The organism is Paenibacillus plantiphilus, assembly GCF_927798095.1.
Taxonomy (GTDB): Bacteria; Bacillota; Bacilli; order Paenibacillales; family Paenibacillaceae; genus Paenibacillus_Z; species Paenibacillus_Z plantiphilus.
On sequence record NZ_CAKMMF010000002.1, the window covers coordinates 1 to 57671 of the forward strand.

The 57671-nt window shown below is 49.7% G+C and carries 43 protein-coding genes and 1 rRNA gene (1 of these 44 running past the window's edge); 7 read left to right on the forward strand and 37 right to left on the reverse strand.

All coding sequences use genetic code 11. From position 1 onward, the window contains the following. From L6H65_RS01490 to L6H65_RS01525, 8 genes are all read right to left on the reverse strand, one after another. Positions 1-77 (reverse strand): 16S ribosomal RNA (locus L6H65_RS01490); the annotation flags it as partial. A 352-nt stretch (positions 78-429) separates the two neighbouring features. Continuing rightward, the gene (ligA, locus tag L6H65_RS01495; protein ID WP_236338542.1) at positions 430-2481 is read right to left on the reverse strand and encodes an NAD-dependent DNA ligase LigA; all 2052 of its coding nucleotides are present in this window, start codon (positions 2479-2481) and stop codon (positions 430-432) included. 90 nt (positions 2482-2571) lie between these two features. Beyond that, positions 2572-4926, reverse strand: coding sequence for a DNA helicase PcrA (gene pcrA / locus L6H65_RS01500; protein ID WP_236338543.1), 2355 nt, complete (start codon positions 4924-4926; stop codon positions 2572-2574). 195 nt (positions 4927-5121) lie between these two features. Continuing rightward, positions 5122-5832: a heptaprenylglyceryl phosphate synthase gene (gene pcrB / locus L6H65_RS01505; protein ID WP_371877622.1), complete on the reverse strand. Its 711-nt coding sequence runs from the start codon at positions 5830-5832 to the stop codon at positions 5122-5124. Between the two features lie 29 nt (positions 5833-5861). Next, positions 5862-6230, reverse strand: coding sequence for an STAS domain-containing protein (locus tag L6H65_RS01510; protein ID WP_236338545.1), 369 nt, complete (start codon positions 6228-6230; stop codon positions 5862-5864). Between the two features lie 42 nt (positions 6231-6272). Next, complete coding sequence (locus L6H65_RS01515) at positions 6273-8393, reverse strand: ATP-binding SpoIIE family protein phosphatase (RefSeq protein WP_236338546.1); 2121 nt, start codon at positions 8391-8393, stop codon at positions 6273-6275. Further along, positions 8384-10144 (reverse strand): AfsR/SARP family transcriptional regulator, encoded by a 1761-nt coding sequence (locus L6H65_RS01520; RefSeq protein ID WP_236338547.1) that lies wholly within the window; start codon positions 10142-10144, stop codon positions 8384-8386. Before L6H65_RS01520 ends, L6H65_RS01515 begins: the two co-directional genes overlap by 10 nt. Before the next feature lie 255 nt (positions 10145-10399). Further along, entirely contained in the window at positions 10400-12985 is a 2586-nt protein-coding gene (locus L6H65_RS01525; protein ID WP_236338548.1) for a U32 family peptidase, read from the reverse strand. Between the two features lie 425 nt (positions 12986-13410). Between L6H65_RS01525 and L6H65_RS01530 the strand changes: the two genes are divergently transcribed. Continuing rightward, positions 13411-14379 carry a sugar phosphate isomerase/epimerase family protein gene (locus tag L6H65_RS01530; protein ID WP_236338549.1) on the forward strand — a complete coding sequence of 323 codons (969 nt, stop codon included), beginning with the start codon at positions 13411-13413 and terminating at the stop codon, positions 14377-14379. Between the two features lie 85 nt (positions 14380-14464). Here L6H65_RS01530 and L6H65_RS01535 read toward each other — a convergent pair whose 3' ends face one another. Beyond that, the gene (locus L6H65_RS01535) at positions 14465-14683 is read right to left on the reverse strand and encodes a hypothetical protein (protein WP_236338550.1); all 219 of its coding nucleotides are present in this window, start codon (positions 14681-14683) and stop codon (positions 14465-14467) included. Positions 14684-14972: 289 nt separating this feature from the next. Between L6H65_RS01535 and L6H65_RS01540 the strand changes: the two genes are divergently transcribed. Then, a complete protein-coding gene (locus L6H65_RS01540) occupies positions 14973-16583 on the forward strand; it encodes a nitrite/sulfite reductase (RefSeq protein ID WP_236338551.1) in 1611 nt (536 codons plus the stop codon). A gap of 317 nt (positions 16584-16900) precedes the next feature. Here L6H65_RS01540 and uvrA read toward each other — a convergent pair whose 3' ends face one another. Then, positions 16901-19786 (reverse strand): excinuclease ABC subunit UvrA, encoded by a 2886-nt coding sequence (gene uvrA, locus L6H65_RS01545; RefSeq protein ID WP_236338552.1) that lies wholly within the window; start codon positions 19784-19786, stop codon positions 16901-16903. A 186-nt stretch (positions 19787-19972) separates the two neighbouring features. Beyond that, positions 19973-21973, reverse strand: coding sequence for an excinuclease ABC subunit UvrB (gene uvrB / locus L6H65_RS01550; protein WP_236338553.1), 2001 nt, complete (start codon positions 21971-21973; stop codon positions 19973-19975). A gap of 294 nt (positions 21974-22267) precedes the next feature. Between uvrB and L6H65_RS01555 the strand changes: the two genes are divergently transcribed. The 3 genes from L6H65_RS01555 to L6H65_RS01565 all read left to right on the forward strand — a co-directional run bounded on the left by L6H65_RS01555 (position 22268) and on the right by L6H65_RS01565 (position 24739). Then, entirely contained in the window at positions 22268-23062 is a 795-nt protein-coding gene (locus tag L6H65_RS01555; protein ID WP_236338554.1) for a flagellar motor protein, read from the forward strand. Next, positions 23046-23819 (forward strand): OmpA/MotB family protein, encoded by a 774-nt coding sequence (locus L6H65_RS01560; protein WP_236338555.1) that lies wholly within the window; start codon positions 23046-23048, stop codon positions 23817-23819. Before L6H65_RS01555 ends, L6H65_RS01560 begins: the two co-directional genes overlap by 17 nt. Before the next feature lie 464 nt (positions 23820-24283). Further along, on the forward strand, positions 24284-24739 hold the full coding sequence (locus L6H65_RS01565) for a hypothetical protein (RefSeq protein ID WP_236338556.1): 456 nt from the start codon (positions 24284-24286) through the stop codon (positions 24737-24739). A gap of 141 nt (positions 24740-24880) precedes the next feature. On the opposite strand, the gene L6H65_RS01570 is transcribed toward L6H65_RS01565, so the two are convergent. The 5 genes from L6H65_RS01570 to ftsE form a co-directional block, all read right to left on the reverse strand. Then, entirely contained in the window at positions 24881-26170 is a 1290-nt protein-coding gene (locus L6H65_RS01570) for a PDZ domain-containing protein (protein ID WP_236338557.1), read from the reverse strand. Positions 26171-26273: 103 nt separating this feature from the next. Beyond that, on the reverse strand, positions 26274-27746 hold the full coding sequence (locus L6H65_RS01575) for a S41 family peptidase (protein ID WP_236338558.1): 1473 nt from the start codon (positions 27744-27746) through the stop codon (positions 26274-26276). Between the two features lie 153 nt (positions 27747-27899). Next, positions 27900-29081: a murein hydrolase activator EnvC family protein gene (locus tag L6H65_RS01580; protein ID WP_236338559.1), complete on the reverse strand. Its 1182-nt coding sequence runs from the start codon at positions 29079-29081 to the stop codon at positions 27900-27902. Positions 29082-29084: 3 nt separating this feature from the next. Further along, complete coding sequence (ftsX, locus tag L6H65_RS01585; protein WP_236338560.1) at positions 29085-30002, reverse strand: permease-like cell division protein FtsX; 918 nt, start codon at positions 30000-30002, stop codon at positions 29085-29087. After that, positions 29992-30678, reverse strand: a complete 687-nt coding sequence (ftsE, locus tag L6H65_RS01590) for a cell division ATP-binding protein FtsE (RefSeq protein WP_236338561.1) — start codon at positions 30676-30678, stop codon at positions 29992-29994. The genes ftsX and ftsE overlap by 11 nt, the downstream gene beginning before the upstream one ends. A gap of 279 nt (positions 30679-30957) precedes the next feature. On the opposite strand from ftsE, the gene L6H65_RS01595 reads away from it, so the two are divergent. Then, positions 30958-32457, forward strand: a complete 1500-nt coding sequence (locus L6H65_RS01595; protein WP_236338562.1) for a VanW family protein — start codon at positions 30958-30960, stop codon at positions 32455-32457. A 522-nt stretch (positions 32458-32979) separates the two neighbouring features. Here the strand turns inward: L6H65_RS01595 and L6H65_RS01600 are convergent. From L6H65_RS01600 to L6H65_RS01670, 15 genes are all read right to left on the reverse strand, one after another. Next, positions 32980-34161 carry an IS256 family transposase gene (locus L6H65_RS01600; RefSeq protein WP_236338563.1) on the reverse strand — a complete coding sequence of 394 codons (1182 nt, stop codon included), beginning with the start codon at positions 34159-34161 and terminating at the stop codon, positions 32980-32982. A gap of 759 nt (positions 34162-34920) precedes the next feature. Then, entirely contained in the window at positions 34921-36336 is a 1416-nt protein-coding gene (gene argH / locus L6H65_RS01605; protein WP_236338564.1) for an argininosuccinate lyase, read from the reverse strand. 379 nt (positions 36337-36715) lie between these two features. Further along, entirely contained in the window at positions 36716-37951 is a 1236-nt protein-coding gene (locus L6H65_RS01610; protein ID WP_236338566.1) for an argininosuccinate synthase, read from the reverse strand. A 32-nt stretch (positions 37952-37983) separates the two neighbouring features. After that, positions 37984-38940 (reverse strand): ornithine carbamoyltransferase, encoded by a 957-nt coding sequence (argF, locus tag L6H65_RS01615; RefSeq protein WP_236338568.1) that lies wholly within the window; start codon positions 38938-38940, stop codon positions 37984-37986. 23 nt (positions 38941-38963) lie between these two features. Then, positions 38964-40184: an acetylornithine transaminase gene (gene argD, locus L6H65_RS01620; protein WP_236338831.1), complete on the reverse strand. Its 1221-nt coding sequence runs from the start codon at positions 40182-40184 to the stop codon at positions 38964-38966. 18 nt (positions 40185-40202) lie between these two features. Continuing rightward, a complete protein-coding gene (gene argB, locus L6H65_RS01625; protein WP_236338569.1) occupies positions 40203-40991 on the reverse strand; it encodes an acetylglutamate kinase in 789 nt (262 codons plus the stop codon). Between the two features lie 33 nt (positions 40992-41024). Further along, the gene (gene argJ / locus L6H65_RS01630; protein WP_290370282.1) at positions 41025-42266 is read right to left on the reverse strand and encodes a bifunctional ornithine acetyltransferase/N-acetylglutamate synthase; all 1242 of its coding nucleotides are present in this window, start codon (positions 42264-42266) and stop codon (positions 41025-41027) included. An 80-nt stretch (positions 42267-42346) separates the two neighbouring features. Beyond that, positions 42347-43396: an N-acetyl-gamma-glutamyl-phosphate reductase gene (gene argC, locus L6H65_RS01635; RefSeq protein ID WP_236338570.1), complete on the reverse strand. Its 1050-nt coding sequence runs from the start codon at positions 43394-43396 to the stop codon at positions 42347-42349. 198 nt (positions 43397-43594) lie between these two features. Continuing rightward, the gene (locus L6H65_RS01640; protein WP_236338571.1) at positions 43595-44527 is read right to left on the reverse strand and encodes a YitT family protein; all 933 of its coding nucleotides are present in this window, start codon (positions 44525-44527) and stop codon (positions 43595-43597) included. A 92-nt stretch (positions 44528-44619) separates the two neighbouring features. Then, a protein-coding gene (gene prfB / locus L6H65_RS01645) for a peptide chain release factor 2 (protein ID WP_236338572.1) occupies positions 44620-45733 on the reverse strand; the annotation gives its coding sequence in 2 pieces (ribosomal slippage) (positions 44620-45660 and positions 45662-45733; 1113 coding nt in all). A gap of 55 nt (positions 45734-45788) precedes the next feature. Beyond that, on the reverse strand, positions 45789-48302 hold the full coding sequence (gene secA / locus L6H65_RS01650) for a preprotein translocase subunit SecA (RefSeq protein WP_236338573.1): 2514 nt from the start codon (positions 48300-48302) through the stop codon (positions 45789-45791). Positions 48303-48462: 160 nt separating this feature from the next. Beyond that, complete coding sequence (gene hpf / locus L6H65_RS01655) at positions 48463-49008, reverse strand: ribosome hibernation-promoting factor, HPF/YfiA family (protein ID WP_236338574.1); 546 nt, start codon at positions 49006-49008, stop codon at positions 48463-48465. A 372-nt stretch (positions 49009-49380) separates the two neighbouring features. Next, entirely contained in the window at positions 49381-49578 is a 198-nt protein-coding gene (locus L6H65_RS01660; RefSeq protein ID WP_042170033.1) for a cold-shock protein, read from the reverse strand. A gap of 134 nt (positions 49579-49712) precedes the next feature. Further along, positions 49713-50678: a Gfo/Idh/MocA family protein gene (locus tag L6H65_RS01665; RefSeq protein WP_236338575.1), complete on the reverse strand. Its 966-nt coding sequence runs from the start codon at positions 50676-50678 to the stop codon at positions 49713-49715. 16 nt (positions 50679-50694) lie between these two features. Then, positions 50695-51723 carry a Gfo/Idh/MocA family protein gene (locus tag L6H65_RS01670; RefSeq protein ID WP_236338576.1) on the reverse strand — a complete coding sequence of 343 codons (1029 nt, stop codon included), beginning with the start codon at positions 51721-51723 and terminating at the stop codon, positions 50695-50697. Between the two features lie 88 nt (positions 51724-51811). On the opposite strand from L6H65_RS01670, the gene L6H65_RS01675 reads away from it, so the two are divergent. Next, a complete protein-coding gene (locus L6H65_RS01675; protein ID WP_236338577.1) occupies positions 51812-52699 on the forward strand; it encodes an SGNH/GDSL hydrolase family protein in 888 nt (295 codons plus the stop codon). Here the strand turns inward: L6H65_RS01675 and L6H65_RS01680 are convergent. The 6 genes in view from L6H65_RS01680 to neuB are tightly spaced (at most 28 nt apart) and all read right to left on the reverse strand, a layout consistent with a single transcriptional unit that may run on beyond the window. Beyond that, positions 52668-53489 (reverse strand): SDR family oxidoreductase, encoded by an 822-nt coding sequence (locus tag L6H65_RS01680; RefSeq protein WP_236338578.1) that lies wholly within the window; start codon positions 53487-53489, stop codon positions 52668-52670. The genes L6H65_RS01675 and L6H65_RS01680 overlap by 32 nt on opposite strands. Continuing rightward, a complete protein-coding gene (locus L6H65_RS01685) occupies positions 53482-54192 on the reverse strand; it encodes an acylneuraminate cytidylyltransferase family protein (protein ID WP_236338579.1) in 711 nt (236 codons plus the stop codon). The genes L6H65_RS01680 and L6H65_RS01685 overlap by 8 nt, the downstream gene beginning before the upstream one ends. Further along, positions 54185-55099: a Gfo/Idh/MocA family protein gene (locus L6H65_RS01690; protein ID WP_236338580.1), complete on the reverse strand. Its 915-nt coding sequence runs from the start codon at positions 55097-55099 to the stop codon at positions 54185-54187. Before L6H65_RS01690 ends, L6H65_RS01685 begins: the two co-directional genes overlap by 8 nt. Further along, positions 55096-56148, reverse strand: coding sequence for a nucleotidyltransferase family protein (locus L6H65_RS01695; protein ID WP_236338581.1), 1053 nt, complete (start codon positions 56146-56148; stop codon positions 55096-55098). The genes L6H65_RS01690 and L6H65_RS01695 overlap by 4 nt, the downstream gene beginning before the upstream one ends. Next, the gene (locus L6H65_RS01700; RefSeq protein WP_236338582.1) at positions 56145-56771 is read right to left on the reverse strand and encodes an acetyltransferase; all 627 of its coding nucleotides are present in this window, start codon (positions 56769-56771) and stop codon (positions 56145-56147) included. Before L6H65_RS01700 ends, L6H65_RS01695 begins: the two co-directional genes overlap by 4 nt. Positions 56772-56799: 28 nt before the next feature. Further along, positions 56800-57671, reverse strand: the 3' portion of a protein-coding gene (gene neuB / locus L6H65_RS01705; RefSeq protein ID WP_236338583.1) for an N-acetylneuraminate synthase. It continues 205 nt past the right edge of the window; 872 of the gene's 1077 nt are visible here — the last part of the coding sequence; the start codon falls outside the window, past its right edge; the stop codon is at positions 56800-56802.

Consider the following 57671-nt stretch of genomic DNA (forward strand, 5'->3'; position numbering starts at 1 on the left):
CTTCAAGTCCGCTCGACTTGCATGTATTAGGCACGCCGCCAGCGTTCGTCCTGAGCCAGGATCAAACTCTCCATAAAAGAAGTTTTCGCTTTCGACGCTAGTCGAGAGAGAAAAGCTTCAAGATAAGTCTGTAGCTCATTACATATCTGTAAAACGTTGTCGAATTTAAAACTCGATCCATATGTTCAGTTTTCAAAGAACTTGCTGTCACCTTTTGTCGTGACAAGATTATATGTTATCAGCTTCAGCCTATAATGTCAACACTTTTGTTTTACCTTTTTGCAAAGTAATTCGTTTGTGCTATCACTACCCGTCAAAAGCGACAAGAAATAATTTACCACATAGATCGACAAAATACAACTAGAAATAAATGACAGAGAGCAGCGCGCTTAATTCTCCCATGCGCACTGCTCTTCATCGTCACTTTCTCTATCCCTCTCCAAGCAGCCGCTTGAGTTCATTCTCATCCTCAATTACTGTAACGCCAAGATCGCGCGCTTTCGCAAGCTTGCTGCCAGCGCTCTCTCCTGCGATGACAAAATCGGTTTTCTTGGAGACACTTCCACTAATCTTGGCTCCGCAAGCCTCAAGCTTCCTGGCCGCTTCGTCTCTGGTCATTGTAGGGAGCGTTCCGGTGAGCACAACAGTCTTGCCGCTGAATACCGTGTCCATTCGGGCGACCGGCGCTTGTTCGGCCTCTGCCTTTACTCCTAAACCCAACATTCGATCAATCGCTTGACTGGCTAGCGGATCACGGAAATAGGAGTAGATGCTCTCTGCGACTATTCCGCCCACATCAGGCAGGACGACGAGATCTTCGACCTCAGCTGTGCGGATTGCAGCAAGACTGCCATAATGATCTGCCAGCATCTTCGTCGTTGCTTTGCCCGTATTAGGAATGCCTAATGCGAACAGGAATGCGGCCAGATCGCGCTCCTTCGATTTCTCCAGCGCATCAAGGAGCTTGCGGGCTTTGCGATCTCCGAACCGTTCGAGCCCAATTAAGTCATCATACTGAAGCTCATAGAGGTCTGCCGGATCGCGCACGCCGCATTCATCATACAGCTGTTCTGCTGTCATAATGCTGAACGATTCAATATCCATTGCGTCGCGGGAAGAGAAATGTGTAATACGGCCGATTGTCTGCGGTCTGCAGCCAAGCTTGTTGTAGCAGAACAAATGCGCGCCTTTCAGCTCCAAAGCCGTTCCGCATGATGGACAAGCAGAGGGAAATTCGATTTCGATTCCCTCCTCATCATCTGCTTTGCCGAGAATTTCCGGTATAACATCGTTGGACCGCCTTATAAACACTCGCGTACCCAGCGCATGCTTGAGGTTCTTCCGTTCAATATCGCCGATATTGTTAAGCGTGCAATTCTGCACAGTTACTCCCGCGAGATCAACTGCTTCCACACGCGCGACTGGTGTTATTTTGCCTGTGCGGCCTACTTCCCAAGATACAGACTCCAGCACGGTTGTCGTTTCTTCAGACTCAAACTTGAAGGCCACTGCCCAGCGGGGAAATTTATCTGTATAGCCCAGCGTCTCGCGCGTCCGCATATCTGTAAGCTTGACGACTGCCCCGTCTATCAAATAATCAAGACTTCCACGGATTGTCGCGAGCCGCTCCAGCTCCTCCAGTACCTCTTCAATGGTGCTCCAGTAAGTCGCATAATCATTCACCTTAAACCGATTGTCCCGAAGAAACTGCTGCATCTCCATATGGCTGTCAAAGGATATACCGTCCGCAAACCCGACATTATAGAAAAATGCGCTTAGCTTGCGCTCCGCTGTAATTCGCGGATTCTGATTGCGCAGAGCTCCTGCTGCGGCATTGCGCGCATTTTTGAGCGGCTCCACAGCCATCGTATTGTAAGCTTCCAGCACGGACAGGTTCATAATCCCTTCGCCTTGAACTTCTATCGTTCCCTCGGTGAAAGGAATAGTGAGCGGAATGGACTTAATCGTCTTGACCTGCGCCAGTATCCCCTCTCCAACTGTGCCGTTGCCGCGAGTCGCGGCCTGCACCAGCCGTCCGGAGTCGTAGGTTAGATTCAGCGTCAGTCCATCAAATTTGAGCTCTATGACATAGGTCGGATCAGGAAGCGGCGCTTCATCCGGGTTCTTCTTGGCATTGTAATCGGCAATCGCTTTGCTGATGCGTGCATTCCACGCGATCAAATCCTCGTTGTCTTGCGCTTTGCCCAGACTCCATAGAGGCGCCCGGTGGCGGTGGGGATCGAACCCCTTAATAATCTCCCCGCCGACACGCGCTGTAGGCGAATCTGGCAGCGCATAACCCGCCAGCTGTTCAAGCTGTACCAGTTCATCGTATAGCACATCATATTCTTTATCACTGATCGTCGGTTGATCGAGCGTGTAGTAGCTATAGTTGTGCCCCTCGATAAGTTCAATAAGCTCGCGCATGCGCGCAAGCTGCTCGGGCGCTGCGTTGTTTCCCGGTTCCATTGCCGTTGTCATCGACGATCCTACCCTTCTCAATCTCTTCATCGAAACCGCTTTATTGCTTAAGCGAACATCATATATAGCTTATAGCCTGGGATCACTATTCTATACTTTCGTAATAGGCGCAAAGCTCGCCAGCAGCTTCTTCAATCCAATCGGCGCTGGAAAAGCAATCTGCAGCTCCTTGGCATTGTCCTTGCCGCGCACGGACACAATCGTGCCAATTCCCCACACCTTGTGCGATACTTTGTCGCCTTCCCTGAAGTCGCGCGCCGCTTCGCCTTCAGCGGCGCCGCCCGCTGCCTTCGCAGCATCCAGCGGGGTGCTCACCCGCACACCGCCTGCGCCTCCAGCGGCGGTCCCGCCGCCAATGCCCGGACGGCCTACGCCTGCCCCGCCGCGATGCCCGAAGCCGCCGCCTGCTCCGCTGCCCGCGGCGCCGCTATAGCGATTGCCAGCGCCAGGCCCGCCGCCCGCTTGCCGTCCAATCGTTCGGCCGAATGGCGAGGCTTCCGCCTTCAGCTCATCCGGCACTTCCTCCAGAAAACGCGACGGCTTGTTCGCGTTTGTCCTGCCGAACAGGGTGCGCATCCGCGCGCATGTCAGATACAGCTGCTCTTCTGCACGCGTAATGCCCACATACGCCAGCCGGCGTTCCTCTTCCAGCTCACTATTATCCATAAAAGCTCTGCTGTGCGGGAATACGCCTTCCTCCATCCCGATAATAAAGACGATCGGGAATTCAAGACCTTTGGCGCTGTGCATCGTCATTAGAACGACAGCATCTTTCACGCCGCCTTCCGGCTCATCCTTATCCATAGAGTCAATATCGGCGATAAGGGCGAGATCAGTAAGAAAGGATACGAGCGATTTGTCTTCATTTCTCTTCTCGAAATCCTGTGTAACAGACAGAAACTCCTCGATATTCTCCAGTCTTGATTTGGATTCCAGCGTATTCTCCCGCTCCAGCTCCTCCCGATAGCCGCTCAATTCGATAACCTTCTCGGCGAGGTCCGTCACTGACAGGTAATCAGCCATCCTCGTCAAATTATCGATCATATCGCGAAACTCCCGCAGCGCTGTACGCGCCCTCCCCGTAAGATCAAGCCAATCCAGCTGTTCCAGCAGGGCAAAGACAGAAATCCCCTTCTGTCCCGCTTCTTCAAGAAGCTTGGCTACAGTCGTATCGCCTATGCCCCGCTTAGGCACATTCACGATCCGATTGAAGCTAATATCGTCATCGGGATTAGAGATTAGCCGCAAATAAGCTAGAATATCCTTGATTTCCTTGCGGTCGTAGAATCGAATTCCTCCAACGATCTGATAGGGAATATCCGATTTGATCAATGTTTCCTCAATTACCCGGGACTGAGCGTTTGTGCGATACAAAATCGCATGATGCGCGAATTTGCGCCCTTTGGATGCATTTTTGCGTATTTCCGAGGTGACATAGAAGCCTTCCTCGTGCTCAGACTCCGCTTGATAGACGGTAATGCTCTCGCCTTCGCCGCGATCGGTCCACAGCTTCTTCGCCTTGCGGCCGGTATTGAGCGCGATAACTGCATTCGCCGCATTGAGGATATTCGCAGAGGAACGATAGTTCTGCTCCAGCAGAATCGCTCTTGATTCCGGATAATCCTCCTCAAAATTAAGAATATTCGTAATATCGGCGCCACGCCAGCCGTAGATGGACTGATCGCTATCGCCAACGACGCAGATGTTGTGATGCTTGTCAGCAAGCATCTTGCACAGCATGTACTGCGCACGGTTCGTATCCTGATACTCATCCACATGAATATAGCGGAATTTGTTCTGGTAGAAATTCAATACATCCGGCTCATCCTGGAACAGCTGGATCGTCTTCATAATGAGATCGTCGAAATCGAGCGAGTTGTTGCTCTTCAGCCGCTTCTGATAGGCTGTATAAACCTTCGCCACAACGCCGTCGAAGTAATCGCCTATTTTGCGTTCAAACTGCTCTGGCGATATAAGCTCATTCTTCGCTCCGCCGATAGCGGACTGTACCGCTTTGGGCTCGAACTTCTTCGTATCGATGTTCAGATCCTTCATGCAATTCCGTATAACGGACAGCTGATCGGTTGAGTCCAATATCGAGAAGCTCTGCGTAAATCCGATTCTGCCAATATCCTTGCGCAGGATGCGGACACACATGGAGTGAAAGGTCGATACCCAAATATCTCCGCCGGACGGGCCGACAAGTGACGCGACTCTTTCCTGCATTTCACGGGATGCCTTGTTCGTAAAAGTAATCGCCAGGATGCTCCAGGGAGCAACTCGGCGCTTCTCAATCAGATATGCGATACGATGCGTAAGCACGCGTGTCTTGCCGCTCCCCGCTCCTGCCATAATGAGAAGCGGACCTTCTGTTGCCTGCACCGCTTCCCGCTGCTGCGGATTGAGCTTCTGCACCGCCAGATCGATATTAAAATGATTGATCATTATATATCAAATACCCCTTTTGTTCGCATTTGTTCGCCTACTCCCAAGTCTAGACAACGGCTCGTTCTGTGTCAATTCATAATGAATGGTTTCACTATATTTTCCACGAAAAAAAGAAACGGTTTCTCCCTGCGAACCCGTCTGCATGGGGTCCGTTCAGAAAAACCGTTCGTATCCTCGCCATCATAATAGGACTTACTCCGGCAGTGATGACGCCTCCCGCACCGCCTGCACGGTCTCAAGCGCTGCATCCAGCCGGTCATACAGCACATTGCCGACGATAACAGTATGCGCAGCCTCTGCTGCCTGCCTTGCCTTATCAGCGCTATCAATGCCTCCGCCATAGAACAGCCTTGAGCCTGTCAACAGACCTCGAACTCTTTTGAGCAGCGTCATGTCTCCGAATATCCCGCTATACTCCACATACAGGATCGGCAGCCTCATCAGCCTGTCCGCCATATACACATGCGCTGTAATCGATTCCGCATCCAGAACGGTCTGAGCGCCAGTCAGCCTGGCCGCCTCTGCTTCCGCGTTCAGAATCAAGTAGCCTTCCGCCGCCGTCTCCTTCCACGGAATAAAGGTTCCATATTTGCGCAGTGCTTCAATTTGCCTTCCAACGATCCATTCGCCATGAGGCGTATTCAATACGAGCGGAATAAAATAGTAATCAAAGCCCGGCACAGCTGCATCCTCACTGGATACTTCAAGGGCGCAGGGCACCTCATAACGCCGTATGCGGGATAATAGATCCACAGTATTGTCGAATGTCACCCCGCTCGATCCGCCCACTATAACAGCATCCGTACCCGATGTGCAAATCCGGTCCAGCGCTTCGTCGTCCAATTCCCGATCAGGGTCAAGCTTAAAGACATGTCTCCAACTATTATAAATTGCTGCGTCCACCTGCACCGCATCACTACCTCCGCATACTGTTAATTAAGCTCTAATGCTTCGATTCGTTGAATGACAGCGAATTCATTGGGATACAGCATCAGAAACTCGGTAAGTCCGACCATTCGGAACAATTTCTCGTAGTGCTGCGATACGCCCCATGCAAAAGTATGCACGCCGATCTTCCGTCCCATGCGGGCCAATCGGATCAGAACCGCCATTCCGCCACTATTAATATAAGTAACCTGCGACAAATCAAGCGCCAGAAACCTGACATTTGAGTCGACCTCTGTCCCCCCATTGATGCTGGAAAATAGCTCTGTATCCGCCGTTTTGGTCAGATCCCCGACGAGCTTCAAGACGATGCCATTCGGGAATTGACGGACTTCCAATTTAAAAGGCTGTTCCATCGTTCTCAGATCTCCTATCAGTTTCAATGATTTGAGTCCGCTTTACTTCCGCAAGAAGTATAGCTCCGTATAAAATCCGCTTTCATCGCGGCTCGTCGCCCAGTAATCGGAGAGCGAGTCAATCATCACTAGCCCCCACCCTCGTGGATCTTCGGATTCGTGCGTTCTGATCATTTCCTCTTCACTTCTGGAGACGCGGGGGAAGTATCCGCCTCCCTCATCGTACACCTTGCACACAACGAGCTGGCTGCCAATCTGCACCTGAAGCGTCACGTTTGCCTGAGGATTCAATTTATTGCCATGCTCCATCGCATTGAGCAGCGCTTCTGCTATCGCGCTTTCAATATCCTCGCGAACTATCGAATTCGGCCAGCTCTTATCGATCCATGTACCAAGCTGCACAGTAACTGCGCGCTCTTCCCCAAGCTTGCTCGGAATCACCCATTCCCTGTATATGAATTGATTCGGCGAGAAATGAGAAATATCCCCGTCCACGGCTGTTTCCGAGCCGGGCAGACCTACCGGCTTGCTGAAATCATGCGCAAGCTCCAGTACGACAACCGTTCTGTCGTCCGTCCCGACACCACTTCTTTGATCCATACGATCCAGCCATTCATCGATCATTTGCGGCAGCTCCTTACACGTTGTCCATGTCGATAGCTCGGCTTCCAATCCCTCGAAGCTGTACATCGACCCGGTCTCATCCATCAATTCTATCAATCCATCTGTATACAAGACGAAACGGTCGCCCGGCTCAAGCTGCAGCGTCCTTACTTCGTATGTAATCTCAGCATCAAATCCAATTGGCAGAGAGCTGCAGTTAATCGCGTTGATGTTTCCGTCTGGTTTGATGATATAAGGGGATAAATGTCCGGCGCTCGCATATTGAACGCCATTCGACATCATATCGATAACGCCGAGCCCGATTGAAACCGAGCCTTCCTCGCCCATCGCCTCGCATAGCTGGCGGTTCATGCGAGCGAGAACCTCACCCGGATTTCCGTTCCGTTTAATTTCCGAACGGAACAGGATTAACAGGGCCGACATTAGCAGTGCGGCAGGCATCCCTTTGCCGGATACGTCGCCGATCATGACTGCGAATCGATTGGAGCCCAAGGGGACAACATCGAAGAAATCGCCTCCGACCTCTCGATACGGCCGGTATCTTGCTGTTATTCGAAAGGAACCGATCGTAAGGTCTCCAGGCGGAAGCAGCTTCTGCTGCACGTTGTACGCCAGTTTCAGCTCGCGGTCCAATGCCTCATATTCCCGGTCGATGCGAGATTGCAGCTCATTCAAGGCGACTGCCAGCTCTACCGCTTCGTCATGCGAGCTGAAGAGCATTTTGCCGCCAAGCTGTGTTCGTCCCCCGCCAACCAGTTCCCTGATATTGCGGATCAATCCGCGCAATTCATGTCTGAATTCAATGGTCACATAGCTGAACAATATCATGCCTAACAGGAAGTAGAACAATGCCTCCACAATAAATTCGTAGGGATCGATCGACATTTTCCTTTGCGTAGACAACAGGACAAGCTGGAACAGATTCAATATTGTAGCAATGAAGGTTCCCGCATAGGTGATCAGAAGCGGCTGAGCGAAGGATGCCCGTCCGGCTATACTCTCTGAAGGTGGTTGAAATCTGAGAATGACGGGCTGAAGCATCCTTCTGACAGCTATGAATAAGAGCAAGGAAATAAGAATGATGATACCCAGTTCTCCTGCAAAAATGCCAATGAGCTGCGACCAATCGACAGTGTAGTGCTCCATCTCAGCCATTGCTCTTGCGTAAGCCTCATCAGCAATATGAAAAGCAATCAGGCAGAGCACGCCAACACCATTCATTCCAACCAGCAGCACATACGGCAAATTAAACAGCAGATAAAGTGCGCGATGAACTTCCTCCTTCGTCGCGTTCACCGACAATACGTGAAAAACCGGTTTAAGCCGCCAGTACGATAATGCCAGCAGGGATGAGATAATAACTGCGCAACCAATAAGTGTCGCAGGCATGGCCAGAGGAAGCAGTGCTCCCAGCTCCAGGCCCAGTACAACTACTGTTTCGACGTTGAGGAGAGCAATTCCCACAAGCAGAGATAGCGTATAAATGATGAGCAGCTGACCCAGCAATGCGCCAAGCGTTATGCTGCGGGTTACTCCCATAGCAATCGTTTCGTCTCCTGAAGCGGTTCTGTGCCATTATCTCTGCACATTCGTTCCAGTCGCCGATACCAACCGATTGCCTCTGCTCTTCGGCTTCTGTACAAGCAATGACGAATCATAGCCTCATACGCTTCCTCTTGCTCAGGACGCAGGGCAATCCAATCAGCCAGCCGCTGCTCCACCCGCACCTCATCCTGCTGCTCGGCATAATACGCGGCCAATCGTTTGAGCATAACCGTCTGCCGCTCGATCAGCTGCTCGCGAATCCGCTCCAGCCATTCTGTACCAGGGAGCTCCGTCGCCAGATATCCGTACAGAGGCAGCGCTTCATCATACAACCGGCAAGCCGCTTCCCGGTCATCCAGCCAAAGCTGGTCTCCTACTCGCGAAAGCGTAATGTAGACCTCCGCGTCAACAATATCTACTATCCCTTCGTCAATTCCGATTACACCACGTTTGGCGTATACGGGATCCTGGGACATCCCAATATCTTTGAGCGTTTGACGCAAATCATGCAGGGTGACGTAGAGCTGATTGGATCTTTTCGCAGCTTCTCCCTCTCCGAAAACCCGCTCAATCACCTGCTCTCTATTCGCCTTATAGCCTGGCTGCAGGAGCAAGTAAACCAATAGCTCCCCTGCTTTGCGCCTCTTCCATACAGGTTCAGCAGTTGCGCCCTGCTGTGTGCTGAACAGGATGCCGTCGATCAGCTTGATCCGCCATCTGACCGGCGTTGACTGCTGCTCTCCCTCCGCCTCCGCCGCAGCCGAGCCATCAATGGCAGCAGACTCCGATGCCTGCCACTGCTGCTCCGTTTCATCGCCTTGATGATGTACACTGCTCGACAAGGATTGATACAATCGGCGTGTTGCTGGCGTTGAAACGATCTGCTGAAGGCGTTCCATCGCCTGCAGCTCGATTGCTGCCCGGACACGGTTGCCGCTTGCCAGCAGCTGCTTCACTTTTGCCGCGCTAACATACACTTGGATTTCTATATCCCCTGCCAGCTCATGCACCGGCTTGTCATGGGGCGCCTGCAGCAGAACCGCTTTGCACAAATAAGCGAAGCGTGCCGGCAGTCTGTCGCATTGCTCTATGCTCGGCCTGCGATGCGCAAGCACTTCATATAAAGCATCTCTATAGGTCTCCTCTGTCAAATGCCGTTCCAGATAAAGCAGCCATAGCTGCCAGTCGGAATCCCCGACAGTCAACGGATCGAACAGCAAGCGATCAAGCAGCACGAATGCGGACCATACCGGCCTGCTCTCCCGGCGGAACGCCTCAGCGGCCGCAAAGTATAGCGGATTGGCGGCATTAGGGTCGCCCCCCGATTCCAAGCCCTCGCTTGCCGCATTTCGAGCCAGCGCCCACGGCACGAAGCCATTGCAGTTCTCTGGCGTCCGATTCCACTCCTGCCGAAGAAATGCCAGAATCGGCTGCGCCTCCTGTCGGTCGCCCACCTGCTCATACAACAGACCCAGCATCCCCATCATCGAAAGCATCGAGGACTCGTCAGCCTGTGCGGCAAATCCTTTCAAAGCGGACTCAAGCCATTGCTTCGTCTCTATAATCCTTCCATTCAGCAGTCCATCCTCACATGCCGCGCGCAGAAGCAGAGGCGATTTCATCCGAATTTCTTCAGGTATCGCCTGCAGCTTCATTGTCCCAGGCATTCTGCCATCCAGAATTTCTTGTTCAATAGTAAGCACTTCATTCAACCAGTGACTATTCTCATTTCGCTGCTCCATCATGTCAGTTCACCACGTTCACCTTTTACTGCCAACCTTAGTTCGAGCCTATCCAGCTCTTTCTGACTTGGTTGCAGTGTTCAAGTTAATTAATGCTACTATTCGCCCTAATTTGTCAAAACCCTTCCTAAAGACCTATTTCTCCATACAAATTTAAGACGATCCCAGAAAATAAGGGGAAACGGTTGCCAAGCCTCTCTTCCATCATGTAAAGAAGAGCGGCCTATTATATCTATTAGGCCGCTCTAGAATTTGCTGCTATTTAACTAATTGCCCTCTTGTTACGCCCAACTGATTGATCGCCTTCAGGCTGCGCCAAACCTGGGTTCCATTGATGCGCCCTTCAATCGCAGCGCTGTATAAACCGATAACCTCCTCCACCTTATCCGCCGTTTCTTCCAGAAACTCGATGCGGAACGAGGAGACGCCAAGGTCGATGAAGGAACGCAAATATTCCGCCCCCGACTGCTCAATTGCATTGTAAACCGTATTGCGGCAGCCCTCGTCCACTCGCACCGGATGCGACATGCCTATCCGATCCTGCAAGGAAACGCGGCGCTCCTCGCATGGACGGCCGCAGTTCGTATAATCAGTGCCCTCGCTCAGGAACGTGCAGTATACACAATGCTCGGTGTGGAACATAGGCAGATGCTGATGAATAACAACCTCCATCTTCGAGGTATCACTGCGCTCCAGCAAATCGAACATCTGCTGGACGTTCAGATCATACGACGGTGTGATGAGGTCGCAGCCCGCTTCCGCGAATAAATCCGCTGCTTTATGATTGGCTACATTAAGCGAGAAATCGCCAATTAATTGCGGGAACTTCTCGTTCGGCCGTTCCGCGCGCGCTCGCAAATAATAGTAGAGCGCGCCGGTGTTGCGAACTAACACCGCATCCGGCTGCAGCTTTAATATATTGGCGTGATAGCCGTTCTCGCCGGGCATATGAATTCGCGGTGTCGCCAGCGCAATAGGCTTGCCTGCGCGCCTTGCCAGCTCTACTGCCGCAGGAAATTGCTTAATAAACTCGAAGTCTGCGTATATCATTCCAACATCCGATACAACAGCCGCCTCTACTTGGGGCAGTGTTCGGCAGAGCACAGTCAACTGCGCCGCTCCCTTGCGGGAAGCCGCATTACGCTGTGCAAGCGCCGCACCGCTCACCGATGCGGAAGAAGCATGAGGAGGCGCACCGCCCTCCTGCAAAGCAGCAGCTCGATGGGCCGCATCCGCATAAACATCGACGCTTCGCTTCACATACTGCGGCGGCTTTGGCCGTTCGCCAGCAAGCAGCTCCACTGCCTCGCGGCGCATGCGGTTCAGCTCCCGAACCGGCACGATCAGCTCGCCGTTCATCTCGGCGTCCAGCTTCTCCAGCTGGTAGAGCGTGCCGCCCAGCCGTCCAAGCTGCTCCTCCAGAAACGCATGATCCATTGGGCGCTTCTGCGCCTGCTCCAGCGCAAGCTCTGAGCTGACCTCCACCGTCGTTCCCTTCTGAACGTCCGTCCACCAAGAACGTAGCGGCTGTCCAAGCACTCCGCGAACCTTCACATGCAGCGGGAATACCCGATAAGGCTTCTCTGTCTCAAAGGTTGCACGCAGCCGCTTGTCCAGGGCAGGATCACTTGTCTTCCATATCCGATCTCCAACATGAACGCGCCGCAAATCGACATCGTTGCGTCCTGCGACAATTTCGAGCACCGTATCCTCCTGTGCTTCTCCCTCCATCTTAACGCCCTGGCGGCGGATGTCGTAGACACGACCGCCCTCTTCCTTCTTCGTCGGATCACCCGCGTCGAAGACGATTCCATCGCCGCGCTTGAGCGGCGCTTCAATTCGGCAGACGACCGCATCGCGCAGCACCCGCTCCACGCGGCCAAGATAAACGCCGCGGCTCTTAGGAAACGTCCCTTCCACTAGCTTCTTATTGTTCGTGCCGTCAAGAAAGCCGTGTGTGAATCCACGCGAGAAGCTTTGCTGCAGCTCCCGCATTTGCTCCTTCGAGGGAGCAGTCCGGTCACCGTCAAAATAGTTGTCAATCGCAAGACGATATTTGCTCACTACATTAGCTACATATTCCGGACTTTTGAGGCGTCCCTCGATCTTGAATGAGGTGACTCCCGCTTCAATCAGCTCAGGCACCAGCTCGACCGCTGCCAGATCCTTGGGCGACAGCAGATAAGCCACATCTCCCATCGGCTTCTGCTCCCCGTCTACCATGAGATCATAGGGCAGCCTGCAGGCTTGAGCGCATTCGCCGCGATTGGCGGATCGTCCTCCCCACATTTCCGAGGTCAGGCATTGTCCCGAATACGACACGCATAATGCTCCGTGCACGAATACCTCCATCGGCAGCTTCGCTTGCTCGCCAATCGTCTTGATTTGCTTCAGATTATTTTCCCTGCCCAGTACAACCCGTTCAATATCGAAAGGCTTCGTGAACTCGACCGCCTCCGGCGATGTAATCGTCATCTGCGTCGAGCCGTGAATCGGGAAATCCGGCGACAGCTCGCGAATAAGCTTCACAAGTCCCAAATCCTGCACGATAACCGCATCCACACCCGCATCGATACAAGCTTCAACAAGACGCTTCGCCTCGTTCAGCTCATCTTCAAACACTAATATGTTAAAAGTAAGAAACCCCTTAACCCCGTAGCTATGAAGAAACGCCATAATCTCCGGCAGCTCGTCCATGACGAAGTTATTCGCGCGGGCTCTCGCATTAAATTTCTCCACTCCAAAAAATACCGCGTCGGCGCCATTAGCCACTGCAGCGCGCATACAATCCCAGTCACCAGCCGGAGCCAGCAGCTCGACATCTCCACGTTTCAACGTTGCCATATTTCTATTCCGCCATCCTTATCTGTTCGTTCGATTATTTCCTCTAAGTGTACCATTGCAGCCGCTTAAGCGAAAGCCGCCTCTTTCCGGAAATCATCGGCAAGAGACGGCGGATTGCATCACATGGGCGAAGAGCTCAGTATTCCACTTATATCCAAATTTATTTCACTATAGAATAAAACCTGCTCCAATACAACCGAATTCTCTTTATGATGCTTTTCTGTTATTCAATGTAACCCTTGGAATCATCCAATACTGCTGTGTGGCTTCTCTTGCACGCTCTGCGGCGACTTCATTTTTTGTTCACTTTCTATGTGATTTTGTTATTTGCCCCAAGGCCGACTTATACTTCGACATCTCCCGTGATATAATGAGAGCATATACAACTCAAGCAACTCAATTGAACCGGGAGGTTACGAAAACTTATGAAACTTGGTGTATTTTCCGTATTGTTCGCGCAAAAATCGTTAGAGGAAACTCTCGATTACATTAAATCCAAAGGACTTGACGCAATCGAGATCGGCACTGGCGGCTATCCAGGCAATGCCCACTGCGACCCAGACGCACTGCTGGCTGATGAGAGCAAGCTCCAAGCATTCAAGGATGCTGTTGAGTCGCGCGGCATTACGATCAGCGCACTTAGCTGTCATGGCAACCCGCTTCACCCGCAGAAGGATATCGCGAGCGCAGATGATGCTGTCATTCGCAAAACAATTCAATTGGCATCCAAGCTTGGCGTTACTGTCGTTAACACCTTCTCCGGCTGCCCCGGCGATCATGAAGGCGCCAAATATCCGAACTGGCCGATCGCACCTTGGCCGAATGACTTTCAGGATATTCTGAAGTGGCAATGGGAAGAGAAGATCATTCCATACTGGACCGAGATCGGCAAGCTGGCTGCAGAGAACAATGTGAAGATCGGCCTGGAGCTGCATGGCGGATTCTCCGTTCATAGTCCGGCTACACTGCTTCGCCTGCGTGAAGCTGCCGGCGATGCAATCGGCGCTAACCTTGATCCAAGCCATATGTGGTGGCAAGGAATTGATCCGGTACAAGCTATACATATCCTTGGACGCGCTGGCGCAATTCATCACTTCCATGCGAAGGACACTTCCATTGACCCGATCAATGTCAACCATCATGGCGTAACGGACATGCAATCCTACTCCTTAATGCTCGACCGCGCTTGGCAGTTCCGTACAGTTGGGTATGGTCATGATCTGAAGACTTGGGCTGATATTATAAGCGCTCTCCGTCTTGTCGGTTATGATTATGTTGTCAGCATCGAGCACGAAGATGGTCTGATGTCTGTTGACGAGGGCTTCACCAAAGCAGTGCAAAACCTGCAGCAAATTCTGATCCGCGAGCCGCTTGGCGAAATGTGGTGGGTGTAAGCTGCACAACGAAAAAGCCGCCGAAGTCTTGTCCAATACAAGATTTCGGCGGCTTATTATTTGCTCACGCATCAATATCGATGAACTAATCGCCCAACCACACTTTAAAGATCATGATATAGTCGGCAAACAGGAACAGGCCAAGTGCAACAGTCGTAAAGCCAAGCGCGAAGATATTCTTCTTCGGGCGAGCCATTGCAAGGCGAATCCAGCCGATCAGTATAACCACTGTAAACAGCAGCATCATAATATCGAATGGATCGAACTTATCAGCTGCCTGTGCAGCTTCTTCAGCAAGAAACATGGGGGGGTGCCTCCTTTTTTCGCACGTTACCTATCTTAGTTTATGTTAGCCGTATCCCGCCTTCGATGCAAGTGCGAAATGCGAATCGTAACAAGTTTGTCACGAATTGAATAATGATTGTTTCATTATAACCGCAGCAAATGCTTCATATAACAAACTCTTATAGCTATGCAGCCGCCATCCATTGTCGCTACCCTTAAAATATGTTACCATTCTCGTAGTATATTCATACCTGAATCGTCGGATTTCAAGTATGAGCCCATAGCACAATTCCAAGGAGGAACAAACAATGGCATATGAAGCCGTTTGGATGAACGATCCGTCCAAATTGAATAAATTCGAATTCGTAAAGATCGAGAAGGATGGTCTGGATGTTATCCGCACGATCATCGATCAGTACGCCAATGAAGGATATGACTCCATCACTGAAGATGATATGAACCGTTTCAAATGGGCTGGCGTTTATGAGCAAAAGCCTCGTGACGGCCACTTCATGATGCGCGTCCGCATTAACACCGGTATTATCACATCCGAGCAAGCGCGCGCACTCGCTTCTATCGCTCGCGACTATGGCCGTGATTTGATTGATGTTACGACTCGCCAAGCGATCCAGTACCACTGGCTCCGCGTAGAGCATCTGCCTGACATCTTCAAGCGGCTGGAAGCTGTTGGTCTGTACTCCTACGAGGCTTGCGGCGACTGCCCGCGTACAATCGTCGGCAATCCGCTTGCTGGTATCGATAAGGACGAGCTGATCGATACTCGCGAGCTTGTTGAACAAATTAATGATTATTTCTTGATGAATCGCGATTTCTCAAACCTGCCCCGCAAATATAAAATGTCCATCTCTTCCAACATTTATAACAACGCGCATGCAGAGATTAATGACCTGGCTTACGTGCCAGCTACGAAAGTCATTGATGGTCAAGAGGTTATCGGTTTCCACGCTTATGTTGGCGGTGGTCTGTCGGCCAAGCCACATCTAGCGAAGGAGCTCGATATCTTCGTTCGTCCAGAGGATGCACTTAAAGTAGCGATCGGAGTTACGACGATCTTCCGCGACTATGGCTACCGCGAGAAGCGTCACCAAGCCCGTCTCAAGTTCCTCGTTGCAGACTGGGGTCCTGAGAAATTCAAAGAGAAGCTGATCGAGCTGGTCGGCGAATTGCCTTCCAAAGGCGAGAGCAAAGTAGCAGGCTGGAACGCTGTATACTATGATGGCGTCTACCCGCAAGTACAAGAAGGATTGAACTTCATCGGCTTGAACGTTCCTGTAGGCCGTACGAACTCGGATGAGTTCGAGCAGTTGGCTGACGTTGCAGATAAATACGGTGATGGAAAAATCCGCACGACGATGTCCCAGAACATTATTCTGAGCGGCATTCCGACAGATAAAGTAGAAGAGGCGCTGCAAGCACCTGTTCTTCAACGTTTGTCTCCGAATGCAAAGCACTTTATGAGCCGTACTGTATCCTGCACAGGCAACGAGTTCTGTAATCTCGCTGTCGTCGAGACGAAGATTCGTGCAGTCCGCGTCGCTGAATATTTGGATGCCAATGTCGAGCTGGATGAGAAAATCCGCATCCACTTCATCGGCTGCCCTAACGCTTGCGGTCAGAAGCACATTGCCGATATTGGCCTGCAGGGCTCGCTTGTCAAAACTCCTGAAGGCATGGTTGATGCATTCGATATCGCAGTCGGCGGTATTCTTGGACCGGGAGCTAAGTTTAACCAAGCGCTCAAAGGCCGCGTTAAAGGCGACGATGTTGCGGAAGTACTCGCGAAGCTGATCTTGTTCTACAAGGAAGGCCGCGAAGCTGGCGAATCGTTCCATAACTACGTAAACCGTGTAGGCGTCCCTGCATTCCAAGAGAAACTAACTGAAATTCTGGCTGGATAATATTCCTTCTCAAGCATGAATCCTCTGCATGTGAGCTCTTGAGCTCCGTGCAGAGGATTTTTTTTCAATTATGCCTCCATACACTGCTATAAAATGATCATCTGCTGCCAACAAGTATTACACTGTTCCTTGCGAAAGGTACGAGCGACCTCTCGTTCTGCTTAAAGCAAAGAAGCTGTCCCTTAGTAGTATCCTACTTTGGAAACAGCCCTCGTCGCCGTTATATGATCATACCCTACAGCCCGCACCGCGCGCGGTGCTCGATCACACGTCGGCAGCCAAGCCTCGTGCGTCATTATCCTGCCGCTGTTCGCTCCTTACTCTGACCGCCCAGCCGCAACGCCTTCTGCCGCTTGCTGTGCAGCAATCGTCCGCTCGCGATCACGCGAAAGGATCGGCTTCAGATAGCTGCCCGTATAGGAGCCCTCTGCCTTGACCACTTGCTCAGGCGTGCCTACAGCAACGATCTCTCCGCCGCCGCTGCCGCCCTCTGGACCCAAATCGATCAAATAATCTGCTGTCTTGATGACATCCAAATTGTGTTCGATAACCAATACAGACTCTCCCGAATCTACCAAGCGATGAAGCACGATAAGCAGTCGGTCGATATCATCCACATGCAAGCCAGTAGTCGGCTCGTCAAGAATATACAACGTCTTGCCTGTACTTCTGCGATACAGCTCCGCTGCCAGCTTCACCCGCTGCGCTTCTCCGCCGGAGAGCGTGGTTGCCGGTTGACCAAGATTCATATAACCAAGCCCGACATCAAGCAGGGTTTGCATTTTACGATGAATACGCGGAATATTTTTGAAAAAGTCGCAGGAATCCTCTATGGTCAGCTCCAAAATATCGGCAATGCTCTTCCCTTTATACTTCACATCGAGCGTCTCGCGATTGTAGCGTTTGCCCTTGCATATCTCGCAAGGCACATAAACATCCGGAAGGAAATGCATCTCAATCTTGATGATGCCGTCTCCACGGCAAGATTCACAACGGCCGCCCTTCACGTTGAAGCTGAAGCGGCCTTTCTTGTAGCCCCGCACCTTGGATTCATTAAGGGTGGCGAATAAATCGCGTATATCATCGAAAACACCAGTATACGTGGCCGGGTTGGAGCGCGGTGTTCGGCCGATGGGCGACTGGTCGATATCAATGACTTTCTCAATATGCTCCAAGCCGCGAATTTCCTTATGCTCTCCTGGACGAACCTTGGCCTTGTTCAGATCTCGCGCAAGTGTTTTGTATAAAATTTCATTCACCAGCGTTGATTTGCCTGAGCCGGATACGCCTGTGACAGCAGCGAATACGCCTAGCGGAATCTTCACATTCATGCCACGCAGATTATTCTCCTTCGCTCCACGCACCTCCAGCCACTTATCGGCTGTTTTGCGACGCTCCAATGGAACGGGAATAAATTTGCGTCCGCTTAAATAGGCGCCGGTCAATGAGCCTTCATCCGCCATAATTTCCTGTGGTGTTCCCTTGGACATTACTTGCCCGCCATGGATGCCCGCACCTGGTCCAATATCGATGATATAATCCGCGGCAAGCATCGTATCCTCGTCATGCTCGACGACGATAAGCGTGTTGCCAAGATCCCGCATATGCTCCAATGCCTGAATTAGCCTGTCATTATCCCGTTGATGAAGACCGATACTAGGCTCATCCAGAATATACAGCACACCCATCAGGCTGGAACCGATCTGTGTTGCCAGCCGAATCCGCTGCGCTTCTCCGCCTGACAACGTGCCTGCCGCCCTGCTGAGCGTCAAATACTGCAAGCCGACATTCACAAGAAAACCGAGACGACTGCTGATCTCCTTCAGAATAAGATTAGCAATTGTTCGCTCCTTCTCACTCAGCTCCAGCGAGTCGAAGAAACGCTGGGCTTCACCTATGGAAAGCGAGGATACGAAAGCAATGTTCTGCTGTCCTATGGTGACAGCCAGACTTTCCTTGCGCAGTCTATTGCCCTTGCAGCTTCCGCATGGCTTGGCGCTCATATACTGCTCAATATGCTCGCGAATGCCATCTGAGCCCGTCTCCCGATAACGGCGCTCCAGATTGTTCACGATACCTTCGAAGGGCACGTATGCATCCTTGGAATGTCCAAAATCGTTCTCGTAGCGAAAGCGAACGCGCTCTCCCCCTGTGCCATATAACAACTTCTTCATATATTCGGCTGATAGCTCGCTGACCGGAACATCCTTGGGAATACCGTAGTGCTTGCATACCGAATCAAGGAACTGCGGGTAGTAGTTGGATGTGCTTCCCGCCCACGCTTCAAACGCGCCTTCCTCAATCGACTTGCTTCTATCAGGCACAAGCAGGTCAGGGTCAACGATCATTTTGACACCCAGACCATCACATTCTGGACATGCTCCGAAAGGACTGTTGAATGAGAACATCCGCGGGGCCAATTCATCAATGCTAAATCCGCATGACGGACAAGCCAGGTTGGAGCTGAACATCAGCTCCTCCTTCTCCATCACATCAATAAGCACCTGACCCTCCGACAGCTTGAGCGCAGTTTCGATAGAATCTGCCAGACGGCTGTGTATATCCTCCTTCACAACAATACGGTCAACAACGACCTCAATGCTGTGCTTCTTGTTCTTCTCCAGCTCGATCTTCTCGCTAAGCTCACGCAGCTCGCCGTTAACACGGACACGAACAAACCCCTGCTTCTGAATATCTGCCAGCAGCTTCGTATGCTCGCCCTTGCGGCCCGAAACGATCGGCGCGAGTATTTGCAGCTTCGTCCGCTCGGGGTACTCCATAATCCGGTCCACCATCTGCTCTACGGTCTGTGATGTAATCTCGATACCGTGCTCAGGACAGTGCGGTTTGCCGACACGGGCAAACAGCAGCCGCAAGTAATCGTAAATTTCCGTAACCGTACCGACCGTCGAACGCGGGTTGCGGCTCGTCGTCTTCTGATCGATAGAGATGGCTGGCGACAATCCATCGATCGAGTCCACATCCGGCTTCTCCATCTGGCCCAGAAATTGACGGGCGTACGCCGACAACGATTCCACATAGCGGCGTTGACCCTCAGCATAAATCGTATCAAATGCAAGCGATGATTTGCCTGACCCGCTCAAGCCTGTCAAAACAACGAACTTGTCACGCGGAATGGTCACATCGATATTTTTCAAATTGTGGGCTCTCGCCCCTTTAATAACAATGAAATCACTAGCCACTATTTTTCCTCCTAAAAGTTTTCCGCAGGAAAACTTGCATCGTAAGCATTTACTTTGTTTTCCGCAGGAAAACTTGCATCGTAAGCATTTACTTTGTTTTCCGCAGGAAAACTTGCATCGTAAGCATTTACTTTGTTTTCCGCAGGAAAACTTGCATCGTAAGCATCTACTTTGCCAATCCTGTTCCTATCCCATCTCCGCTCGAAGCTCAAGCAGCGCGTCGCGAAGCTCTGCCGCCCGTTCGAACTGCAGGTTTTTCGCAGCATCCTTCATCTCCGCTTCGAGACGCTGGACAAGCGTCTGACGGTCTTTCTTCGACATCTTGTCGAGGCTTGAGCCCGTCAAATAATCGCTCTTCTGCTCCGCGACCTTGGTCGCTTCGATAACCGCATGCACTTTCTTGCGAATTGTCATTGGCGTAATGCCATGCTTCTCATTATGTGCAATCTGGATGGCTCGGCGGCGGTCCGTCTCGGAGATGGCACGCACCATAGAATCGGTCATTTTGTCACCGTACATAAGGACGCGCCCCTCCGAATTCCGAGCTGCTCGCCCAATCGTCTGAATAAGCGAACGCTCCGAACGGAGAAATCCTTCCTTGTCCGCATCGAGTATGGCAACCAGCGTCACCTCAGGCAAATCAAGACCTTCTCTTAACAGGTTGATGCCTACCAGCACATGGAACACGCCCAGACGCAAATCACGCAAAATAGAGAGCCGCTCCAATGTCTTTATATCAGAATGCAGGTAGCGGACCTTAATGCCGACTTCCTTCATGTAATCGGTCAAATCCTCCGCCATCTTCTTCGTAAGCGTCGTTACAAGCACACGCTCATCCTTTGCAATCCGATCGCGTATCTCGCCTAGCAAATCATCTATTTGCCCTTTTGTCGGGCGCACTTCGATGACAGGATCAAGCAGGCCCGTTGGACGGATAATCTGCTCCACCATCGTCGGACAATGCTCAAGCTCATAAGGTCCCGGTGTCGCTGATACGTAGATGATCTGCTTGATCTTCTCTTCAAACTCCTCGAATCTGAGCGGTCTGTTGTCCATCGCCGAAGGAAGTCGGAAGCCGTGATCGACCAGCACTTCCTTTCGCGCACGGTCGCCGTTGTACATGGCCCGAATCTGAGGCAGCGAGACATGCGACTCGTCGACGACGATAAGCATATCCTCTGGGAAAAAGTCCATCAATGTGTATGGTGTCGCGCCCCGCTCCCGGAATGTCAACGGACCCGAATAGTTCTCAATGCCAGAGCAGAAGCCCATCTCCTGCATCATCTCGATATCATAGCGTGTGCGCTGCTCCAGCCGCTGAGCCTCCAGCAGCTTATTCTGATCTCTTAGCTGGGCCAGCCGCTCCTCAAGCTCTGCTTCAATGTTCTTAACCGCAACTCGCATCGTGTTCTCATGCGTCACAAAGTGAGAGGCCGGAAATATCGCTATATGCTCGCGTTCGCCTATAATTTCTCCGGTCAGGACGTCGATCTCGGTAATCCGCTCGATCTCATCGCCGAACAGCTCCACACGAATAGCCCGCTCGTTGTTCGCAATCGGGAATATTTCAATAATATCACCCCGCACACGAAAGGTTCCCCGCACGAAGTTAATATCATTGCGTGAATACTGTATATCTACAAGCTTGTGCAGAATCTCATCGCGCGACTTCTCCATTCCTGTACGCAGGCTGAGAACCATGCTTCCGTATTCGCTTGGCGATCCCAATCCGTATATGCAGGATACACTGGCCACGATAATAACGTCTCGGCGTTCGAACAAGGAGCTGGTGGCGGAGTGGCGCAGCTTGTCAATCTCATCATTGATGCTGGAATCTTTCTCGATAAAGGTATCAGAGGATGGAATGTAGGCTTCTGGCTGGTAGTAGTCGTAGTAGCTGACGAAATATTCAACAGCATTGTCAGGGAAAAACTCTTTGAATTCGCTGCAAAGCTGTGCGGCAAGCGTTTTGTTATGCGCGATAACAAGCGTAGGCCGATTCAATCTGGCAATGATATTCGCGACCGTATACGTCTTGCCTGTTCCCGTAGCGCCCAGCAGCGTCTGATGCCTCGCCCCCTCTTGAATGCCAGCGGTAAGCCGATTAATAGCCTCTGGCTGGTCCCCTTGCGGCGTGTAATCAGATTTCAGCACAAATGTGCCGGGCTTCATTTCTTTATCAGACATGACTTCTTACACCCCAGTCCTATAGTATCTATGAATAAAGACCTATTTACTTGTATACCCATTTATCCCGATAAAATAGACAGTACGCCTAATTTGCATGGGTCATTCTTCGTCCGACATCTAAGATTTCGACGCATTGGCTGTATATGCCTTTCATCGATTCGCATAAGAATATGTGTTCCCATCAATTATACCGATTTTGGCTTTGCGATGCAATCGTTCTTATTCATACCAAAGACGGGCGTTTATGGGATTATAACGGTACAATTATGAGATGGAGTGTGAAGGTTTCAAATGGATGTAACAACTGTTATTGGCATTATTACGGGATTGCTTGCGCTATTGCTGGGGTTTATATGGGATGGCGGGCATGTAGAGAGTCTCTTCGAAAAAACGGCTCTGCTCATCGTCTTCGGAGGAACGTTCGCTGCGGTCGCCGTTAGCTTCCCGTTAAGCAAGCTGAAGCTGATTCCCGATTCCCTGCGGTTTGCATTCGGCAAATCCGACATCGATCCAAACATGATGATTGACCGAATCGTGGATATGGCTACGATTGCCCGCCGTGAAGGCGTGCTTGCTCTGGAGAATCAAGCTGTCGAGGTAGATGTCCCCTTCCTCCGCAATGGGTTGCTTATGGTCGTTGACGGCACTGACCCTGAGCTGACGAGGCAAATACTGGAGCTTGAAATCGATGCCGTGGAACGCAAGCGCGAAGGACAGGCCAAAATATTCGAAGCTGCGGGCGGCTACGCCCCTACGATGGGAATCATCGGTACCGTTATGGGCTTGATCCACGTTCTTGGCAATCTCGCTGATCCCGGCGCGCTCGGTCCGTCCATTGCCGTCGCTTTTACAGCTACTCTGTACGGCGTTGCCAGCGCCAATGTCATCTACTTGCCGCTCGCTTCGAAGATTAAGACGAACACGCAGGAGCATGTTCAGCTGCTTGAGCTGATGCTTGAAGGCATACTGGGCTTGCAAGCAGGCGAGAACCCTCAACTGATTCGCAAAAAACTGACTTCCTTTATGCTGCTGGAGCCGGAAAATCCAAGAGCGAAGAAGGTGGAAGCCAATGCGTCGAAGAAGTAGGCGGAAACGCGCTGTACAAGAAAATCATGAACGATGGCTCATTACATATGCGGATCTAATTACGCTGTTAATGATCTTTTTCGTCGTCCTCTACGCCATGAGCCAGATTGACATTCGCAAATATGACGTGCTGGCCCAATCGCTTCATTTCGAGTTCCGCAAATCAGACACCATATTGGAGATGGGCTCAGGCGTAACAGGGGGGCTTGATCCAGCTAAACAGCCTAAGCCGGCTGAAACCTCCGAGAAGGTCGACGATCCGGATAAAGAGCGTTTGGAAGAGAAGAAGAAACAGATGGAGCAGGACCTTCAAGATCTGTACAAGGTCATTCAATCGTATGTCAAGGCGAACCATCTGGAGCAGCTTGTCTTTGTCGCAGATACGTCTGAAGGAATTACGATCCGGCTATCCGATAAATTTCTGTTCGATCTCGGCAAAGCCGATCTGAAGGAGGATGCATCTCCCGTCCTTGCCAGGCTAGCCAGCCTGTTCAAACAGCTCGACAACACCATCAGCATTGAAGGACATACCGACAATCTCCCTATTCAAAAAGGCGGAACCTTTCAGGACAACTGGGGATTATCAGCAGGACGCTCGCTTGCCGTTCTCCGATATTTCGTCGATCAAACGAAGCTGGAGCCGAAGAAATTCAAGATTGCCGGTTACAGTGACACCCGGCCAGTGGCTCCGAACACGACCGAAGCGAACCGCCAGAAGAATCGCCGTGTTGAAATTACAGTGCTGCGGGGCAGGTAGCAGACGAGCGCGGAGCTCCCAGCGCGCGGTGCTTCGCTGCATGACGGCGGTCGGTCGACCCGAGCCGTCATGCGATTCCACGCCACGTCACATCGCGCGCTCCCATAACCACGAATCTTCCGGTCCACATGTGTTCATACTCGTGATCAACTTTCGCTTGTCCTGCAGCCAATAGCACTAGCCTTCTGCAAGCCCGGTACTAACCGGGCTTGTTTTGTTATAGGCGTAAGGAATGATAACATTCGCATTTTCGACAACATGTAAGCGCTTTAAAATAGTAGTTAACGATCATATCTGGATTTCATGGCATGTGCTATATTATGGCTGCAGCTGCATGATTGCGAAATAAGGCGGTGATCGAAAACGAGCGATGATTGCTATTCAAGTGTGCGCACAGGCAGCAACGAGATGTGGACAGTGGACGGCAATAACGATTCTACAAATTTGAGAGGAACGGTGATCTAATGAAAGCTGGAAAACCAAAGTTTTGGATGATGGCATTATTGGTCCTATGCATGGTGTTTGCGCCAATAACCGCTCAGGCGGGGACGGCAAGCGGCCCTACCGGGACCGCAAGTCTGACTTTTTCCTATGATACTTTTTCATGGACTGTATATCCGATATTCACGCCCTCAACCTATAGTACAACAAATACATCAGGAACGATTGATATTTACCGAATCGTGGGCGGCTCTGAGGTCCATTATAAATTGATCAATGCCGGCCATATTAATCCAGGCACAACTTTTTACACCACCAGCAGCCGCCCCTGCGGCCTTCCTACGGGAACTTACAAGGCGTATTTACGCACATTTGTAACCAGATACTCGCCAACCATTACCATCTCAATGCCTGTTGTTTCTGAAACGTTCACGGTTACTTCTTCTTCTGAATCTACCCCATGCTACAATAACTTCTAACCCGCCGCTTTACATGAAATAAGTTTTCTTCACAAAAATGGCTGAACAGCTCGCGACTGTTCAGCCATTTTACTATACCTAACTACTGTTACTGTGATAACCTACTGGACCGCCAAGGCACTTTCAATTGCAAGCTGCCGCCTATGAAGAGGCCGACGTCCCTTTCCTCTGTCTTGCAAGTCGGCCCCGCCTAATCAGATCAAGCAATGAAGCAGGACGCGCCGCTGCATAAAAGCCGGCCTTCTCGTCCGGGGCCAGTATGACGCCAAGCTGATGGTGCTCACCCGCATATCTCGCCCGCTGCACAAACTTGATATGCCCTTCATGATTCAGCACCTCCAGCTTGCAGAAAGCGGAGTTTACGTGCAGGGCGGCATACAGCTCTTCGATTCTGCGCACTCTTACGCCGTTTACTTTGTGCAGAATCTCGCCTGCGAGAATGCCCATCGCCTCTGCCGGCGTGCCTGGTATGACCGCCAATACGCATAAGCCTCGGTCATCGTGTACATAGAGAGGGCTTCTGGCCTCTTCCTTCAAAAAGCTGATGACGAGCAGCAGCTCATGAAGCAGCAGCGCACCCAAGGCAGCAACGATTGTGAGCGGCGGCCAGAATGCCGCGCCAATCGCCAGCGCGGCCACGGCAAGCCCGTATAGAAGCAGCGTTTGCGAAGCGCCGCGCGCCTTGGCTTCAGGCAGCAGCGTTCTCGTCAATTCCGTAAACCCGATCATCATCGGGAATCCAACCATCGTCCATCCGTTTCCGAGAACCCCATCGCCAAGCAAAGTCGCCCACGGCAGCGCAGCATCTGCTCCACCCGCAGCCGGTACGAGCATCAGCATAGGCACGGGCCAATAGCCCTGCAGCGCATAGCCGCCAACGAGCTTGCCCCGTTTGCCCTCCAGAAATAGCGGACTGGCGAATCGGGCGCCCTGCCAGCGAACCAGCAGCGCTTCCGCCACATGCATAAGCGCCACAAGAACGAGCAGCCCCGGTATGTCCAGACGGCCCAGAGATGCGGCTGCACCGCCCAGCCAATCTCCCCGTTCCGACAACGACGGGAACCAGCTCAAGCTCCACTGCAGAACGCCAAGCAAGCCAACGCTATATGCGAAGCATAAGTACCTCACGCGGATCAATGCCAGCAGCGCAGCAGTTCCCCACATCCAAATGACAGACTCCCCTGTCACTGAGACGCCTAGAAACAGCCCCGCACAAGAAGCGATCACGCCTACGATTAATCCGGCAAGCATCGTTTTTGCAAGCGTTCTGGGCCAAGCATGAAGCCGGACATGGAACAGCTTGCGCTCCAGCCGGGTTTGTCTCATATATTGAAGCATAATAAGCAGCACCGCCACATAATAGAACGGGGATATCAGCAATTGCAACGCCGCTGATCCCGCCTGGCTTAGCACTTCCAGTGCAGCATCCAATGTCTCCACTCCCTCTCGCAAAAAAAAGAAGGCTGCGCCGCGATACCTTCGCAGCTTCAACCTTCTACATGTTCGACACCAGCTTTATAAAATCCTGCCTGGACTACTTGCCGTTTCCGAGTTTCTCCTTCAAGACGTCTACCGCCTTGGCCAGCTGCACGTCATTCTTCTCATCCGTTATTTTGTCGAGAAGCTTCATCTCCAGCTGCTCGGCTGTCTTCTTATCTACCTTGCCGGTCACTGGAAGGCCTGCATCCTTCTGGAATGCCTTCACGGCCTTCTCAGTGGCGAGGCTGAAATAGCCATCCTTGCGATCACTCTCGTAATCCAGTCCGGCAAGCATGATCTGCATGCTGCGGATATCTTCATCGATCGTATCCACTACAAGCGTCTTGGCCTTGGACAAGCGAGCCACGGTATAGTAATCCGGAGGCAGCACCTCGACGTCAGGCTTCAGCCCTTTCTCATGAACCCAATTGCCGAGTGGAGTCAGCCATTTGGCAATCGTCATTTTCAGCAAGCTGCCATCGCCCGTCGCCTTATCGTAGCTCACCTGCACCGTTCCTTTGCCAAAGGTCGTCTCGCCGACGAGTATCGCTCCGGCTCCTTCCTTTAGCGCGCCTGCCAGCACTTCAGAAGCGCTTGCGCTGCCCTTGTTCATAAGTACGGCAACAGGGTAATTCTTGCCTGTACCTTGCGACAACGTTTTGTCGCGTTCTCCTTTTCGATCCTCCACCTGTACGATCGGCTTTCCTTTCGATATGAAAGGCTGCGCGACTGAAACAACGACAGGCAGCACTCCGCCAGGATTGCTTCTCACGTCGATGACGAGCCCTTTCATTCCCTGCTCCTCAAGCTTCGCAAGCTCTTCTTCGAACCGTTCACCCGTATTCAGCGAGAATTGCCTGATTTCGATGACGCCAACGCCATCTTCCTTGCGGTAATGCGCATATACCGTCTCATAGTCAATATCGTCACGAATAATGACAAGCTGAATGGGTTGAGATGCACCAGTGCGCTGAATGGAGAGCTTCACCTTGCTTCCCTTAGGGCCGCGGATTTTGGCAACAGCATCATTCAGGGTCAGCCCATCGAGCTTCTCGCCATTGACTGAGAGCAGTATATCTTTGGCCTGGACGCCTGCGCGCTCAGCGGGAGAGCCTTTAATAGGCGATACAACCGTAACCTTGTTATCCACCAAGGATACTTCAGCTCCGATTCCCGTAAACGAACCTTCCACCGACTCGGAAAAATGCTGCGCCATATCCTTCTCCATATAGACGGAATAAGGATCTCCGAGCGATTCCATCATTCCCTTGACTGCCCCGTCGAGAATCTTCGTTCGGTCAATATCGCGAAAATATTTAGTCTCAATCAGCTCGACGACTGCATTAAGCTTGCCAAGCTCCTTCTCGCTGATGGCGACCCCGCGATTAGAATCAGAAGAGGCTGCGCCTGCTGCCGTACCTCCACCCTCCAACAATATCCAACGGTCAGCGAAGGACAATGTCACCAGCGCTGTAGCTGCAATGGCCAGTAAAATAAACGCCGCAACTGTGCGTCCTTTGAATTGCACGTTATCACCACCTTAAAAAGTCATTACTCTTAACTATCCCACTGCATCTATCTATTGAATCTCACGAACACGAACCCTCCTAGTATATGACAAGCCGCACCCATTTATTTGCGTTGTGGGTACGGCATCATAAAATGGAGCCTTATTTAAATTTTATTTCAAATAGCTGTTCGGATTAACCGGAGTCTGATCCTTGCGAACCTCGAAGTGAAGATGATTGCCAGATGATATGCCTGTGCTGCCTACTTCGGCAATTTTCTGTCCGCGCTTGACAGTTTGCCCCTTCTCTACCATGATGCCATCCTTGCGAATATGGCCGTAGAGCGTCCATAATCCCGCGCCATGATTAATGATGACACAATATCCATAACCGCTCCACCATTGCGCAACGATGACGACACCAGATTCCGCTGCATAGATCGACGTACCTTTGGGAGCAGCCATATCAATGCCGTTATGCGACTTCCGCTTGCCGGAAATCGGGTGAATACGGGTCCCAAAGCCAGAAGTAAGCGTATAGCTGTCTTTCAGTGGAACGGCCAGCGACCCACCGGTATAATAGGTCTTCACCTTCCGCTTCTTCTCCTCAAGGTCCGCTTCTGTCTTGGCCAGCTGCATCAATTGCTCCGTCGACTTCTCGCTGATCTCCTCCAGCTCTTCAACCTTTTCGTTGAACTGAAGAATCATCACTTCCTTCTGGCTTTCCTTGTTAACCAAAAGTGTCTTGTAGCTGTCAAGCTTGCCATACATTACCCGCACTTCATCGAGCGCCCCCTCGATTTCCTGCTTCTTGGCAGCGATGAGCTCCTTCTCATGGTTATAGTTCTCAAGCAGTTCACGGTCTTGACCAAGTATGGATTTAAGAGCGTCGAACCGATCCAGGAAGTCGGAAAAGCTTGTAGCGCTCATCAGAACGTCCAAATAGGAAACAGAACCCTTCGTATACATCAAACGGACACGGGATTGAAGCAGCACGTCCTGATTGGCCAGCCGTTCTTCAGCTGCCTGAAGATCCTCCCCCGCCTGAAGCAGGCTTGCTTCCCGCGCTGCAATCTGCTGCTGCATATCGATCATTTGAGTGCCCACACTGTCAAGCTCCACCAGCAGCTCATTGATTGTTTTGGCAGTCTCTTCCTTCTGTGCGAGTACCGAATCGCGTTCTTTCTCCGCTTCTGTACGGCTATTCTTGGCATCCGCAATATCTTGACGGACCTTAGCCAATTCTTTATTGATCTTGTCCACCTGAGAGGCGGCTTCCCCACCGAATGGTTGAAAGATAAAGGCTGCGAATACAATAACGGTCAGGGTGGCGAGTGCTTTTCTCACGTTAACCATCACCTACACTTTCAAATATCTGCGCACGGATAAAATACTGCCCCAAATGCCGATCAACGTCCCCAGTGCGAGCAGCGGCACCGATACGATCAGGCTCACTTCCTTGAGCGTTACGAGTTGGAACATCATCAGCCCCAGCTGATATTCGGATGCGCCAATAATCTGCGAATAGCCTACAAATAAAAGAATAACCGTTGCAACGGAGCCGATAATTCCAATTAGCGCACCCTCTATGAAGAATGGCCAGCGGATAAAATTGTTCGTTGCGCCTACAAGCTTCATAATGCCAATTTCACGCCGCCGCGCCAAAATCGTGATCTTGATCGTAGTGGAGATCAGGAATATGGCCATCACCGCGAGTCCAGCGACAATAACAAATCCGATAATGCGAACCGCATCCGTCACTTTGAAGATAGAATCAACCGTACCCTTGCCGTAGTTGATATCTGTAATAGGCTTTGATTGATCCTCAATATTCAAGGCTCCGATCTTCTTGGCGACGAATCCGATATTCTTCGGCTCATATACTTCGACCGTGAAAGCATCTGGCAGCGGGTTATTGCTCTCATTGAATCCTTCCAGAAGCTCTGCCCCGTCTTCGCCAATGCTCTTCCTTAGAAGCTCGATTCCTTCAGCCTTCGGAACGAAGGTGACCTTGCTCACTTCTGGAATATTGCCGATCTCGGTTTGCAGCTGATCAATCTTCGCCTGCTCCGTATCGAGCTTCATGTACACGCGAATTTCCACTTGGCTTTCAATTTGATCTGCAATGATGTTGACATTAAGCGCCATCAGCATGAAGACGCCGAGTATAAACAATGAAATTCCGATTGAGCTGATAGAGGCAAAGGACATCCAGCCGTTGCGAATAATATTCAAGACGCCTTCCCTTAGATGGCGGAGAATGGTGCTAAATTTCATAGCCGTACTCCCCTCTTGCTTCATCACGAACGATAATTCCGTTCTCGATCGCAATGACGCGCTTGCGAAGGGTATTCACGATTTCCCGGTTATGTGTAGCCATAACAATTGTCGTCCCCCGGAAATTAATTTCTTCCAATAAATTCATAATCCCCCACGATGTCTCTGGGTCCAGATTGCCTGTCGGCTCATCTGCTACGATTACAGCAGGATTGTTGACGATGGCTCTTGCTATGGCCACACGCTGCTGCTCGCCGCCTGATAGCTGCGCTGGCAGGCTGCTGTGCTTATTCCGCAAGCCTACAAGCTCCAGCACTTCCATTGTCCGCTTCTTAATGATTCGACGCGGCGCTTCAATAACTTCCATCGCGAATGCTACATTCTCATAAGCGCTCAGCTTCGGAAGCAGCCGATAATCTTGGAAAATAACGCCGATATTGCGCCTGACATAAGGTATTTTGCGTGGTTTGAGTTTCCCTATATTAAACCCATTCACCGATATTTGGCCTTTCGTGGGCACTTCTTCGCGATAAATAAGCTTCATAAATGTGGATTTTCCAGCCCCGGACGGACCAACGAGGTACACGAATTCATTGCGGTCAATAACAACTGAAACACCGCGCAGAGCATGCGTTCCATCCGCGTACGTTTTCCATATGTCTTGCAGTTCAATCACATTATCACATCCTGTAGATAGTCAGCCTTTCTTAATTCGACAGAAACTCATTAAATCCTCTACCTTGGCCCCAATTTCTTCATTTTTAATAATTCGCATGTTGTTACAGTTCGTCACTTTAGTACTAGATGCATGCCATTATTCGACAAATGTTCGGAGTTATGAATGACGAAAAATAATCAGTGCACAGACATTTATTTCGCCAAATAAGAAAAAACATGGTGGGGACTCTTGACTGCATATATATGTAACAATCGCAGCACAGGGGTGATGATGAACTTGAGAAGGTCGCATTATGTATGGATTGGATTAGCATTGCTGCTATTATTGGGACTGATAGCTTGGAGAATGCTATGGGCGTATGCGAATAGTGATGCGGTTCCTGACGGAGTGCTGCTGCTTCAGGAAGGCGGCAATGCCAGCGAAGGCTCGATCTCGCTTGGAAGCGACGCAGCATTTGCTATAGGCGGCCTAACAATTGACGCTGTGCTGGACGAACTCCAGAAGAGAGCCGATGCGCTGCACAGCCTCCAGTTTACAGTTCAAGCCAAAGGGAGCAAGCAGGCGGCGACCTGGACTTTATTTGAGCTGGGTGTTCGTGTCGATACGAGGAAAGCTGCTGCCCTTATTTCCAAGCTCCGTTCAGGCAGTATGTGGGAAAGAGTGCAATACAGGCGGCATTTTCCGAATAAGCTGAACATAGAAATGCGCTGGGACAAAAAAAGATTTGCCGAACAGGTGCGAAGCGTCTGGGGCATGCTGGATGCGAATGAACCGGCAAATGCAGCACGTACCATCACCTCTGATGATAAAGTCGTCTATAAGCCTCATCAAGACGCTTATCGGCTGGACATGAATTCATTGCTGGCTCAAGCCCAAACGGCGCTGGAAGCAGCATCAACCGCGCAATGGGGAGCATCTCCGGCTGCTAAGGATATCATCACAACTCTCCCTCTGCGTACCGTTCATCCAGAAATCACACTAAGCCGGCTGCAATCCGAGGGCATTGAGCGAATGATCGCTTCATTCACAACAGATTTCAGTTCAAGCGGCAAAGGCCGCGCCCATAATGTGAGCATCGTAGCGAGAACGCTGCATGATTGGGAGCTTGCCCCTAATGATGTGTTTGATTATCGAAAAGTGATTGAGCTGACCCGTGATAAATACGGCTTCCGCGAAGCGCCCGTTATCCTCAACGGCGAGCTGGTGCCCGGTATTGGCGGCGGGATCTGTCAGGTTTCGAGTACACTCTATAATGCGGCACTGCTGGCCGGACTTGAGATGGTCGAGCGCCGCAATCATTCACTTCCGGTTTCTTATTTGCCCAAAGGTCGGGATGCAACCTTCGCAGAGGGCGCCATTAATTTCAGATTCAAGAACACGACCGGCAAACATCTCATTATTCGCACAGCCGCTAGCGGCGGCAAGCTAACAGTGAAGCTTTTCGGGACGCTGCCCCGAAATGTGAAATATAAGCTCCAATCAACAACCTTAAAGGTGATTGAGCCGCCGATCAAAGAAATCCCCTCCACCACGGTTCCGGCAGGGCAACGGCTGCTTATGAAAACCGGCAAATCCGGCTATGTAATCGAAACGTACCGCATTAAGCTTCAAGATGGCAAGGAAATATCGCGCTCCAAAATTTCACGCGACACGTATAAAGCCCAACCAACTCTCTACAGTGTTTCGCCCGAGCATTCAGGCCCAGGCGCGATACAGGGAGAAGACATCTCCAATAATCGAAAGCAGCTGCTGGAGGACGGTGTAAGGGGAGAATGACTGATGTCCAACTATGGAACCGCCCTAAGGAATCACGAAGGCGTGGGGGCCACGGGAGTCACGGAGAGTCACGAACAGTCGTGGGAGTCACGGAGAGTCACAAACAGTCGTGGCCGGAGTCACAGGAAGTCACGAACAGTCGTGGGAGCCAAGGAATCACGGGAGTCGTGGGGCCATCGGAGTCACGGAGAGTTTTAGGGAATCCTAGAATTAATCGCAAAACCTTTCTGCAAGCGGGTTTCTTCAGGTTTTCCTGGTTTTCCTGGTTTTTCTGGTTTTTCTGACTCTCAGCTCGATTTCACTCATTTATGTGTGCTGTTTGACGAATTCTCCTTCTTACAGCTTTATGCGATGCCTCTTTCATGTGCGGAAGCGTTCTGTAAGCAGGTTTTTCGGTAGCGTCAAGAAGTTTGTGTAAGGCGGTAGGGATATCCATCGGGACGATGGAATAAGCGATGTTCGAATGTTCTGACGATGTTGCCGATGGGGGATAAAGCCCCCACTATTTCCGGTAATTACTGGTTACTCAACGGGCTGCGGGTAGCGTTCGTCGAACATTTCGGCAAGCTTTTTCTTGACTTCCGTTACTCCGAAACCTGGTGTGACGCGTTCTGCATACACATCGTTATACTCGATACACTGCAAGTAGACGACTTTCTCGGCCGCATCCATGTTCGTTAAACTGTTCATAGGCTTGAGCCGCTTACGAAACTCCTTGTTCATACGCTCGATGGCATTCGAAGTATAGATGGCCTTCTTAATCGCTGCTGGGTATTTGTAGAACGTCAGCAAAGTCGACAATTGGCTCTCCCAAGACTTCATCTCCTTGGGGTAGAGCTTGCCCCATTTGGACTTCACCGTGTCGAAGGCGGCAAGCGCCATGTCGTGGTCGACCGCGTTGTAGATCGTCTTCAGATCGTTGATGACGTCGGTCTTGTGCTCGACCCGAATCTTTGGGAAGGTCGCACGGACCTTGTGCACGATGCAATGCTGGACATCTGCCTTTGGGTAGGTCTCTCGGAAAGCCTCGTCCAAGCCCGGCAAGCCGTCGAATACGCCCAGCAGCACTTCCTGGACCCCGCGGCTATAGAGGTCTTTCAACACCTCGCGCCAGCCGTTCGAGCTCTCCTGGCCGCCGACGTAGAAACCGAGGATCTGACGATGTCCGTGCTCGTCGATACCCATGGCGAAGTAGATGACCTCGCCGCTTACCGTGCTGCGCTTGAGCTTGACGTACAATCCGTCTAAGTAGATCACGGAAAATCGCTTGGAGAGTGGGCGCTCCTGCCACACTTTGATGTCTTCGAGTACAGTAGCGGTAATGTTGCTGACCGTGGTCGGGGAATAGTGGCTGCCGAACATGCTCTCAATGAAGCGCGCCACATCACGGGTACCCATACCGCTTTTGTACATTTGGATGACGGCCTCCTCCAGCCAGCCGTCACGTCGCTGGTACGGTTCGAAGACGTGAGTCTGAAACTGACCGTTACGATCCCGCGGGACCGAGAGGTCCTCCATGTTGCCGTATTTCGTGTGTAGCGTACGCTTGTAGTAGCCGTTGCGGTTGTTGTGCCGATCGCACTCGTCTGACTCCATGAAGGCAGCGATCTCCGCACGCATGATGCTTTCGAGGTTGTCCTGTACGAACTGCGTAACAAGATTTTCAAATAGATTAGTGAGTGCATTTTCGGGTATATTAGTCATCGGTAGGGTCCTTTCTCTGGTGGCTTCGACACCCCTGAGGATACCCTACTTTTTTGTTGCCCGACTAGGCTACAAATCTTGGTACACAGACAATTTTACGCCATCGGTTTTTCCGTTCCTCAGCTCGTTTTCGCTCATTTATGTGCGCTGTTAGACGAATTCTCCTTCTTACAGCTTTATGCGATGCCTCTTTCATGTGCGGAACCGTTCTGTAAGCAGGTTTTTCCGTTTCTCAGCTCGATTTCGCTCATTTATGTGCGCTGTTAGACGAATTCTCCCTCTTACAGCTTTATGTGATGCCTCTTTCATGCGCGGAACCGTTCTGTAAGCGGGTTTTTCCGTCTCTCAGCTCGATTTTACTCATTTATGTGCGCTGTTAGACGAATTCTCCCTCTTACAGCTTTATGCGATGCCTCTTTCATGTACGGAACCGTTCTGTAAGCAGGTTTTTCCGTTTCTCAGCTCGATTTCACTCATTTATGTGCGCTGTTAGACGAATTCTCCCTCTTACAGCTTTATGCGATGCCTCTTTCATATGCGGAACCGATTTGTTTAAGCGGGCTCCCCTTCTTTCAGCTCGATTTTGCTCAAGCGCGTGCGTGTTAGACGGATTTCGCTCTTCTTATAGTTTACGCAATGCCACATTGTGATTGGGAATCATTCGGCGCTCGTTCCACACTCCGATTTTAGTTCTGAATATGCAAAAAAAACCTCCAAGTCGCAAAAGCGAATTCGGAGGTTTCATGTATTCGTTTGCGCCTATCTGCTGCGCTCGATATATTCAACTGTCCATTCAGCCGTCCGCCCAAGCTCCGCTTCAGCGCGAGAAATCGCCGCTTCGACCTGAACTCGTGCAGTTCCGCCGTACACATTGCGAGCATTGACAACTTGCTCAGGCTGCAGCACTGTGAAGATGCTATCATCGAACAGCTTCGAGAATTGCTTGAACTCATCAAGTGTGAGATCCAGCAAATATTTCCCCTGCTGAATGCAATACAGCACAGTCTTGCCGATGACCTCATGCGCTTGGCGGAAAGGAAGCCCTTTGCCCACGAGAAAATCTGCAATATCCGTCGCATTGGAAAAATCCTGGTTCACAGCTTGGCGCATCCGATCCCTGTCAACCTTCATCGTCGCGATCATCGGCGCGAATAATTGAAGTGCTCCTTGCAGCGTGCGAACGGTATCGAACATGCCTTCCTTGTCTTCCTGCATATCCTTGTTGTACGCAAGCGGCAGCGATTTAAGCACTGTCAGCAATCCGATCAGATTGCCATATACACGTCCCGTCTTGCCGCGAACAAGCTCCGGCACGTCCGGGTTTTTCTTCTGCGGCATAATGCTGCTGCCTGTACAAAATGCATCGTCCAACTCGACGAAATGAAACTCTGTACTCGACCACATGATGAGCTCCTCACTAAGACGCGATAGATGCATCATCAATATCGAAGCATGAGAGAGAAACTCCAGAATGAAGTCGCGGTCGCTTACTGCATCAAGGCTGTTCTCGTACACACGGTCGAATTTCAGCTGGCTTGCTACATAATGGCGGTCAATCGGGAAAGTTGTTCCCGCTAGCGCGCCAGCTCCGAGCGGCAGCATATTAATTCGCTTGTAGCTGTCCTGCAGCCGTTCAATATCACGACCAAACATCGATACATAGGCCATCATATGATGAGCGAACAGAATCGGTTGAGCACGTTGAAGATGCGTATAGCCCGGCAGAATCGTGTCCAAATTCGCTTTGGCTTGCTCTACAAGCGCAGTTTGCAGCTTATGCAGCAGGTCGACGAATTCAACAACGCGTTTACGAAGATACAAATGCATATCCGTCGCCACTTGATCATTGCGGCTCCGTCCCGTATGCAGCTTGCCCCCTACTGGGCCAATATCATCGATCAGCGTCTTCTCAATGTTCATATGAATATCTTCATCGGAGATGGAGAATTCAATATCGTTCCTCTTAATACGCTGCAGCACGCGATGAAGCCCATCCTTAATTGTATCCACATCATTTGCTGGCAGAATCCCCTGCTTGCCGAGCATCGTCACATGCGCCACGCTGCCCTGAATGTCTTCCTCTGCCAGCTCTTTGTCAAACATGATCGACGCGGTATATTCCTCAACCAGTTGGTCGGTTTTTTTCGTAAACCGTCCGCCCCACAATTTGCTCACTTATGGTACACCCCTTTATTCATTTCACACCTGAAAGAATGGATTCTATTTAGCCTAAAGCTTCGCATAAATGCCTGTTGCGCTCATTCCATCCAGACATTTCTCGCACCCCGCAGGTTGCGTCTGTTTCTTCTAGAATAGCCCCCGCGCCATGCAGGTCGCGTTCATTCCTCTAGACTAACCTCCCACCATGCAGGTCGCGTTCATTCCTCTAGACTAACCTCCCACCATGCAGGTCGCGTTCTTTTCATCCAGATCTGTATTCACAAAATGCAAATCGAGTCCATTCCGACCAAATTAATGTCCACACAACGCAGGTCGGGCTCATTCCCTGGGGAAATAGCCCGACCAAGCTGCTTGAAAGCGCGTTAGCTTTCGATTATTTCTTGCTTTGCTCGACTCCCGAGGACACTTTCAGACGAAGCGCGTTCAGACGAATAAAGCCGGTTGCATCGCCTTGATCGTACGCTTGAGACGGATCTGCTTCCATTGTTGCGATATCCGGATTGTACAGACTGACCGGACTCTTGACGCCTGCGCCAATAATATTTCCTTTGTACAGCTTCAAGCGGACAACACCGCTGACATTTTTCTGACTTTCCGTCACGAGCGCTTGCAGCGCAAGACGCTCCGGCGCGAACCAGAAGCCATTGTAAACGAGCGTTGCGTATTTGGCGATCAGCGAATCACGCAGATGCATCACTTCGCGGTCCATCGTCAGGGATTCCATTTTGCGATGTGCGGTGAATAGAATGGAACCGCCCGGAGTTTCATATACGCCGCGGCTCTTCATGCCAACGAAACGATTCTCCACCATATCGACACGGCCGATGCCATGCTTGCCGCCAAGCTCATTCAGCTGCTCCATGACTGCGAGCGGACTGAGCTGCTCGCCGTTGATGGCTACACAATTGCCCGCTTCAAAGGTCAGCTCGATATATTCCGCCTGATCCGGTGCATCCTCAGGAGCTACGCTCAGAACGAACATTTCTTTATTGGAATCCGCGCTAGGATCGAACCACGGATCCTCAAGCACCCCGCTCTCAAAGCTGATATGCAGCAGATTGCGGTCCATGGAATACGGCTTCGCAGCCGATGCTTGTACCGGAATGTTATGCTTTTCCGCATAAGCGATCATCTCTGCACGGCCAGGGAATTCCTCACGGAATTGCTCGCTGCGCCATGGCGCGATAACTTGAATGTCCGGTGCGAGCGCCGCTGCAGTCAGCTCGAAGCGCACTTGGTCATTCCCTTTGCCCGTTGCTCCATGCGCAATTGCCGTCGCGCCTTCAGCGCGCGCTATGTCTACCATACGCTTAGCGATCAGCGGACGAGCAATCGAGGTCCCCAGCAGGTATTGCCCTTCATACAGAGCGCCCGACTGGAACATCGGGTAGATAAAATCCTGTGCAAACTCATCGCGCAAATCATCAATGTAAACTTTGGATGCGCCGGTCGCGAGCGCTTTGGCCTCCAGGCCGTCCAGCTCATCCTTTTGCCCGATATCAGCAGTAAATGCAATAATTTCCGCATCATAGGTTTCTTTCAGCCATTTGAGAATAACGGACGTATCCAGACCGCCCGAGTATGCAAGTACGATTTTTTCCTTCGCCATCTTCCGTTCAAGCTCCTTTATATGAATGATGATTACATTATCGCTGCCATAATTGCTTTTTGCGCATGAAGACGGTTCTCAGCCTGGTCGAAAATAATCGATTGCTTCCCGTCAATGATACCCTCGCTCACTTCTTCCCCGCGGTGCGCCGGGAGGCAGTGCATGAACAGATAGTCCTTCTTCGCGTATTTCATAAGCTCCTCGTTCACTTGGTAGTTCGCGAACGCAACTTCACGATCCTTCTGCTCGGCTTCAAAGCCCATGCTGGCCCATACGTCCGTATAAATGATATCCGCATCCGCTACCGCTTCCTTAGGATCACGGCAAATATGAATCTGCGAGCCTGTCTCTGAGGCATTGTCCCGCGTCTGCCTAACAATATCCTCGTCCGGCTCATAGCCCTCAGGCGTCGCGACGGACATGTTCATGCCAAGCTTGGCAGCGCCCATAAGCAGTGAATGCACCATATTGTTGCCATCGCCGATATAAGCGATCTTCAGCCCTTCAAGGCGGCCTTTATGCTCAAGCACAGTCTGATAGTCGGCAAGCGCTTGGCAAGGGTGGGAAAGATCCGTCAGTCCGTTGATGACAGGCACAGTCGCTCCACGAGCAAGCTCGATGACGGTACGATGCGCATAGGTGCGGATCATGATGCCATCGAGGTAACGGGACAGCGTCTGCGCGGTATCCCATACCGTCTCCCCCCGTCCGATCTGCAGATCGTTGCGGCTCAGAAACAGCGCATGACCGCCTAGCTGGTACATCCCAACCTCGAAGGAAACACGGGTACGCGTGGAAGATTTCTCGAAAATCATCCCAAGCGTCTTTCCTTGCAGCGGGTGATAAACCTCCCCCGCCTTCTGCTTCTGCTTCAATGCGATCGCCAGCTCTATAAGGTAGCGTACTTCCTCCGGCTTATAATCTACCAGCGCGAGAAAATCGCGGCCCTTCAAATTCAGAGCCATCTCTTCATGTATTATGGATTGCATCTATTCAAAACTCCCTTCTCTCGTTATTGTGCCGCTGCTGTTCTTTCCGCAAACATCGAAGCCAGTATGCCGACAGCCTCATCAATTTCTTCGCGGGCAACAAGCAGATTCGGAAGCAGACGGATCACATTCGGTCCTGCTGTTATGACCAGCAATCCTCGCTTTTGTCCTTCATTGATGAAATCTCCCACCGGCTCCTTGCATGCAATGCCGACGATAAGTCCTCTGCCGCGGATTTCCTCCACAAGCGGATGGCCCCCAAGCTTCTCGCGAAGCTGCTCCATCAGATAGTCGCCCATTTCGGCCGCGCGCTCTGCGAGCTTGTCGTCTACGATCGTCTCGATGGTCGCTTTCACTGCTGCCGTAGCGATTGGCGTGCCGCCAAAGGTCGAGCCATGGCTGCCTGCGCTGAACGCTTCGACAAGCGCCCCCTTCGCCAGCATGGCGCCTACCGGAAAGCCGCTTCCGAGTCCTTTTGCCAAGGTGAAAATATCCGGTTCTATGCCATAGTGCTGAAAAGCGAACAGCTTGCCGGTACGGCCCATCCCCGTCTGGATCTCGTCAATGATAAGCAGAATGCCATTGTCCCGGCACAGCTTGGATATGTGCTGCAGGAAAGCAGGATCAACAGCATGAATGCCGCCCTCAGCCTGTATCAGCTCCAGCATAATCGCCGCTGTCTTGTCTGTAATCGCGGATTCCAGCGCCGGAATATCGTGCAAGGGCACGGTGATGAAGCCTTGCGGAAGCGGAGAGAAGCCTTCCTTGACTTTATCCTGTCCCGTAGCCGTCAGCGTCGCCAAGGTCCGTCCGTGGAAGGACTGCTGGAATGTAATGATCTCATAACGTCCGCTGTCGATCACCTTCTGATGATAACGCCTTGCAAGCTTGATCGCCGCTTCATTCGCCTCTGCGCCAGAATTGCAGAAGAACACGGCATCCGCAGGGCTGTTGTCTGTTAGCAGTTGACCTGCTGCTTCTTGATTCGGAATATGAAACAGGTTGGATACATGCCACAGCTCATCAAGCTGCTTCACGAGCGCTTCTTTAACTCGGTCAGGCGCATGGCCCAAATTCGTAACCGCGATCCCGCTCATGAAATCCAAATATTTATTTCCCTGATCATCCCATAGCCAGCTTCCTTTGCCCTTGACGAGGGTTAGCGGGAATCTTGCATAGGTCGGAAACAGTGAGCTGCCGCTAGCTTGCCTCGCCCCGTTTGCCGCCTTATTACTGTCGCTCATCATCTATCACCTCTCCAATCATGCTTGGACAATGCGTGTGCCAATGCCGCCTTCAAGAACCGCTCGGCTAAGGACGTTGGGCTCGTCGCCATTGACGATAATGACCTCGCGAACCTGTCCTTGTATGCATTGAATGGCCGCGCGAACTTTAGGAATCATGCCGCCGTAAATTTCGCCGCTTGCAATCATCGCTTCAATCTCCTCGACTGTTACGCTGGGCAGCACGCGCTTCTCGCCATCGACTGTTTTCAAAATGCCGGGCACATCTGTTACAACGATCATGCGCTCTACCCCAAGATGAGAAGCGACCGCGCCGGCCGCCGTATCCGCATTGATGTTATAACGCTGCCCAGCCGCATCGATGCCGATTGGGGCGATGACCGGGATATACCCCATGTCCATAACACCCTCGATGATCTCGGCATTGACATCCGTTACGTCGCCGACAAAGCCGATTTCCGCTGTATTGGCAACCGGCTTCGCCGTAATGAGCCGTCCGTCCACGCCGGACAAGCCGAGCGACTTGGCGCCGCCCTGTTGAATTTTGCGGACAATCTCTTTATTAATCCGTCCTGCGAGCACCATCTCGACAACGTCCAGCACTTCCTCGCTCGTCCTGCGCAATCCGTTCACGAATCCGCTCTCAATGCCAAGCTTCGTCAACGTATCCGAGATTGCTGGTCCGCCGCCATGTACGATGACTGGCTTAACACCGCTCTCCTGCAATCCCCGCAGGTCGGCAAAAAAAGAGTCCGGCAGCGCTGCAAGCGTGCTGCCGCCGCATTTCATGACAAACCGTTGCTCCATATCTATTCCGTCCCCTTATCCGATCCTGTATCGTTACGTCCGATATGCCGCGTTAATGCGGACATAATCATACGTCAAGTCGCAGCCCCAAGCAGTCGCTTTGCCCGCGCCCATATGTAGGTCAACGCCAATAACGACTGTATCGCCCTTCAAATATTCGAGCGCCGCGTCTTCGTCGAATACGACAGGACGCGATTGCTCCAACGTCACAATATCACCCAACCGAATATCCACCGTCTCCGGATTAACAGGCTGGCCTGCCCGCCCGACAGCGGCAATGATCCGCCCCCAGTTGGCATCGGCGCCGAACACAGCGGACTTCACCAGCGACGAGCCGATGACTGTTTTCGCGATGGCCTGAGCCGCTTCATCCGATTCCGCTCCCCGCACCTGCACCTCAACAAGCTTCGTTGCGCCTTCTCCATCACGGGCAATCGCTTTCGCCAGCACCTCGCAAACATAGCGAAGCGCTGCCGCGAATGCAGCCCAGTCGGGATGGCTCTCGGTCAGCTCGCTGTTGCCTGCAAGGCCGCTTGCCATCGCAACAAGCATGTCATTCGTACTCGTGTCGCCGTCCACTGTAATCATGTTGAAGGTGAGGTCTGTCGCTTGGCGAAGCAGCTTATGCAGCGCCTCGCTGCCAATCGCGGCATCCGTCGTTACAAATCCGAGCATCGTTGCCATGTTGGGGTGAATCATGCCAGACCCCTTCGACGCGCCAGCTATATGAACGGTCTGCCCATCAATCGTGACCGACACGCATACTTCCTTCTTCACTAGATCCGTGGTCAGAATCGCCTGACAGAAATCATCAGCCGCTCCGTAGCTCGTCGACAGCTTCGCAGGCAGCTCTGCGATGCCGCTGCGAACGCAGTCCATCTTCAACAGCTCGCCTATTACGCCTGTCGAAGCTACAGCCACATGCTCCGGCGCTACGCCCAGCGCTTCAGCGAAGCCGCTCCGCATCTCATATGCATCGGCATCGCCTTGCTTGCCTGTGCAAGCATTGGCATTGCCGCTGTTCACGATAACAGCGCGCAGCACTCCGCCTGCGCCGATGCTCTCCCGCGTCACCTGAATCGGAGCCGCCTGGAATACATTCGTCGTATAGACGCCAGCCGCCGCCGCAGGCACCTCACAAACAATAGCGCCAAGATCATGGCGCGTCGTCTTCTTCAGACCGCAGTGCAAGCCTCCGGCCTTGAAGCCTTTGGGCGATGTAACCGAGCCCTCCGGCACGACCGAGAAGACTGCTTCAATGTTCCCTTGTCCCATCGTTCAATCTTGTCTCCTTCTTTATAGAAATAACATGTATGATGAAATGGCCAGTCTCCGCGTTAACTTCACTTCAAGGATTAAGGATATATCGGCACAAATTGCAATCCCAGCGTCTCGTCCCAGCCCATCATCAGATTCAGGTTCTGTATCGCCTGACCAGCCGCTCCCTTAACCAAATTATCTATAACTGAAATAATGGTAACGCGACCAGTCCGCTCGTCTACGGAGAAGCCGATGTCGCAATAGTTGGAGCCCGATACCTCTTTGGTCGCCGGCCATGTGCCATCCTTGCGAATACGAACGAAGCGGCGTCCTTCATAATAATTGCGGTATAGCGAAACGAAATCCTCAGAGCTGTACCCGCCCTGAACCGATGCATACATCGTGCTCATAATGCCGCGTGTCATCGGAACCAGGTGCGTCGTAAACGTCGTGACCACCGGCTTGCCAGCCACATCACCAAGCACCTGCTCGATCTCTGGAATATGCTGATGCTTGTTGATTTTGTAGGCCTTGAAGTTCTCGTTGATTTCCGCATAATGCGTGCCCAGACTTGTGCCGCGGCCGGCTCCGGAAACGCCGGACTTCGCATCGATAATAATCGTGGATGGATCGATATAGCCTGCTTTCACAGCCGGTATAAGACCCAGCAAGGTTGCAGTAGGGAAACAGCCTGGGTTGGAGATAAGGTCAACGCCGCGCACCGCTTCGCCGTATACCTCGGCCAATCCGTATACCGCTTGATCAAGATACTGCTGCTCCGCAGCCTCCTTCTTGTACCAGGTCTGATACAGCTCACGTGACTTCAGACGCAAATCACCCGAGATATCAATCACTTTAAGCCCCGCTTCCAGCAGAGAGGGCACTAGCTTTGAGGCAATGCCTGCAGGTGTCGCTATAAATACAACGTCGGCCTTGCTCTTGATGAGCGCCGCATCGACGTCATCCAGCAAATCCGTACGTATTTCAGTTAAATGCGGGTAGCCTTCCGCGATTGGCGAGCCTGCAGCTGATGACGAAGTCACAGATGTCACTTCAACCCCAGGGTGGCTGGCTAACAGCCGAATGAGCTCAACACCGCCATAACCGGTGGAGCCGATAATCGCAACATTCACTTTAGAATTCATTGATGTTCCTCTCCCATCCGATAACTTCCTAACTATCCATTTTACACGAACGAAGGGATAGAAGAAATAGCTTGTTGCCTGATGTATTATTATACATTTCAATTAATATAAATTCAATGATAAAATGATGACCGCTGTCCATGCAGCGCGCGCACTGTGTACTGGCAGCTGCGAACGGTGCAATCGTCCTTGCTCGCTTCACGGCCGCTTGAACCCTTCACCCAACACCTCCGCTGTATCACTTATGATGACAAAGGCAGCGGGATCAACCGACCGCACCAACTGCTTCAGCTTCGAAACCTCGCCTTGACCCACAACGACCATCAGCACCTGCCTCGCCGCTCCCGTGTATCCGCCATGGCCATCCAAACTGGTCAGACCGCGATCCAAATCATGCAGCACCGCTTGCCTGATCTCCTCCGCCCGACAGGAGATAATGAACGCGACTTTGGAGAGCGCAAGCCCTGTCTGGATAAAATCAATTGTTTTGCTCGTCACGAACAAGCCTATCAGCGCATAGAGCGAAATCTCCGGAGAAATGAGCACTCCTGCTGCGGCGATAACCAATCCATCGAAGCAGGCAACGGCCAGCCCCAATCGAATGCCGGTGTAACGATGCAGCAGTTGCGCAGCGAGATCAAGACCGCCTGTCGAGCCCTGCCCGCGAAAAACAAGGCCTAAGCCGGCACCAACGCCGATACCGCCATAGATAGCGGCAAGCAGCGCATTCTCTGTCAATGGCGGCCAATGGGAGGTGAGCAGCACGAAGAGCGGCAGCATGAAGGAACCGAGCGCCGTCTTCAGTGCAAATCGCTTGCCAAGCAGCCATAGGCCAAGCAGGAACAAGGGCACATTGAACGCCCATTGGATAAAAGCCGGCGCAATGCCGGTCAGCCGGTTCACAAGAATAGAGACGCCGGAAATTCCGCCAGAGGCGATTCCGAGCGGCACAAAAAATACATTGAAGCTGATAGCAATCAGAAATGAGCCCAGGAGCAGCAGAATAGTACCCGCAATGGCTTGCAAGCGGGGGTTAAGCTCCCTCCTATGGTGGTGTCCGCCGCCGCTCCGCCCTTGCTTATTCCCGGCTTGATGCTGCTGCCTTGGCTGCTGATCTAATTCATCCGACATAGGCCCCAATCACCTTTCCTGAATGACAAAAAGAGTTCCCACACTTTATCAGTGTAGGAACTCTTCGCCCTCGCTATGCATATGAACCGTTATTATACTTGCTCGGTCCGAATTTGACTTCGCAAATAACCATCGATGAAGGCATCCAGATCTCCATCCATCACGGCGCCGACATTGCCTGTCTCAACCGAAGTACGGTGATCTTTCACCATACTGTAGGGATGAAACACATAGGAACGAATCTGGCTGCCCCAAGCGATATCGGACTGCTCGCCGCGAATTTCTGCAAGATGCTTCTGCTGCTCCTCGATCTTGCGCTCATAGAGCTTGGAGCGGAGCATCGTCATCGCGCTCTCGCGGTTCTGAATTTGTGAACGCTGCGTCTGACAGGCGACAACGATACCGCTCGGAATATGAGTGATTCGAATGGCTGATTCCGTCTTATTGATATGCTGACCGCCAGCACCGCTCGCGCGGTAGGTGTCAACCTTCAAGTCCTCCGAGCGGATCTCAATCTCGATATCATCCTGAATCTCTGGCATAATGTCACAGGAGACGAAGGAGGTATGCCTTCTGCCCGAGGAATCGAATGGTGAAATCCGCACGAGCCTGTGTACGCCCTTCTCTGCTTTGAGATAGCCGTAGGCATTGTAGCCTTTGACAAGAATGGTCACGCTCTTGATGCCCGCTTCATCACCAGGCAAATAATCAAGCACCTCGACCTTGAAGCCATGCTTCTCCGCCCACCTCGTGTACATTCGGTAGAGCATCTGTCCCCAATCCTGCGACTCCGTTCCCCCAGCTCCCGGATGAAGCTCCAGAATGGCATTCAGCTTGTCGTAAGGCTGGTTGAGCAGCAGCTGCAGCTCAAATTCGCTGACCTTGCCTACGAGCTCCTGTACACTGCTGGCGATGTCCGCCTCCAGCGATTCGTCATCCTCTTCCTCTGCGAGCTCCAGCATCGTCTGCAGATCGTCCTGACTCTCGGCAAGTCGCTCGTATTGCTCGACGACTGACTTGATCGCATTCAGCTCAGCTATTGTGCTCTGCGCCCGATCGTTGTCATCCCAGAAGTCGGGGGCTGTCATCTTTTCCTCGAAATTCGCGATCAGCTCCGCCTTAAGATCTAAGTCAAAGAGACCCCCTTAGGTTTTGAAGCCGTTTCGCCGTCTCACGCAGGTCTTGCTTTATAGATACATCTATCATGACGATCGATTCACCTCAACATATTGTTCTGCCCTACACTATGCGGCGAGGGACTTTATTGTCCGTGGCATTGCTTGTATTTCTTACCGCTTCCGCACGGACACGGATCGTTGCGCCCAACACGCTCTTCACGCTTGACCGGACGTTTGGCCTGGGGCTCGCTGCTTCCGCCGCCGCCGGACTCCGTCTGTCCTTTGGCTACTTCCTGGCGCTCCAGATTATTCTCTACATGTGCCTTCATAATATATTTAGTGACTTCTTCCTGGATGCTGTCGATCATTTCCTTGAACATCTCGAAGCCTTCGAATTGATACTCGCGGAGCGGGTCGGTTCCTCCGTATGCACGCAGGTGGATACCTTGACGCAGCTGATCCATCGCATCGATATGATCCATCCACTTGCTGTCAACGGCACGCAGAACAACAACCTTCTCGAATTCACGCATCATCTCGATGCCGATCTCTTCTTCTCTGCGGTCATACAGCTTGAGCACCTGATTGTAGAGGAATTCTGTAATCTCCTCTGTTTCCTTGCCCCACAGATCATCCTTCGTAATCATGCCTTCATAGAGGAATGTACCCTGTGCGTAATCAACAATCTCTTGCAGCTCCCAGTTCTCCGGTACATCGTCACTCGGACAGTGGGCAGCTACGGACCGTTCAATAACCGGCTTAATCATCTCAAGCACAATGTCGCGGATATTCTCTGAGAACAGCACTTCACGACGCTGCTTGTAGATGATTTCCCGCTGCTGATTCATAACATCATCATATTGAAGGACGATCTTCCGCTGATCGAAGTTGTTGCCCTCTACCCGCTTCTGCGCAGATTCTATTGCGCGCGTAATAAGACGGCTCTCGATAGGCTGATCCTCATCAAAACCAAGGCGTTCCATCATGCCCATAATATTGTCTGAACCAAAGCGGCGCATCAGCTCATCTTCCAGAGACAAGTAAAACTGCGATGAGCCCGGGTCGCCCTGACGACCGGCACGACCACGGAGCTGGTTGTCGATCCGACGGCTCTCATGACGTTCCGTACCTATAATATGAAGACCGCCAGAAGTCGGGACGTTATCTCCTAAAAGAATATCCGTACCACGGCCTGCCATGTTCGTTGCGATTGTGACAGAGCCCTCTTGTCCAGCACGCGAAATAATTTCCGCTTCCTCGGCATGATACTTCGCATTGAGGACTTTATGCGTGACACCGCGTTTCTTCAGCATATCCGACAGACGTTCCGAGTTCTCAATCGACACCGTACCGACTAGCACCGGCTGGTTCTTCTTATGACGCTCCAAAATTTCTTCGACAACGGCTTTAAACTTGCCATTCTCCGTTTTGTAGACAACATCCGCGATGTCATTGCGGATCATTTGGCGGTTCGTCGGCACTTGAATAACATCAAGACCGTAAATTTTCTTGAATTCTTCTTCCTCTGTCTTAGCCGTACCCGTCATTCCGGCAAGCTTACGGTACATACGGAAGTAGTTCTGGAAGGTAATCGTCGCGAGCGTCATGCTCTCGTTCTGAACCTTCATCTGCTCCTTGGCTTCAATCGCTTGATGCAGACCGTCGCTGTAACGTCGTCCAGCCATCAGACGGCCTGTAAACTCATCAACAATGACAACTTCATCGTCCTGAACCACATAATCGACATCGCGCTTCATGATAGCACGTGCCTTAAGCGCTTGTTGAATATGGTGATTGATCAGCACATTGGCATGGTCGAACAGATTCTCAATAGCGAAAGCGCGTTCCGCCTTCTCCACACCTGCTTCTGTAATCGTAACAGAGCGAAGCTTCACATCGATCGTATAGTCCACATCCTGCTGCAATCGACTAACGAACCGGTCAGCGGCAAAATACATCTCCGTCGACTTGGCAGCTTGTCCCGAAATAATGAGCGGTGTACGCGCTTCATCGATCAGAATGGAGTCAACCTCGTCAATAATGGCAAAATAAAGCGGACGCTGCACCATCTGTTCCTTGTACAGCACCATGTTATCACGCAAATAGTCAAAGCCGAACTCATTATTCGTACCATAAGTAATATCGCAAGCATAGGCCGCTTGCTTCTCCGCATGTGTAAGTCCATGCATATTGCAGCCCACTGTCAGGCCTAAAAATTCATACAGCACGCCCATCTGCTGGCTGTCCCGCAGGGCCAAATAATCATTGACCGTGACAACGTGGACGCCTTTGCCCAGAAGAGCATTCAAATAAACAGCAAGAGTCGCGACTAGCGTCTTACCTTCCCCTGTCTTCATCTCAGAAATCTTGCCGTCATGAAGCACCATACCACCGATAAGCTGAACATCGTAGTGGCGTTTATCAAGAACCCTCTTGGATGCTTCGCGTGTAACGGCGAAAGCTTCCGGAAGCAGGTCGCTAAGCTCCTCGCCTTTGGCAGCACGAGCTTTGAACTCCTCTGTTTTGCCGCGCAGGGCATCATCTGAGAGCTGCGAAATTTTCGATTCCATTCCATTAATCTGCTCAACGATACGCATCAAACGTTTAATTTCACGTTCATTGGCGTCACCGAATATTTTCTTTACAAGTCCGAGCATGGTCTTCCCCTTTCGTTGTTACGCCTCTTTGCATAAATTGTAACAGTTTGCGGCATTTCCCGCAACGCACGACGAGACAGCGGATATAAAAAGGGCGTCGCTTCGATGACGAAGCGTGCCCTTGTGATTTATCAGTTAAGTATCATTATAAGTATTGGAATTAGTCCTGCTCAATAAGTCCGTATTTGCCATCACTGCGTTTATATACAACATTCACTTCTTTGGTCGCTGCATTGGCGAACATGAAGAACGAATGTCCGACCATATTCATTTGCAGAATGGCCTCCTCCACATCCATCGGCTTGAGCTGGAATCGCTTCGTGCGGACGAGCTCCAGTTCATCCTCTTCCTCCAACACCTTCACCGGAGCACCTTCATCCTGGAAAAGTGTTCGGATACCGCTGTTCTGACGGAACTTGCGGTTCAGCTTCGTCTTGTTCTTGCGAATCTGACGTTCAAGTTTGTCCACCACCAGATCGACGGAGGCGTACATGTCCTCGCTTTTCTCTTCCGCTCTTAACATGACGTTAGGAAGCTGGATCGCTACTTCTACTGCATGTCTACCTTTAGTGACGGACATCGTCACGTTAATATCGGAGGTTATTGACTCTTCAAAATACTTTTCCAGGCGGTTAAGCTTCTTTTCGACAAAATCGCGCATCGCGTCTGTCACTTGAATGTTTTGACCTCGAATGATGTATTCCATGGGGCATTCCTCCTTTACGTGATCTTATTATAACATAGGCGCAGGAGGAGACACAAAGCTATTTTCTGTTTTGTTAGAATATTTTGATAATTTATTGTCGAATGTGTGAGGGGGCTATTTGATTGATAAAAGTGGAATGCCTTCGTCGAAATCAATCGTATATTCGTGCTTGCTAGTCACATCTTATTGGGACCATATCGCCACTCACTGCTCTAATAAAATGACGGTGTTTCATGACTCCCCCTTCGATAAGGAAGATCTCCATCTATAGTTAGTTAAAATAAAAAAGTAGCCTCGGGTTTCCCAAGGCTACTGATAATACTTTGGTTAAGCGCGTACCATATATGGTGTGGCCGCTTAACAGCCGAATGATTACAATTTGATTACGTTTGCAGCTTGTGGTCCACGAGCACCCTCAACGATGTCGAATTCAACCGATTGGCCTTCTTCGAGTGTTTTGAAACCTTCGGATTGAATTGCGGAGAAATGAACAAATACGTCGCCGCCTTGCTCAGTCTCGATGAATCCATAACCCTTCTCAGCGTTGAACCATTTAACTTTACCTTGCATTCAGAACATTCCCTTCATTCATAAATTGCTGGAAATCACATAAAGTGAACCACATTTCGAATATAACATCGGCGTCACATAATTGTCAATGTAATTTTGTAAGCGAATACATTTCAGCAACTATCGTTTTATAATCAAGGAGCTTTCAACTGTTCCACTAACTCAAATGTATGAATAGCATCGTGTATTGACATTTTATCAACAGACTTTTCCTGCCTAATCACCGCAATGAAATATTCCAATTGAGAAGCAAATCCCGCTTTAGCTTCAAGGTCACAGCGATCCGGCAGAATTTCTACAGGTTCAGCACCCCGACTATGAAAATAAGCTTGCTCTAGATTTGTAAAATGAATCTTGCCATCTGGGATATATAGTTCATAATTCCAGTTTCCCATTGCATGCCAGTAAGCCTGAAAAGTGACTGGGATATTACTTTTTGATACAATTAAGGATGCATATCGATGATTTGAGGGCTCTGCCATTAAGTTGTTATTAAAGCTATTAATATGAGCAATATCTCCAGTGTAAAATCGGATGAGATCAATACAGTGTATTGTATTAGTTGAGAATAAGCTTTCTAATTTACTGGCGTCCATGTTGTTTTCACGGTAAATTCTGTATCTCTCGAAAGCATCCATACGCATTCCCAGAAGTCCGCCCATTTGATCGATTATAGATTTGGCCTTCTTTACTATACTGTAGAATCTGCGATTGAAACCTACCATAACTGGAGTATTAAATTGCTCGCTGTACCGGGCAATTAATCTTGCTTCATCCGAGCATATTCCTGGCGGTTTCTCTATTAACAATGGAACTCGATAGTGTAACAACGATAGTGACAATTCGCAAATATGATGTGGTGGAACAAGTAGAAGCACGCCATCAACAGTCTCTTGTTGCATCATTTCTGCTACAGACGTATAGGTTCGCGATATTCCGTACTGATTTCTTGCTTTTATATTACTTTCTTCCGTTCGATTTACTGCAGCCACCATTTCAATAGACATGCTGCCATTTCTATTTAACCAGTTAATAGCCTGATTATATTGCTGAAAGATTAGTCCCGTACCTACTACAGCCAAACGAATCCTCAATTTCATTCTAATCACCGCCGAATTATGTAAATAGAAACCTTCTATCCCTTATTACATCCCCCTGAAGAGGCAACTGAATTTTTCGATTCCCTTGCTCGTGCGAATCATGAATTGAAATAATAGCTTCCAGAGCATCGATTGCATGGTTTACAACATTTTCAAATTCATCCACCATTAACTTTGAATAAGCTAAACCTGTTAAGTTCACTATATCAAGTTCCTCAAAATTTATTTGCTCAATTAAAGTTAAAGGTGTTCCGTATCTTGTTACAGGCAAGTTTATAGTTTCTTCATCTCTTCTTTCTATCGTATAATAACCTTTAGTTTCCTCAATAAGAATTCGTCCATAGGTTCCATTTATTGTGATCATTGGGGGAATACCTATGTCCTCTGTTAATTCAAAAAAAACGCGAGTATCATCAAATAAATGAAAAATGGCATATCCTCCAGGATCTGCGAACTGTACCCCGCGAGGATTGGGAACATTCTCATCATTCAAAAAACCAACAACTGACTTTACTTTATAACCTGACAAAAACATGAAAAGATCAATAAAATGGGTACCGTTACACCCCATCTGTCCTCCACCCATAGTGAAACTGAAACTTTCAATCTTTCCAATTATTCCATTTCGTAATTTCCCCTTCAAAGCTATATAATCACTACACCATCGTCTCGGATGATTAACAAGCAATCGAACCCGGTGTTTCTTTGCAAGATCCGCCATATTCTGCGCATCTCTCAAGGAAGTAGCAAGTGGTTTTTCACATAGTATTTGTTTTACCCCAGATCTTACTAGATCTTCGAATATAGAATAATGGCTAGGGCCGTTTGTCGCAATCGCGACAATGTCTGGTTTACTTATTCGAATAGCGTCAATATGTGACTGGAATCTACAGGATTCTGAGATTGAAAACTCTTCACCTATCATCCGAAGTGTATCCTCTCTCAAATCGACTACTGAGCAGATTTCCGCATTTTCTATTTTTCTAAGTGCAAGTAGGTGCCGCTTTCCCATAGGCCCTAATCCAATTACGCAAATTTTGGTCATCAACTTTTCCCCCAGAACAAGCTTATCTTTATGATGATAAATTGATATAATATCCTTACACTTCAACTATTCAACAAGGAGGAATCACATGCATATCTTAATATCAGGCGATTCATTAGCACTTCCTCGTCCTCATAATCCTAAAACATATGATTACGGTACAGAAACCGAGTTAGCTGTTAATTTTCATGATACCTATGGAAGTCTTCTACAATTTGGACTTCAAAAACTATATCCAAATGCCCCCATTCAAGTAACCAATCGCGCTCAAAGAGCATCAACTATTGTTCATATCTTTAATAACCTCCAAGACCATTTATTCTTCTTTCAACCAGACGTATTTATACTACATGTGGGACTTGTTGATTGTTGGATTCGACCTGAACTGGAAACAAAACAGTATGTGCAAATAGACAGTTTTATAAGTTATTATCACTCTCTACTGCATTATATCCAAAAAAAACCAAAAACAAAATGCATTATTATTGGCATATGTCCAACCTCAGAAAAAATGTATAATAGATATCCGGGTTTAGACAATGAAATCAAAAAATACAACTTAATTCTTAACCAAGCGGATGAACAGCAATTTTTCTTTATTGACATGAACAAACATTTAGAAAGTGAACCTTTAAATCAATACCTACTTCCAGATGATCAACATCTTAATAAATCAGGTAATAAACTTATTTATAAACAAACCTTGAAAATCATACAGGCAATTATTGAAACCGAGCATGGAGTTGATCTCCTCCAACAAGGACACGGCGAGGAAGCAAAACTTGCCTTTTTAAGAGCCTTTCGCCACTATCCCTACTATCTTGAGGCACTTTATCGGATACTTGATCTGTGCACATCATCATTAAATGACAATTCTACATTCAATAGAATTCAACGATTTTACCAAAGTACACATTTAATCGATTCACGAATTGACGATATAATTACCAAGCATTCAAACCTCCATCCACAATAATATTCTGTCCCGTAACATAACTGGAGGCATCTGAAGCCAAATAAAGAACCGCCCCCGTCATTTCATCCGGCTTAGCCATTCTTGCTAAAGGAACCCGGGCAGAATATCTCTGCTGGAATTCTTCATTTTGTCCACTTTCAACACCACCTGGTGTGATGGAATTGACGCGAATGCCATATTGCGCCCAGTAGGTGGATAAATATCTAGTCAGCCCAATTACTCCTGCTTTGGATGCCGAATAGACAGCAGGAGACGTAATCGGTCTACCCATATAATAGGAACCTTCATATATGCGATGATCAGGTGCCATTACACCGTAAATAGAAGCCGTTTGAATAATTGATCCACCGATTCCTTGTTTGATCATTTGCTTTCCTACTGCTTGTGCAACAAGAAATACACCATCCAAATTAACAGACATCACTTCCTGCCATTGCTTGAGAGTATATTCTTCAAAAGGAGCAAGAAAAGCTGCAAGATCAGTGGACTTGCTCGCGGCGTTGTTATGTAATATGTTAATGTCGCCCATTGCCTTCACCGATATTTCAACCATTTCAGCAACATCTTTTGGGTCCGCAACATTGCATTTTACACCTATTGCCTGTACGCCATAGCAGTCTTCTAACTCAGTCGCTAATGTTACGGCGGCTTGTTCGTCAATGTCAACGACTATCACGTTTGATCCGAACTCAGCAAATGCATGACAGAACCTTTGACCCAGGATACCAACTGCCCCTGTAATAATAGCGGATTTACCTTTCAGGGAAAAAGATTCCGAATATTTATTCATCTGATACTCCTTCTCGCGCGTTTATAATCCACTCAACAATACGAAAATCTAATTCACTGTCAATATCAATAGACCTCTCCTCTGGCATAACATAAATACCTGTGTCATGTAGGAATAATGTTGTCCTCTCAAGCAATACATTTCGTTTCCATACATAAATTGAAGCATTCATATCAAAACACTTTGGAGCATCTTGTCTTCTTAGTACAGGTACTTCTAAAGTCTTCGACAGGTGTACCCTCCCTAATTCATCCTGTTCTACTAAATTAAAATAAGGGGATCGTCTTGCGGGCATTCCAGTTATGACATTAGAAATATTACTTTCCTCCAAGAGCTTGACCGAAGCGATAATATCATTAACGGTTCGAAGTGGTGCAGTAGCATCTAAATCAACCACAACATCAAACTCTACACCCATCAGCCTTTCTGCTTCCATAAGACAGTGCTGGATAACTGGCAGCTTTGCAGCATTATCTGTAGCAAGAATCTCAGGCCGGTTAATAAGAATATCTGCCCCCCACTGGCGCGCAGCGCTAAGAATCTCCTCTGAATCGCTACTGACTGCAATATAATCGAACAACCCTGACCTTTTTGCTTGGTCAATACTATAAGCAATTAATGGCTTTCCAAGTATCTCTCTTATGTTTTTATTCCTTACGCCTTTGGAGCCGCCACGTGCACATATCGAGCAGAGTCTAGGCATTAATAATCCACTCCTTTTGACTTGCAGAGCATTCAATTGCTTCAATCATACGTACAATATTTAAACCATCCTCATATTCACATAAATTGGAATGCACACCTTGAACAATTGCATCATGCTGCATTTCATAAGTGTCATCACGGTCACAGTCAATATGAAAAATCTCTTTGTCTAATTGAAACGTTCTGTTGCTGAAGTCAATTTTATATGTATGCAAATCCGTGTTGACGATGATTTCCCTCCGCCCCATACGATCTAAATAATTCACCTGAATCTGCACCTGTGGACATCGTTCCATCTCCACGAGCAATGAAAATGAATCATCGCTTGTTATTTCAAGGGAGCTATATTTGCCCCCTATGGCTGAAAGTCTTCTCCATTTGCCGAATAAAAAGTTCGCATAGTCAAGCTCATGACTAAGATCGCGTATGACACCACCGCCATCATTGATTCTAGCTGAATAACTTGCTCTATAGTCTGTATTGGGACGCCAGTCAGGTAAATATTGCCCTGTATAAATAGTCGCCGATATTATGTGCTCTCTTGTTAAAGCACTCTTCAAACGCTGAAGCAAAGGATGAAATCTCAGATTGTACGCAACAAATATATCCATCTGATGATTTTCCGGCAGTTCTAACAACCTATGATATAACGGTTTCTCAACAAGAACCTTTCCCTGAAAGTTGCTTGCAAGTACTTGCAATAGTGCTGAGTGATGCTGGTTTGTCTTATTTGCTATTACAATATAATCAGGGCAATAATTCTGAATAGCTTCAGAGATATTTGTGAATTTATATGGAAAATTGATCTTTCTTTCACTAACGACGGCTGTCTCAATATTCATACTTTGAAGCAATCGTGTATGTCTCTCACCTATGGAGCCAAAGCCTACTACAATTGCTTTCATTCAAAATTCTCCATATATTCACCGTTTGCTCGATTAAAATCATCCATACGCCCTATATCCAGCCAATATTCTCGTATTGGAAATACACTAGCTTCATAATGAGATGCTATAATCTGTTCGAATAAGGTAGGCATATCGTAGAACGCCTTTTTAGGTATCATCTCAAGGGTTCTCGGTTCTAACAAGTAGATTCCTGCATTAACATAGAACCTCTGAATCGGCTTTTCCTCAATCGCAATTAAAGTATGACCATTTGTTCGAATAACACCGTATGGAACCTGATAGTCAAAATCTCTTACACACATCGTAGCCAAAGCTTTAGTTTCCTTGTGATAGTCAAGTAATTGATGAAAATTCACTTTAGTTAATAAATCTCCATTCATAACAAACAGCGGCTCACTTAGCCCGAAATCTGCCAGTAAACTCAGAGAACCTGCAGTACCCATTCTCTCTGTTTCATCAATATATTTGATATCAACTCCCCACCTAGATCCATCACCAAAATAATCTTTAATCATTTCAGCCTTATAATTAACAGTAAAATAAAAACGGTAGAACCCACATTCAATAAAATTTTCAAGTATGATTTCTAAAATCGGTTTTTTCCCAACTTTAAGCAGCGGCTTGGGACAATTGTCAGTTAACGGGCGTAACCGTGTACCTAATCCACCAGCCATTAATACGACAGGATTAGAGTGGCTTCTCTTTTCTATATAACTTTCTAGCAGTTCCATACGAACCACTTTTCCATTTTTATCGATTATAGGAACTTGACGAAGGTTGTGCAAACGCATTAAAGAGAAAATAGTTTGTCGGCTATCTATTGATTTAGCAACAACAGGATTACCATTCATAACTGTAGTAACTAGGGAATACAACGATTCCCCCCTTAGTAGTCCACGACGGATATCTCCATCTGTCACTGTTCCGAGCAGCACATGATCTTCACTAACTACTAAAGCAATTTGTTTTGATCCGGTATCGATAATACGCAATGCGTCCATAATTGTTTTATTGGGTGTTATTAATACTTTATGGAATGTACTCATCGGTTTATCTCCTTTGCGGGAACTCCTACAACCAAGCTTCTCGAAGAAACATCTGAAATTACAACGGCACCTGCTCCTACAATCGACCCTCTCCTTATTCTTATGCTTTGAATAATAGTTGCGCCAGCTCCTATATGGACTTCTGGTTCTATTAGAACATTTCCGCAGAGTATTGCGCCTGGAGATATATGAACGTGCTCACCTAATTTGCAATCATGATCTACTACAGAACGTGTATTAATTATTGTGTTTGAGCCTAACGTCACCCCAGGTTGAATGATCACTCCAGCCATAATCTGCACACCTTCACTAAGTTTAGTACTTGCTGAAACAGTGGCACTATAGTGAATAAGAGTCTCAAATCGATATCCTTGCTGCTTAAACGAATCGAACACTGCTTTTCTTGTAGAAATCTTACCAACAGAGCCGATTCCGTTGACCAATAATACAGAATCCGGGGGAAATTGTGATACCAATTGGTCGTCATTTCCTATATATGGGACACCTATGTTAACTGCTTCTGGTGCTACCACTCCCAAAATTGTGTTATTTGTTTGACGAATAATGTCCAACAATACCTTAGCATGACCTCCAGCACCTAATAATACAAGTGGAAGACCCATTCAATCACCCGCAGTTCTCTATCGATTCTCATATTAAATCGTTAGTCTTATAGCTCCTAGTGGAACTACTTCCAAGAACATTCCAATAGTTCATAGGCGATATTCCCGTACCAGGTCTTTTCACACAAATGTTACTTTCATCGAAGCACTCACCAATTTTTATATCTCTTGCGGCGATTATGCTTTTTCTCGCAACACCTAAGTTTTTCAACTCAGATATAGTAGGCTTCTTAAATGAGCTACCCATAGCTCTTTCAACTAGCCTTATTGATTTAATCATTTCGGCCAGTTCATCAGGTTCTAAAGATGATTGGTGATCTGGACCGGGTAAATTACGATCCAAAGTGAAATGCTTCTCTATGACCCTTGCTCCCCGCGCAACAGCTGCGATTGGCACAGTAATACCGGCCGTATGATCTGAATACCCAACAGGCAAACCGAAAAACTCTTTCATTGTATCCATAACCAGCAAATTAACTTCATCTATCGGGCATGGATACTCAGTCGTACAGTGCAAGAGTATCACTCTCTCTTTCAGCAACTGCTTTCCTTCCTCTAAAAGAAAGGCGTCTTTTAAATTTGCTGAAGTAGGTGTGTCATTTGGATAAATATATCCAAATGCAATTACCGATAACGCTCTCTCAATTTCCTCAAAAGTACTCATTCCAGTAGAAAGTATGATTTGAACTTGACTTCGAGCAGTTTCTAACAATAGAGGCCCATTCGTTATCTCACCTGATGAGATTTTCACTTCTTTTAGATGCAATTCATCAACTAAAAGGTGCAGACTATCAATATCAAACGGTGTAGAAAGAAACTTTATTCCCCGCTCTGAACAATGTCTAATTAATTGGTGATGTGCGCTATCATCCAACTCAAGTTTTCTTAACATCTCGAGTT

What these genes read in the sequence shown, in the direction of transcription:
- L6H65_RS01515 (WP_236338546.1), bottom strand. Translation starts at nt 8,393, where the DNA reads ATGGGAGTAACCCGCAGCATAACGCTTGGCGCATTGCTGGGTCAGCTG.
- uvrB (WP_236338553.1), bottom strand. Translation starts at nt 21,973, where the DNA reads ATGTCTGATAAAGAAATGAAGCCCGGCACATTTGTGCTGAAATCTGAT.
- L6H65_RS01700 (WP_236338582.1), bottom strand. Translation starts at nt 56,771, where the DNA reads ATGGGTCTTCCACTTGTATTATTAGGTGCTGGAGGTCATGCTAAGGTA.
- L6H65_RS01690 (WP_236338580.1), bottom strand. Translation starts at nt 55,099, where the DNA reads ATGAAAGCAATTGTAGTAGGCTTTGGCTCCATAGGTGAGAGACATACA.
- L6H65_RS01680 (WP_236338578.1), bottom strand. Translation starts at nt 53,489, where the DNA reads ATGAATAAATATTCGGAATCTTTTTCCCTGAAAGGTAAATCCGCTATT.
- L6H65_RS01520 (WP_236338547.1), bottom strand. Translation starts at nt 10,144, where the DNA reads ATGATGGAGCAGCGAAATGAGAATAGTCACTGGTTGAATGAAGTGCTT.
- L6H65_RS01530 (WP_236338549.1), top strand. Translation starts at nt 13,411, where the DNA reads ATGAAACTTGGTGTATTTTCCGTATTGTTCGCGCAAAAATCGTTAGAG.
- L6H65_RS01640 (WP_236338571.1), bottom strand. Translation starts at nt 44,527, where the DNA reads ATGTCGGATGAATTAGATCAGCAGCCAAGGCAGCAGCATCAAGCCGGG.
- ligA (WP_236338542.1), bottom strand. Translation starts at nt 2,481, where the DNA reads ATGACAACGGCAATGGAACCGGGAAACAACGCAGCGCCCGAGCAGCTT.
- L6H65_RS01600 (WP_236338563.1), bottom strand. Translation starts at nt 34,161, where the DNA reads ATGACTAATATACCCGAAAATGCACTCACTAATCTATTTGAAAATCTT.
- argD (WP_236338831.1), bottom strand. Translation starts at nt 40,184, where the DNA reads ATGAGCGACAGTAATAAGGCGGCAAACGGGGCGAGGCAAGCTAGCGGC.
- L6H65_RS01660 (WP_042170033.1), bottom strand. Translation starts at nt 49,578, where the DNA reads ATGCAAGGTAAAGTTAAATGGTTCAACGCTGAGAAGGGTTATGGATTC.
- hpf (WP_236338574.1), bottom strand. Translation starts at nt 49,008, where the DNA reads ATGGAATACATCATTCGAGGTCAAAACATTCAAGTGACAGACGCGATG.
- L6H65_RS01665 (WP_236338575.1), bottom strand. Translation starts at nt 50,678, where the DNA reads ATGAAATTGAGGATTCGTTTGGCTGTAGTAGGTACGGGACTAATCTTT.
- L6H65_RS01685 (WP_236338579.1), bottom strand. Translation starts at nt 54,192, where the DNA reads ATGCCTAGACTCTGCTCGATATGTGCACGTGGCGGCTCCAAAGGCGTA.
- L6H65_RS01675 (WP_236338577.1), top strand. Translation starts at nt 51,812, where the DNA reads ATGCATATCTTAATATCAGGCGATTCATTAGCACTTCCTCGTCCTCAT.
- L6H65_RS01535 (WP_236338550.1), bottom strand. Translation starts at nt 14,683, where the DNA reads ATGTTTCTTGCTGAAGAAGCTGCACAGGCAGCTGATAAGTTCGATCCA.
- L6H65_RS01510 (WP_236338545.1), bottom strand. Translation starts at nt 6,230, where the DNA reads ATGGAACAGCCTTTTAAATTGGAAGTCCGTCAATTCCCGAATGGCATC.
- argJ (WP_290370282.1), bottom strand. Translation starts at nt 42,266, where the DNA reads ATGGGACAAGGGAACATTGAAGCAGTCTTCTCGGTCGTGCCGGAGGGC.
- L6H65_RS01560 (WP_236338555.1), top strand. Translation starts at nt 23,046, where the DNA reads ATGCGTCGAAGAAGTAGGCGGAAACGCGCTGTACAAGAAAATCATGAA.
- L6H65_RS01555 (WP_236338554.1), top strand. Translation starts at nt 22,268, where the DNA reads ATGGATGTAACAACTGTTATTGGCATTATTACGGGATTGCTTGCGCTA.
- L6H65_RS01540 (WP_236338551.1), top strand. Translation starts at nt 14,973, where the DNA reads ATGGCATATGAAGCCGTTTGGATGAACGATCCGTCCAAATTGAATAAA.
- argF (WP_236338568.1), bottom strand. Translation starts at nt 38,940, where the DNA reads ATGCAATCCATAATACATGAAGAGATGGCTCTGAATTTGAAGGGCCGC.
- secA (WP_236338573.1), bottom strand. Translation starts at nt 48,302, where the DNA reads ATGCTCGGACTTGTAAAGAAAATATTCGGTGACGCCAATGAACGTGAA.
- L6H65_RS01525 (WP_236338548.1), bottom strand. Translation starts at nt 12,985, where the DNA reads ATGGCAACGTTGAAACGTGGAGATGTCGAGCTGCTGGCTCCGGCTGGT.
- L6H65_RS01580 (WP_236338559.1), bottom strand. Translation starts at nt 29,081, where the DNA reads ATGGTTAACGTGAGAAAAGCACTCGCCACCCTGACCGTTATTGTATTC.
- L6H65_RS01670 (WP_236338576.1), bottom strand. Translation starts at nt 51,723, where the DNA reads ATGACCAAAATTTGCGTAATTGGATTAGGGCCTATGGGAAAGCGGCAC.
- pcrA (WP_236338543.1), bottom strand. Translation starts at nt 4,926, where the DNA reads ATGATCAATCATTTTAATATCGATCTGGCGGTGCAGAAGCTCAATCCG.
- L6H65_RS01695 (WP_236338581.1), bottom strand. Translation starts at nt 56,148, where the DNA reads ATGAGTACATTCCATAAAGTATTAATAACACCCAATAAAACAATTATG.
- L6H65_RS01610 (WP_236338566.1), bottom strand. Translation starts at nt 37,951, where the DNA reads ATGGCGAAGGAAAAAATCGTACTTGCATACTCGGGCGGTCTGGATACG.
- ftsX (WP_236338560.1), bottom strand. Translation starts at nt 30,002, where the DNA reads ATGAAATTTAGCACCATTCTCCGCCATCTAAGGGAAGGCGTCTTGAAT.
- argC (WP_236338570.1), bottom strand. Translation starts at nt 43,396, where the DNA reads ATGAATTCTAAAGTGAATGTTGCGATTATCGGCTCCACCGGTTATGGC.
- L6H65_RS01565 (WP_236338556.1), top strand. Translation starts at nt 24,284, where the DNA reads ATGAAAGCTGGAAAACCAAAGTTTTGGATGATGGCATTATTGGTCCTA.
- argB (WP_236338569.1), bottom strand. Translation starts at nt 40,991, where the DNA reads ATGGAGCAACGGTTTGTCATGAAATGCGGCGGCAGCACGCTTGCAGCG.